Source organism: Gallionella capsiferriformans ES-2, assembly GCF_000145255.1.
Classification (GTDB): Bacteria; Pseudomonadota; Gammaproteobacteria; order Burkholderiales; family Gallionellaceae; genus Gallionella; species Gallionella capsiferriformans.
The window spans coordinates 805,813-863,483 of record NC_014394.1 but is presented as its reverse complement, the minus strand read 5'-3'; the positions used below and the strand labels follow the sequence as shown (position 1 = coordinate 863,483).

The 57,671-nt window shown below is 52.0% G+C and carries 52 protein-coding genes and 1 riboswitch (2 of these 53 only partly in view); of the genes, 17 read left to right on the top strand and 35 right to left on the bottom strand.

Annotated features, from left to right (window positions below; translation table 11 throughout):
- From tmk to GALF_RS04045, 7 genes are all read right to left on the bottom strand, one after another.
- Window positions 1–175, bottom strand: partial view of a dTMP kinase gene (tmk, locus tag GALF_RS04075; protein ID WP_013292789.1) — the start only. 428 nt of this gene lie to the left of the window's left edge; 175 of the gene's 603 nt are visible here — the first part of the coding sequence; the start codon lies at window positions 173–175; its stop codon lies off the left edge, out of view.
- A gap of 61 nt (window positions 176–236) precedes the next feature.
- Window positions 237–1,202 (bottom strand): endolytic transglycosylase MltG, encoded by a 966-nt coding sequence (gene mltG, locus GALF_RS04070; RefSeq protein ID WP_013292788.1) that lies wholly within the window; start codon window positions 1,200–1,202, stop codon window positions 237–239.
- Window positions 1,190–1,999 (bottom strand): aminodeoxychorismate lyase, encoded by an 810-nt coding sequence (gene pabC, locus GALF_RS04065; RefSeq protein WP_013292787.1) that lies wholly within the window; start codon window positions 1,997–1,999, stop codon window positions 1,190–1,192. Before pabC ends, mltG begins: the two co-directional genes overlap by 13 nt.
- 15 nt (window positions 2,000–2,014) lie before the next feature.
- The gene (fabF, locus tag GALF_RS04060; protein WP_013292786.1) at window positions 2,015–3,247 is read right to left on the bottom strand and encodes a beta-ketoacyl-ACP synthase II; all 1,233 of its coding nucleotides are present in this window, start codon (window positions 3,245–3,247) and stop codon (window positions 2,015–2,017) included.
- 24 nt (window positions 3,248–3,271) lie between these two features.
- Window positions 3,272–3,505, bottom strand: coding sequence for an acyl carrier protein (gene acpP / locus GALF_RS04055; protein WP_013292785.1), 234 nt, complete (start codon window positions 3,503–3,505; stop codon window positions 3,272–3,274).
- A 113-nt stretch (window positions 3,506–3,618) separates the two neighbouring features.
- The gene (locus GALF_RS04050) at window positions 3,619–6,132 is read right to left on the bottom strand and encodes an ABC transporter permease (protein ID WP_013292784.1); all 2,514 of its coding nucleotides are present in this window, start codon (window positions 6,130–6,132) and stop codon (window positions 3,619–3,621) included.
- Window positions 6,133–6,134: 2 nt separating this feature from the next.
- Window positions 6,135–6,803: an ABC transporter ATP-binding protein gene (locus GALF_RS04045; RefSeq protein WP_041937959.1), complete on the bottom strand. Its 669-nt coding sequence runs from the start codon at window positions 6,801–6,803 to the stop codon at window positions 6,135–6,137.
- Here GALF_RS04045 and GALF_RS04040 point away from each other — a divergent pair.
- Window positions 6,802–7,437 carry an arylesterase gene (locus tag GALF_RS04040; RefSeq protein ID WP_013292782.1) on the top strand — a complete coding sequence of 212 codons (636 nt, stop codon included), beginning with the start codon at window positions 6,802–6,804 and terminating at the stop codon, window positions 7,435–7,437. The genes GALF_RS04045 and GALF_RS04040 overlap by 2 nt on opposite strands.
- Window positions 7,438–7,452: 15 nt before the next feature.
- Here the strand turns inward: GALF_RS04040 and GALF_RS04035 are convergent, their stop codons facing one another.
- Window positions 7,453–8,394, bottom strand: coding sequence for a S49 family peptidase (locus GALF_RS04035; protein ID WP_013292781.1), 942 nt, complete (start codon window positions 8,392–8,394; stop codon window positions 7,453–7,455).
- Between the two features lie 18 nt (window positions 8,395–8,412).
- Window positions 8,413–9,069, bottom strand: coding sequence for an HAD family hydrolase (locus tag GALF_RS04030; protein ID WP_013292780.1), 657 nt, complete (start codon window positions 9,067–9,069; stop codon window positions 8,413–8,415).
- 81 nt (window positions 9,070–9,150) lie between these two features.
- Between GALF_RS04030 and rlmM the strand changes: the two genes are divergently transcribed.
- Window positions 9,151–10,617, top strand: coding sequence for a 23S rRNA (cytidine(2498)-2'-O)-methyltransferase RlmM (gene rlmM, locus GALF_RS04025; protein ID WP_013292779.1), 1,467 nt, complete (start codon window positions 9,151–9,153; stop codon window positions 10,615–10,617).
- A gap of 136 nt (window positions 10,618–10,753) precedes the next feature.
- Here the strand turns inward: rlmM and GALF_RS04020 are convergent, their stop codons facing one another.
- Window positions 10,754–12,517: a hypothetical protein gene (locus GALF_RS04020; protein ID WP_150102566.1), complete on the bottom strand. Its 1,764-nt coding sequence runs from the start codon at window positions 12,515–12,517 to the stop codon at window positions 10,754–10,756.
- Between the two features lie 554 nt (window positions 12,518–13,071).
- Here GALF_RS04020 and nhaD point away from each other — a divergent pair.
- The 4 genes from nhaD to GALF_RS03995 all read left to right on the top strand — a co-directional run bounded on the left by nhaD (window position 13,072) and on the right by GALF_RS03995 (window position 19,954).
- Complete coding sequence (gene nhaD, locus GALF_RS04015; RefSeq protein WP_013292777.1) at window positions 13,072–14,355, top strand: sodium:proton antiporter NhaD; 1,284 nt, start codon at window positions 13,072–13,074, stop codon at window positions 14,353–14,355.
- 54 nt (window positions 14,356–14,409) lie between these two features.
- Window positions 14,410–15,792, top strand: coding sequence for a TIGR00341 family protein (locus GALF_RS04010; protein WP_013292776.1), 1,383 nt, complete (start codon window positions 14,410–14,412; stop codon window positions 15,790–15,792).
- 323 nt (window positions 15,793–16,115) lie between these two features.
- The gene (locus GALF_RS04005; protein WP_150102565.1) at window positions 16,116–16,889 is read left to right on the top strand and encodes a 4-hydroxy-tetrahydrodipicolinate reductase; all 774 of its coding nucleotides are present in this window, start codon (window positions 16,116–16,118) and stop codon (window positions 16,887–16,889) included.
- Window positions 16,890–17,272: 383 nt separating this feature from the next.
- Complete coding sequence (locus GALF_RS03995) at window positions 17,273–19,954, top strand: cation-transporting P-type ATPase (RefSeq protein WP_013292774.1); 2,682 nt, start codon at window positions 17,273–17,275, stop codon at window positions 19,952–19,954.
- Between the two features lie 101 nt (window positions 19,955–20,055).
- On the opposite strand, the gene queG is transcribed toward GALF_RS03995, so the two are convergent.
- Entirely contained in the window at window positions 20,056–21,129 is a 1,074-nt protein-coding gene (queG, locus tag GALF_RS03990) for a tRNA epoxyqueuosine(34) reductase QueG (RefSeq protein ID WP_013292773.1), read from the bottom strand.
- Between queG and tsaE the strand changes: the two genes are divergently transcribed.
- The 3 genes from tsaE to GALF_RS14815 are packed head-to-tail and all read left to right on the top strand — an operon-like array spanning window position 21,124 to window position 23,779.
- Window positions 21,124–21,582 carry a tRNA (adenosine(37)-N6)-threonylcarbamoyltransferase complex ATPase subunit type 1 TsaE gene (tsaE, locus tag GALF_RS03985; RefSeq protein WP_041937956.1) on the top strand — a complete coding sequence of 153 codons (459 nt, stop codon included), beginning with the start codon at window positions 21,124–21,126 and terminating at the stop codon, window positions 21,580–21,582. The genes queG and tsaE overlap by 6 nt on opposite strands.
- Window positions 21,564–22,853 carry an N-acetylmuramoyl-L-alanine amidase gene (locus tag GALF_RS03980; RefSeq protein ID WP_013292771.1) on the top strand — a complete coding sequence of 430 codons (1,290 nt, stop codon included), beginning with the start codon at window positions 21,564–21,566 and terminating at the stop codon, window positions 22,851–22,853. The genes tsaE and GALF_RS03980 overlap by 19 nt, the downstream gene beginning before the upstream one ends.
- Window positions 22,850–23,779 (top strand): ankyrin repeat domain-containing protein, encoded by a 930-nt coding sequence (locus GALF_RS14815; protein ID WP_013292770.1) that lies wholly within the window; start codon window positions 22,850–22,852, stop codon window positions 23,777–23,779. Before GALF_RS03980 ends, GALF_RS14815 begins: the two co-directional genes overlap by 4 nt.
- An 8-nt stretch (window positions 23,780–23,787) precedes the next feature.
- Here GALF_RS14815 and GALF_RS03970 read toward each other — a convergent pair whose 3' ends face one another.
- From GALF_RS03970 to GALF_RS15650, 17 genes are all read right to left on the bottom strand, one after another.
- Entirely contained in the window at window positions 23,788–25,263 is a 1,476-nt protein-coding gene (locus GALF_RS03970; RefSeq protein WP_013292769.1) for a type IV pilus assembly protein FimV, read from the bottom strand.
- Between the two features lie 66 nt (window positions 25,264–25,329).
- Complete coding sequence (gene cysM, locus GALF_RS03965) at window positions 25,330–26,217, bottom strand: cysteine synthase CysM (RefSeq protein WP_223293747.1); 888 nt, start codon at window positions 26,215–26,217, stop codon at window positions 25,330–25,332.
- Between the two features lie 99 nt (window positions 26,218–26,316).
- A complete protein-coding gene (locus tag GALF_RS03960) occupies window positions 26,317–26,511 on the bottom strand; it encodes a DUF1653 domain-containing protein (protein WP_041937955.1) in 195 nt (64 codons plus the stop codon).
- 80 nt (window positions 26,512–26,591) lie between these two features.
- Entirely contained in the window at window positions 26,592–26,795 is a 204-nt protein-coding gene (locus GALF_RS15230) for a (2Fe-2S)-binding protein (protein WP_013292766.1), read from the bottom strand.
- Between the two features lie 125 nt (window positions 26,796–26,920).
- Complete coding sequence (locus GALF_RS03955) at window positions 26,921–27,301, bottom strand: PilZ domain-containing protein (RefSeq protein WP_013292765.1); 381 nt, start codon at window positions 27,299–27,301, stop codon at window positions 26,921–26,923.
- A gap of 634 nt (window positions 27,302–27,935) precedes the next feature.
- Window positions 27,936–28,100 (bottom strand): hypothetical protein, encoded by a 165-nt coding sequence (locus GALF_RS15660; RefSeq protein WP_013292764.1) that lies wholly within the window; start codon window positions 28,098–28,100, stop codon window positions 27,936–27,938.
- A 129-nt stretch (window positions 28,101–28,229) separates the two neighbouring features.
- On the bottom strand, window positions 28,230–28,370 hold the full coding sequence (locus GALF_RS15655; RefSeq protein WP_013292763.1) for a hypothetical protein: 141 nt from the start codon (window positions 28,368–28,370) through the stop codon (window positions 28,230–28,232).
- On the bottom strand, window positions 28,367–29,269 hold the full coding sequence (locus tag GALF_RS03950; RefSeq protein WP_223293727.1) for a DMT family transporter: 903 nt from the start codon (window positions 29,267–29,269) through the stop codon (window positions 28,367–28,369). The genes GALF_RS15655 and GALF_RS03950 overlap by 4 nt, the downstream gene beginning before the upstream one ends.
- A gap of 91 nt (window positions 29,270–29,360) precedes the next feature.
- The gene (locus GALF_RS03945; RefSeq protein WP_013292761.1) at window positions 29,361–30,338 is read right to left on the bottom strand and encodes an ABC transporter substrate-binding protein; all 978 of its coding nucleotides are present in this window, start codon (window positions 30,336–30,338) and stop codon (window positions 29,361–29,363) included.
- Between the two features lie 90 nt (window positions 30,339–30,428).
- Window positions 30,429–31,280: a sugar phosphate isomerase/epimerase family protein gene (locus tag GALF_RS03940; protein WP_013292760.1), complete on the bottom strand. Its 852-nt coding sequence runs from the start codon at window positions 31,278–31,280 to the stop codon at window positions 30,429–30,431.
- Window positions 31,281–33,035 carry an allophanate hydrolase gene (gene atzF, locus GALF_RS03935; RefSeq protein ID WP_013292759.1) on the bottom strand — a complete coding sequence of 585 codons (1,755 nt, stop codon included), beginning with the start codon at window positions 33,033–33,035 and terminating at the stop codon, window positions 31,281–31,283.
- On the bottom strand, window positions 33,032–36,658 hold the full coding sequence (gene uca, locus GALF_RS03930) for an urea carboxylase (RefSeq protein ID WP_013292758.1): 3,627 nt from the start codon (window positions 36,656–36,658) through the stop codon (window positions 33,032–33,034). The genes atzF and uca overlap by 4 nt, the downstream gene beginning before the upstream one ends.
- 64 nt (window positions 36,659–36,722) lie before the next feature.
- Window positions 36,723–37,388 (bottom strand): urea amidolyase associated protein UAAP2, encoded by a 666-nt coding sequence (locus GALF_RS03925; protein WP_013292757.1) that lies wholly within the window; start codon window positions 37,386–37,388, stop codon window positions 36,723–36,725.
- 9 nt (window positions 37,389–37,397) lie between these two features.
- Complete coding sequence (locus GALF_RS03920; RefSeq protein ID WP_013292756.1) at window positions 37,398–38,126, bottom strand: urea amidolyase associated protein UAAP1; 729 nt, start codon at window positions 38,124–38,126, stop codon at window positions 37,398–37,400.
- A gap of 18 nt (window positions 38,127–38,144) precedes the next feature.
- Entirely contained in the window at window positions 38,145–38,978 is an 834-nt protein-coding gene (locus GALF_RS03915; RefSeq protein ID WP_013292755.1) for an ABC transporter ATP-binding protein, read from the bottom strand.
- 9 nt (window positions 38,979–38,987) lie between these two features.
- On the bottom strand, window positions 38,988–39,818 hold the full coding sequence (locus GALF_RS03910; RefSeq protein ID WP_013292754.1) for an ABC transporter permease: 831 nt from the start codon (window positions 39,816–39,818) through the stop codon (window positions 38,988–38,990).
- Window positions 39,819–39,946: 128 nt separating this feature from the next.
- Window positions 39,947–40,058: riboswitch (guanidine-I (ykkC/yxkD leader) on the bottom strand.
- 35 nt (window positions 40,059–40,093) lie between these two features.
- Complete coding sequence (locus GALF_RS15650; RefSeq protein WP_190274093.1) at window positions 40,094–40,258, bottom strand: hypothetical protein; 165 nt, start codon at window positions 40,256–40,258, stop codon at window positions 40,094–40,096.
- Between the two features lie 230 nt (window positions 40,259–40,488).
- On the opposite strand from GALF_RS15650, the gene GALF_RS03905 reads away from it, so the two are divergent.
- From GALF_RS03905 to GALF_RS03885, 5 genes are all read left to right on the top strand, one after another.
- Window positions 40,489–41,085, top strand: a complete 597-nt coding sequence (locus tag GALF_RS03905; RefSeq protein ID WP_013292753.1) for a response regulator — start codon at window positions 40,489–40,491, stop codon at window positions 41,083–41,085.
- A complete protein-coding gene (locus GALF_RS03900; protein WP_013292752.1) occupies window positions 41,078–41,365 on the top strand; it encodes a hypothetical protein in 288 nt (95 codons plus the stop codon). Before GALF_RS03905 ends, GALF_RS03900 begins: the two co-directional genes overlap by 8 nt.
- Window positions 41,362–43,416: a methyl-accepting chemotaxis protein gene (locus GALF_RS03895; protein WP_013292751.1), complete on the top strand. Its 2,055-nt coding sequence runs from the start codon at window positions 41,362–41,364 to the stop codon at window positions 43,414–43,416. Before GALF_RS03900 ends, GALF_RS03895 begins: the two co-directional genes overlap by 4 nt.
- Before the next feature lie 82 nt (window positions 43,417–43,498).
- Window positions 43,499–44,716 carry an HD-GYP domain-containing protein gene (locus GALF_RS14810; RefSeq protein ID WP_013292750.1) on the top strand — a complete coding sequence of 406 codons (1,218 nt, stop codon included), beginning with the start codon at window positions 43,499–43,501 and terminating at the stop codon, window positions 44,714–44,716.
- A gap of 479 nt (window positions 44,717–45,195) precedes the next feature.
- Window positions 45,196–46,236: an HD-GYP domain-containing protein gene (locus GALF_RS03885; RefSeq protein WP_223293726.1), complete on the top strand. Its 1,041-nt coding sequence runs from the start codon at window positions 45,196–45,198 to the stop codon at window positions 46,234–46,236.
- Between the two features lie 314 nt (window positions 46,237–46,550).
- Here the strand turns inward: GALF_RS03885 and GALF_RS03880 are convergent, their stop codons facing one another.
- The 5 genes from GALF_RS03880 to GALF_RS03860 all read right to left on the bottom strand — a co-directional run bounded on the left by GALF_RS03880 (window position 46,551) and on the right by GALF_RS03860 (window position 52,391).
- A complete protein-coding gene (locus GALF_RS03880; RefSeq protein ID WP_013292748.1) occupies window positions 46,551–48,533 on the bottom strand; it encodes a methyl-accepting chemotaxis protein in 1,983 nt (660 codons plus the stop codon).
- 189 nt (window positions 48,534–48,722) lie between these two features.
- A complete protein-coding gene (locus GALF_RS03875) occupies window positions 48,723–49,925 on the bottom strand; it encodes an NnrS family protein (RefSeq protein WP_013292747.1) in 1,203 nt (400 codons plus the stop codon).
- 68 nt (window positions 49,926–49,993) lie between these two features.
- Complete coding sequence (locus tag GALF_RS03870; protein WP_013292746.1) at window positions 49,994–51,439, bottom strand: cbb3-type cytochrome c oxidase subunit I; 1,446 nt, start codon at window positions 51,437–51,439, stop codon at window positions 49,994–49,996.
- 2 nt (window positions 51,440–51,441) lie between these two features.
- Window positions 51,442–52,035 (bottom strand): c-type cytochrome, encoded by a 594-nt coding sequence (locus GALF_RS03865; RefSeq protein ID WP_013292745.1) that lies wholly within the window; start codon window positions 52,033–52,035, stop codon window positions 51,442–51,444.
- Window positions 52,036–52,055: 20 nt separating this feature from the next.
- Complete coding sequence (locus GALF_RS03860) at window positions 52,056–52,391, bottom strand: hypothetical protein (RefSeq protein WP_013292744.1); 336 nt, start codon at window positions 52,389–52,391, stop codon at window positions 52,056–52,058.
- Window positions 52,392–52,545: 154 nt separating this feature from the next.
- On the opposite strand from GALF_RS03860, the gene GALF_RS03855 reads away from it, so the two are divergent.
- From GALF_RS03855 to GALF_RS03845, 3 genes are all read left to right on the top strand, one after another.
- Entirely contained in the window at window positions 52,546–52,977 is a 432-nt protein-coding gene (locus tag GALF_RS03855) for an RrF2 family transcriptional regulator (protein ID WP_013292743.1), read from the top strand.
- Window positions 52,978–53,295: 318 nt separating this feature from the next.
- Entirely contained in the window at window positions 53,296–54,750 is a 1,455-nt protein-coding gene (locus GALF_RS03850; protein WP_013292742.1) for a sensor domain-containing protein, read from the top strand.
- A gap of 33 nt (window positions 54,751–54,783) precedes the next feature.
- Window positions 54,784–55,917, top strand: a complete 1,134-nt coding sequence (locus tag GALF_RS03845) for an FIST signal transduction protein (protein WP_013292741.1) — start codon at window positions 54,784–54,786, stop codon at window positions 55,915–55,917.
- Between the two features lie 91 nt (window positions 55,918–56,008).
- Here GALF_RS03845 and GALF_RS03840 read toward each other — a convergent pair whose 3' ends face one another.
- Window positions 56,009–57,166: a response regulator gene (locus GALF_RS03840; RefSeq protein WP_013292740.1), complete on the bottom strand. Its 1,158-nt coding sequence runs from the start codon at window positions 57,164–57,166 to the stop codon at window positions 56,009–56,011.
- A gap of 24 nt (window positions 57,167–57,190) precedes the next feature.
- A protein-coding gene (locus GALF_RS03835) for a response regulator (RefSeq protein WP_013292739.1) crosses the window boundary here: on the bottom strand, window positions 57,191–57,671 show its 3' end. Its footprint extends 2,276 nt past the window's final position; the window shows 481 of its 2,757 coding nt (coding positions 2,277–2,757); its start codon lies beyond the right edge, outside the window — the gene reads right to left on this strand; its stop codon occupies window positions 57,191–57,193.

Sequence of the window (57,671 nt, the reverse complement as noted above, 5' to 3'; positions counted from 1 at the left end):
TACTCATAGGCTGATTGAGCAGCATCTCGCGCAACTGCTCGCCAAGCGGCGTCCCACCCGGCTCACGAGTCACGACAACATCCACACCGTGCTGCCGCAACGTCGCGGCAAACCAGGCCAGATGGGTACTCTTGCCCGCCCCGTCCACCCCTTCAAATGTAATAAATTTAGCCATAATTTCGATCTGATCGTGGTTGATAGCGTATCAAAAACAGAAAAATATCCAGTGACACTTGCTATTTCTGATACTGATACACCGCCCGGTTATGTTCGGACAGATTGCTGGAAAACTTAGAACTGCCATCGCCGCGCGCGACAAAATACAGCGCATCGGTCTTAGCCGGATGCAGTGCAGCCTTGAGCGCTTCGGCGCCCGGCAAGGCGATGGGTGTAGGCGGTAATCCGGCACGGGTATAGGTATTGTAAGGGGTGTCGCTGGTCAAGTCGCGCTTGCGCAAATTACCGTCAAACGCCTCGCCCAGCCCGTAGATCACCGAAGGATCTGTTTGCAACATCATATGGAGGCGCAATCGATTAGTGAACACGCCGGCGATCATCGGCCGGTCGGAGGCCGTTCCCGTTTCCTTCTCAACGATAGAGGCGAGAATCAGCGCCTGATAAGGCGTCTCCAACATCAAGCCCGGCTCTCTTGCCAGCCAGGCATCATTGAGCCGCTGCTGCATCAGTTTATAGGCCATTTTCAGCAGCTCGATGTCGCTGCTGCCGGCGGCGACAGAATAGGTTTCAGGAAAAAATAAACCCTCCGGATGTATCTCGGCCGCACCGATGCGCTGCAAAATCTCCCGGTCTGACAGCCCCTGCGTATCATGCCTGATATACTGATTCGCATTCAGCGCACTGCGCAATTGCCGGAAATTCCAGCCTTCGATGAGGGTGACTTGGCTGCGACTGACATTACCCTGCGTGATCATATCCAGCAATTCCATTTTGGATACGGCATGATCCAGCTGATAGACGCCCGCCTTGATTTTTCCCGCGCGCCCCTGCAACCTTGCAAACAGCACGAACAACTTAGGATTATCCAGCAATCCGGCCTGTTCGAATTGACGGGCGACCGTCGTGAGATTCCCTCCCTGATTCAGCGCAAATTCGTACGGAAGCACCGGCGGCGTCATCGGACTGTAGGCGTAATAAATTGCCCCGCCGAACACCGCCAGCAAGAACGTCATCAATTTAGCCATGATTCATCCTGTTCAAATAACACCTGAAATTGCACTGTACGACTCAAGTCAAGCCAGCGGCACTGCTCAAACTGCGCCACCGGCCACAATCCGAATACGCTGTTGGTCAAAAATACCGCATCCGCCGCACACAATTCGGCGAGTTCCACATCACGCACTTCGACCGACAGGCCAATTTCCCGGGCATACGCGATCACGCGATCGCGCTGCACACCCGCCACTCCGCAGCGCGACAAATCAGGCGTAATCAGGCGATCGCCTGCCATTAAAAACACATTGCTGCGCACCCCCTCGATGACGCGCCCCTCGGTATCGAGCAGCAACCCTTCATCCGCATCAGTGCATTCGGCGGCAGCCAGCACATTTTCCAGACGATTGAGATGTTTGATGCCCGCCAGACGCGGTTGCGCGGCTAGTCGCAACGCGCACAAACGCAGCGTCACGCCAGTGCGGCAGTTATCAGGATATGCGGGTATGGCAGAAATATCCCATACATGAGTTGGTTCGGCATCAGGGGCCGGCGCATAGCCGCGCACAGACAAACCGCGCGTGACGATCATTTTATAAACAGCGTTGGGATGTGCCGGCATCAATCCGGCCAGTTCAGCGGACAAACAGGCGAAATCCGGACAATTGATGCCTAGTTTTTCGCAATCGTTTTGAAGTTTTTGATAATGGAGCGGCCAGTGTTGCGGCCTTCCCTCGCGGACGCACAGGGTACGAAATACCCCGTCGCCGTAAAGAAAGCCGCGATCCCGAATGCTGAGGGTGTTACCTGGCACGCCATTGACCAGCATCTGATCAATCAGCGGTTAAACTTTGCTGAACACCAGCGTACCGTTGGTTCCGCCAAAGCCGAAGTTGTTGTTCATCGCCACATTGATCTTCATGTCGCGCGCTTCGTTCGCACAGTAGTCCAGATCGCACTCCGGATCCTGCTCGAAGATATTGATGGTCGGTGGCGATATTTGGTGATGGATGGCCAGTACCGAGAAGATAGACTCGATGCCGCCCGCGCCGCCTAACAAATGACCGGTCATGGACTTGGTGGAATTCACAACCAGCCGACTTGCGTGATCGCCAAAAGCAAGTTTAATCGCCTCAGTCTCATTCTTGTCGCCCAGCGGCGTAGAAGTACCGTGCGCATTGACGTACTGTACCGCATCGGCATTCAGACCGGCATTTTTCAACGCGTTCTGCATGCTGCGTTTTGGGCCGTCGCTGTTAGGTGACGTGATGTGATAAGCATCGCCGCTCATACCATATCCTGTGACTTCGGCATAAATCTTAGCGCCGCGCGCTTTCGCGTGCTCATACTCTTCGAGTACCAGTGCGCCTGCACCTTCGCCGATGACAAAGCCGTCGCGATCCTTATCCCACGGACGGCAAGCCGTTGCCGGATCATCGTTGCGCGTACTCAAAGCACGGGCCGAAGCAAAACCGCCGACCGCCAAAGGACCGATGGTGGCTTCCGAACCGCCTGCGATCATCACATCCGCATCGCCGTATTCGATCATCCGCGCCGACTCGCCAATGCAATGCGTGCCGGTCGTACAGGCCGACACCATCGCCAGATTCGGGCCTTTCAATCCGTACATCACGGACAGATTACCGGAAATCATATTGATGATCGTGCCGGGAATAAAGAAAGGTGAAATTTTACGCGGTCCGCCCGCCAGATAATCGTTGTGCGTCTCCTCGATCGTCGGCAAGCCGCCGATACCGGATCCGATATTCACCCCGATGCGTTCGGCATTCTGGTCCGTGACTTCCAAACCTGAATCCTTGAATGCTTCCATCCCGGCGACTAAACCGAAATGGATGAATTTTCCCATGCGACGGGCATCTTTGACCGGCAGATATTGTGCGACATCAAAATTTTGCACTTCACCCGCAATCTGACTCGCAAGCTGACTCGCATCGAAATGCGATATTTTGACTATCCCGGACTTACCCGCGACTATGTTAGCCCAGGCAGCAGAAATACCGATACCGACGGGGGAGACAATCCCCAGACCGGTCACAACGACTCTACGTTTAGACAAATTAGCTCCGCCGACAGTGAATAATTACTTTTGATGAGCCAGGACGTAATCGATGGCTTGTTGTACAGTGGTAATCGTTTCTGCGTCTTCATCAGGGATTTCGCATTCGAATTCTTCTTCCAGCGCCATCACCAGCTCAACGGTATCAAGGGAATCAGCACCCAGATCGTTGACGAAAGACGATTCGTTCTTTACTTCAGATTCGTTCACGCCCAGTTGTTCAGATACGATCTTTTTTACACGCAGCTCAATAGACATTTTAAGACTCCCACCCTGTTATAAGTTAAAAAAGCTTGTGCATTGTACCAAAGTTGCCGGAAATTCCCAACTACATCCGCAAAACGAGCAAACAAGCAGATGAAACAAAACCGTTATTCGCCCCGCAAAACGAGTAACGGCGGTATTTGTGTTAAGCGGCGCGTCGACAAATACCCCACCAGCATTACCAGAAAAATACCGCCTGTCACTCCTGCCAGCCATATAAAACGGTTCGAGCCGTAAGGAATATCCAGCACATAGTGCGCCAACCCCCAACCCAGTGCCACCGCACCAACCGATGCCAGCAAACCGCTTAACAGTCCGATTACTGCAAACTCACTCAGGTACAGACGTCGCAAATAGGCACTCTCCGCACCCAGTACGCGCAAAACAGCGGCTTCATGAATCCGCTCGTCCTGCGTTGCAAGCAGGGCCGCATACAGCACCAGCAGTCCGGACAACAGGGTATACACAAACACCACGCTGATCGTTTGCGCGACGTGTTCGATAATGCCGCGCACCTGTTCAATGACATCGCGAATATCGATCAGCAGCATATTGGGAAATTGCCGGGAGAGCGCATCACCCGCCTGCACTTTATCGGACGGCAGATAAAAGCTGGCGAGATAACTGGCAGGATAATCCTGCAACAAACCGGGCGTCGCAATTACGAAAAAATTCACCCGCATCGAATCCCACTGTACGCGGCGCAGACTGGTGACCGGCGCTGAAAAATGGCTGCCCGCCACGTCATAGGTCAATTGATCGCCCAGATGAATATTCAAGGTCTTGGCGATCCCCTCTTCAACTGACAACTCGGCATTATTATCTTCATTTCCCCGCAAGGGGGACGCCGGTGTGTGCCCGATGCCTGCGGCATCACTCTCCCGCTGCCACCATTTACCCTGCACCAGCGTATTCCAGGCAGGCATTTTTTGGGCATAGGACAAATTGAACTCCCGCTCAATCAGACCCTTCGCCCTAGCATCAGAAAAATTACCGGCGCTGACGGCCTGCCCGTTGACGGCAACAAGACGCCCTTTCACCATAGGCAACAATTCAGGCTCAGATACGGCCTGCTGCCTGAAAAATTCCTGCAAAGACAGACGCTGTTCGGGCTGAATACCAACCACAAAACGGTTTGGCGCATCAATCGGCAATTTCCCCTGCCAGTTTTGCAGCAAATCCCCGCGCACCAGCGTCAGCACCAGCAAGGCCATGCCGCCCAGACTCAGCGCGACCACCTGCACCGCCACACTGCTTGTTGCCAGTTTGCGCAAGGAATGCGGCCACGCATATCGCACGGCCGTATAGGCCAAAATCCGCAGCCACAACCAGGCCACACCCCACGCCAGCAAGAGCCCGACTAGCAATCCCGCCAATACAAATATCCCAAGCTTGAAGGAACCTGCCTGCCACAAAAACAGCGCTGCCAGCACCAGGGCCGCTGCGCCGTACACCAACCAGCCACTGACACCCGGCAAGCCCAGTTCGCGTCGTATCACGCGCAGCGGAGAAATTCGGCGCAATTGCAGCAAAGGCAAAAAGGCAAAACCGAACAGCAAGGCAAAACCGCTCAGTGCCGCCTTGATGGCGGGCAAAAATCCCGGTTGCGGCAACTCTGCTGCGCGCATCACCCATTCAACGAGCGCTGCCTGCACCAGATAACCCGACAGCAAACCAACTGACACAGCGAGGAGTCCGGCGATCAAGAATTGATACAAAAAAATCCGCAGCAGCGCCGATTGCGTTATTCCTAAGCAGCGCATCACCGCGCAAGCATCCAGATGCCGTAACACGTAACGCCGCGCCGCCAGCATCACCGCAACGCCGGCCAGCAGCGCCGTAGTGAGGGCTGCCAAGCCCAGGAACTGCTCCGCGCGCTCCAACGCAGTGCGAATTTCCGGACGCGCGTCCGTTACGTCTTCGAGTTTTTCGCCGCTTGCGAGCATCTCCTTTAACGCCATGCGCAGTGCAGAGATGGGCGCAGGCTCTCCCGCGATCATCAGCCGGTACGCGATGCGACTGCCCTCTTGCAGCAAGCCGGTACCCGCCACATCCGCCTCATTCATCAATACACGCGACGAAAAACTGGCAAAACCGACCGACTGATCGATGTCTTTGACGATGCGGGCAGATACGACAAAGCGTCGCTGCCCCACACCCAGCTCATCGCCGATATGCAGATCAAAACGGCGCATCAGCCGCTCGTCCACCCATACCGAACCCGCATGAGGGATCCCTGTTGCAACATGCGTTGTGCCGTCGTTGATGTCGAGCTTGCCGCGCAACGGATAACCCGCCGGCACAGACTGAATCTCGGCTAACGTCACCTGATCCTGATGCGACACCATACTGGGAAAGGTTCGACTTTCCGCCACACGAAGGCCGTGCATCTCTGCCAGTTTGCGGTATTCGGGCGAAAACGGGCGTGTTGAGCTGATGCGCAGATCCGCCCCCAGTAAACTGGCCGCCTGCTGGCTCAATGCCTGACGGACCCGGTCGGCAAACAAACCCACGGTCGCGAGACTACCCACCGCCAGCACTAACGCCAGCATCAACACGCGCCACTCTCCTGCGCGCCAGTCACGACGGAAAAAATTCAGCGCCTGCAAATAGCTCCGCATACTCACAGAACTATCCGTCCGCCTTCGAGGCGCAATTGCTTACCGCAGCGCTTTGACAACAGTTCATCGTGCGTGACCAGAATCAGCGTTGTGCCCTGAATACGATTTAAATCGAACATCAAATCCATAATCTGCGCGCCGTTGCCCGCATCGAGATTTCCGGTAGGCTCGTCGGCAAACAAAATCTTCGGCCCAGAGACGAAGGCACGCGCCAGTGCGACACGCTGCTGCTCGCCGCCCGAGAGATGCTTAGGCAAATGATGCGTGCGCGACGACAACCCCACCTCTTGAAGCGATGCCAACGCCCGCGCACGCGCGTCCCGCCTACCCTGCAACTCCAGCGGCAACATGACGTTTTCCAGCGCACTCAAGGTAGGCAGCAATTGAAATGACTGGAACACGAAACCTGCCAACTTAGCCCTCAATCTGGCACGCCCATCTTCATCGAGCAAAAACAAATCCGTCCCGCTCAGCTTTACCGTGCCGCTGCTGGGCACATCGAGCCCCGCCAGCAAGCCCAGCAGGGTTGACTTGCCTGAACCGGACGCGCCTGTGATGGCCATGCTCTCACCCGCTGACAGCGTGAAACTTATCTCGTGCAAGATGGTCAACGGTTGTCCGCCACTTAATACTTGCTTACCTAGGCTCACCGCCTGCACAATTGCCGTCATGAAAAATTTTACCCCGCAAATTTTATTTATCTTCAGAACTGCGCTGCTGCTAGTCGCACTCAGCCTGCCCTTCGCCACACAGGCCGCGCCGCAAAAAAGTATTTTGATATTTGGTGACAGCCTGTCGGCTGGCTACGGACTGGATATCGCAGAGAGCTGGCCCAGCCTGTTGCAACTTCAGTTGGATAGCAGCCGCTCGGGCTTCAAAATCATCAACGCCAGCATCAGCGGCGAAACCTCATTGGGTGGCCGCCAGCGTCTGGCCCGGCTGCTGGAACAATATAAGCCCGCGATCGTCATCGTGGAATTGGGTGCCAACGACGGGCTGCGCGGGTTCAGCACCGCCGACATCGAAAGCAACCTGAATGACATCATGGTACAACTCAAACAACCACAGATTAAGACCTTGCTGATCGGCATGAAGCTTCCGCCCAATTACGGCGAACCCTATATCAGTCAGTTTCAGAGCATGTTCCCGCGTATCGCCGCAAAAAATCGCGTCAGCCTACTGCCCTTTCTGCTTGACGGCGTCGGTGCAGAGCAGTTTCAGGCCGACAATCTGCACCCCGCAGCCGCCTCACAACCCCAGGTCATGCGCAACGTACTGCAAGCCTTAAAGCCCCTGTTGCGCTGATCCTGAATCCTGCTCTTACCGCAGCGTCACCCCGCTCTGGGTTGAAAAGCTGATTGCACTCGCAACGCCTGCGCCAAAGCGCTTGGCCAAGCGGTCGGCAAAACCTTCCTTCACGGTAAAGTCGACGACTTCTTCAGCCTTGATCACATCGCGCGCCACCGATTCGACACTACCATAACCATCGGCCAGCCCCATCTCGATACCGGCCTGACCGTTCCACACCAGACCACTGAACGTATCAGGCGTCTCCTTCAGACGCTTGCCGCGCCCCTGCTTGACCACGTCAATGAACTGCTGGTGGATTTGCGCGAGCATTTGCTTGGCGTATTCCTGCTGATCGGGGCGCACGGCGGAGAACGGATCCATGAAACCCTTGTTACTGCCTGCGGTCACCAGACGACGCTCAACACCGAGCTTTTCCATGGTCCCAGTAAAACCGAAACCATCCATCAACACGCCGATGGAGCCGATCAGACTCGCTTTATCCACGAAAATTTTATCTGCAGCCGCCGCCACATAATAACCGCCCGAGGCGCAAATATCCTCGACGACCACATACAACGGGATCGCCGGATACTTGACGCGCAGGCGACGAATCTCATCGTTGATTTGACCTGCCTGAACGGGACTACCGCCCGGACTGTTGATGCGCAGAATCACGCCCTGAGTTCCTTTGTCCTTGAAGGCTGCCTGCAGCCCCGGAATCAAATTGTCCGCACTCGCTGCCGAATCTGCGGCGATGACACCCTGCATATCGACTAAAGCGGTGTGTTTACCGGTGCTCAACGCGGTTTCGCTCTTGTCAAACCAGCCCATCAACACAAACAGAATCACAAACAGATAACCGAAGGTCAGCACCTTGAAAAAAATACTCCAGTGCCGCGCACGGCGCTGCTCAACAATCGCCGACATGGCCAGTTTCTCCAGTACGCCGCGTTCCCAATTCTGATCAGACATTTTGTTCCTTAATAATTTTTATGCATTAAGCCTAAACCAGGCCCGTAGCTGTGAAAAATCCTGCATCAGTGCCAAAGGTTTCAGTGCCAGCAACTGATCTTCAGGATGTGCGCCAAACGCGACCGCGACCACATCCACGCCGGCATTTTGCGCCAGCAGCACGTCGTGTGTCGTATCGCCCACCATCAACGTGCGCTCAGCACTGACAGCCAATTCCGCCATCAGTTCCAGCAACATCGCAGGATGCGGCTTGGAAGCGGTCAGATCTGCGGTGCGCGTCGCATGAAAATAGTGTTTCATGCCGGACGATTCGAGCACCCGATCAAGCCCAGCCCGATTTTTTCCGGTCGCAACCCCTAAGCGGTAACCTGCCTCATGCAATTCCACGATGGTCTCCCGCGCGCCCTCGAACAACGGGATCGCCTGATCCTGCGACAAAAAATGATGTCGATAGCGCGCCACCAGCGGCTCGTACATCGCCTCGGGCGCATCGGGCACGGCGTGACGCAAGGCCTGCATTAATCCTAAGCCGATTACATGGCGCGCCGTTTCATCATCGGGCACCGTCAATTCGAGGTCGCGACAGGCTGACTGGATGGAGCCTGCGATAATCGCCGTGGAGTCCATCACCGTACCGTCCCAGTCGAACACGATCAAGTCGTAGCGTTTACTCATTTACGTTATTCTGCACAAAAAAGAACTTGAGATATTACCACCTTAGCGCCTGCCTCCCCAACCTGTGCCACAATACGCCCTATGCAAACGACACCAAAACCAAAACGAGCCTCAACCGATACGGCAAAGCCGCGTCGCACTGATGCGAAACAAACACCTGACAGAGCGAACGCCAAACCGCGTCGCGAGGGCGGCACAAAGGCTATTGACGCAAAATCTGCGCCATCAGCACGCCGCGCGCCGACAACACCGCGTCAGACGGACAAAACACGAGGCACGGCAGCGCCGCGCCAGACCGATAACAAAGCACCCGGGCGCGGCAATTCCGCACCGCGTAACGGCGGAAAACCCGCATCAAAAATTACGCCGGCACCTGTAGCCGCCCCGCGCCGCGTCGGCACCAAGATGTCCAGACTGCTGGATTTGAATGTAGCGCCGCCTGTCACCAAAAAACCGCATGTTGCCACTTCAAATAATGGCGCATTGACACACTGGCTGCTGTATTGCCGCCCGGGCTTTGAGCAAGACTGCACGCAAGAAGCCGTGGGGCAAGCACGCCGACAACGCCCGGTATTGAGTGAGCAACCCGGGATTCTGCCGAACAGCGGTTATGCGCTGGTTGCCATCAACGGACAATCGCTCGCTTACAGCGACCTGATTTTTGCGCGTCAACTGATCTGTTTACACCACATCATCGAAGAGTTGCCCGAACGCGATCGCCTCACCCCCATCCTCAGTGCGATTGCCGCGCTGCCCGGCACCTTTGGCACCCTGTGGCTGGAAGTGCCCGACACCAACGATGGCAAGACGCTCACCGCCTTCACCCGCCGTTTTCAGCCCCTGCTGGAAGCAGCACTGCGCGAACAGGGACGCTTGGTTGACACGGATCCTGCGGAGAGTCGCAAATTACCGCGCCTGCATATTTTCTTCCCCGACAAATCCGCCGCCCTGATCGGCACGAGCGATCCGTATAACAGCGCGGATGCACTGATGGGCATCAGTCGCCAATCAATGCCGGCTGAAGCGCCCAGCCGTTCCACGTTAAAACTTGCCGAAGCCATCGATGTATTTATGGATAAGGGCGAGCAGTCCCGACTGCTGCGTTCTGGCATGACGGCGGTAGATTTGGGTGCTGCCCCCGGCGGCTGGACGTGGCAGATGGTCAAACGCGGCATGCGCGTGACCGCCGTCGACAACGGACCGATGAAAGGCGTGCTGGCCAAAAATCCGGCGGTCGAACACCTGATGCAGGACGGCTTCAAGTTCACACCACGCAAAGCGGTCGACTGGCTGATTTGCGACATGGTGGAAAAGCCCGCCAAAGTCGCCGAGCTTATCGGCAACTGGTTTGTCTCAGGCTGGTGCAAACACGCGATCTTCAACCTTAAACTTCCGATGAAGCAGCGCGTCACCGCAACCGATGCTGCGCTGGGCGGTATCCGAAAGCTGCTGGATATGGAAGGCATCAGCTACAAGCTAATCGCAAAGCAGCTCTATCACGACAGAGAAGAAATCACGGTCTTCATGAGCAAGACCAAAAACCGCTAAAGCTGGCAACATTCAAGTCGACAAAGCACGCCTGCAAGTCGCGGGAGTTCCAGCTTCCGCATAGCGTAGCTTTGTACCCGGATCTGATGCACGATGCGTGAATGAATCTGGCTGCGAATACGTGAAGAGAGGTTTCCTATTGCTTTGGTTGAGCAATATTCTCGCTTAGCAGGCTATTCAAATTGGCGGCGGCTTTCCTCTTAAGCCGGGCTAAAATGAGCGCGCAATCGCCACCCGGATAGCGATACGATTCAAAATGTCTCTGCCAGTCGCTGCCCAGCTCTGCGATATCGAGACTTGAAATTCGGCTGATCGTACCAGCGGTCACTTTAATATTTCCCAGCCAAAAGTTTTCATTTGCCCCCTCTAATATAAAATAAGCACCCGGGTTGCTTATGCTTAAATTTTCGGGATCTTTGTATATAAAACAACCCATGGTTTTAATCTCGTTGCTGACTAATTTTTTCAGCCCCGGATATTGATCATTTTTGGATAGATCCGTTTCTGGCGTCGCTGACCATGCTTGAATTTCCGGAGAAAAGGACACTTTAATGTCCCGCTTATCATTCCAATCTGCCAGAATTTTAATTCGATTTTCTTTTGCAATCAGTGCATTTCGAAAATTGGCTAGCACAGGCCCGATTATATCGCTCCAGTCACGATAGGACTTCCCGATACCATCTTGTACATCACCAATGATAAATTTAGGGGTTGATACGCCATATATTTTTTCCAGAAATACTTGAACATTAGGTGCTTGATCAAAACAATTTTTTACCATGGCAGGATTGTTATACCAGTCTGCCCCGCCTTTTGATTCGTCGATGAATGACTTCATGACGATGGATATATCCATATTGCTAAGACCTAGTTTTGCAAGTTTTCCCAAAGCAATGCTACAGGCATTGGACAAGTCGTGTCCTTGAGCCCCAGATAGGATAGCCAGTAAGCTAGGAGAAGTATCGTTGAGCGTTTGCAGCAAATTGTGGTGGCTATTGACCGGCAGATAATTTAGTACGTTTGCTGCGGAAATGCTGTCCGGATTTAGCTGATTGAGCACGCCTGATGCCGCAGGATCAAATAAAGAGCGGGCGTAATTGAACGATAGCCTAACTGTGAATAGCACCGTTTTTTCAGTTTTGTTATCCGCCTGCAGCTGTAAAATCTTCTTGTCAGGGGTACTACCCAGGTTGCTTTCGGCTCGGTAGACCGGGATTTCAATGGTACGAAGTCCATTGCGTAGTTTCGGCCAAGTCAAACTAATCTGAGTTTTTCCGTTCACCATCCCCTGCATAAGCGTATTCGTTCTAGATTGAGTTTCAGACAACACGGGATTGCCAACGGTTGCTGCAATGCCACTAATCGCGGTCGCAGTACCGCCCGTTACGACCATGGCTGCCGCGCCTAGCACTAGCTTTGCCGAGCCGATAAAATCTTGATTGGAGTCACTTGAGCTTTTTACGTTAAGCACGATGGAGAGTTCACCGGGATTAAACGTTGAGTAAGATTCGAGCAGCGCTAGTGGAACGATATTAATGGGGAGCGTGCTAAGGGAGGCACACTCTGAGCCATTATCACGCCCATCGAAAGCGGCAATCGGTATTTCTCCGCCATCCAGATTCTTTTTAAAGCCGTTTGTCACCATTGAAAGAACTAATTGCGTCTTTTCACCCCCCCAAAAAGTGTGATTTGATAAAGGCACGCAACTGCTGGTTGGAATGACTTCGGAAGTGACCGTTACATAACCGTCATGACCATGGCCATCATGCAGCCATTTTGGCGTCTCGCCAGAAGTGGATACAGGTCGTGTTCCCGGAAAGAAAAAAGTAGATGCAAAGCCATGCATTGAAAGCGTCATTGTAAGTACCAAGACAACCGATGCGATTTTTGTTTTCATCATTAAACCTCAATATTCGTTAGCCGTTATAACGACCGTATCCGCTTTCATGGATTGCCTGCATCCGTAGAACTCGTAAGTGCATCCCGTACATGCTGGCATATTTTTGCTCGTATACGCTGCAGGAGCGGTGTTTAAGCCAGGTTATTTATCCAGCAATCCGTCGGGTCGCCTCTTATTTTCAGGGAATAAGATTGCATATATGCGGTACGCCATTAGCTTACCAAAATAATTTGACCTGCGAGGCTGCAATGCACGTATAAAAATAGCTGATATTTTTTATATTTAGCGTTGTTTTCAGCATAACAATACTCTCAGTCAATAGCGCATTTGCCGAATGCCGCAAGGAGCGCGAAGCTTGCAGCATTGACTGGCGTGGCGTTAAACTCAATGGGGAAACTTTCAAAATACCGACCTTGGACAGGCAAATTTTGCCGGAGACAGCCTGAAAGGTGCTATCTTAAGTAGTGCGAATCCGAACTGCGAGGCGTTAAACTTGACAGTGTCTACTGCCATACGGCCCATCATACATTTACATTTTTCACAGGCTTATTGAAATGCTTACCTCATTGATCATCATATTTATCATTGCCTACGCAGCTATCGCGCTGGAACATCCGCTCAAAATCAACAAATCTGCCTCTGCCCTGATTGGGGCTGGGCTGCTATGGACGATCTACGCACTGTCTGTCAGCGATGCACAATTAGTAAGCGATCAATTAGCTGAATCGCTGATGGGAACGGCTCAGATCGTATTTTTTCTGATGGGGGCAATGGCGATTGTCGAGGTAGTGGATGCCCACAACGGCTTCGATATCATCACGACACACATTAAAACCGCCAAACTCTCCAGATTGATGTGGCTGGTAGGGTTCGTTACCTTTTTTCTCAGCGCCATTCTGGATAACCTGACGACGACCATTGTGATGATCTCACTGATGCGAAAATTACTGGGACGACACGATGACCGGCTATTTTTTGCAGGTATTATCGTCATCGCCGCAAATTCAGGTGGTGCCTGGTCGCCGCTGGGCGATGTGACCACCACGATGCTGTGGATAGGCGGGCAAATTACCAGTCTGGCGATCATCAAGGGCGTGCTGCTGCCTGCATTAGTCAGTATGCTGGTACCACTCGCCATCACGGCCTATACTTTACGCGGTCGAGATGTGGTTGCGCCTCAGCGTGTTGCTGGCGCCCCCGATATGCACATAACCTTATTTGCGCGCAATCTGATATTTTTCACTGGTTTGGCCATTTTGCTGGCGGTGCCAGCTTTCAAGACACTCACGCACCTTCCTCCTTTTATGGGTATTTTGTTCGGATTGGGCATTCTGTGGCTGGTGAGCGATTTGCTGCATCGTCATCAGGAAGATCACAATAAGCAACAACTAACGCTAGGACATGCCCTGAGCAAGATCGATATGGGTTCACTGGTGTTTTTCATCGGCATTCTGCTGTCGGTCGCCACGCTGGAACATACGCACATTCTGACCGCGCTGGCCCAGTGGCTGGATCAGACCGTCGGACGTCAAGATGTCATTGTGATGATCATCGGCATTGCCAGTGCGATTGTTGATAATGTGCCGCTGGTCGCCGCGTCCATGGGGATGTACAGCCTGACGCAGTATCCGGCAGATCACTTTTTGTGGGAGTTTCTTGCCTATTGCGCAGGCACCGGCGGTTCCATACTGATTATCGGCTCAGCAGCAGGTGTGGCTGCGATGGGATTGGAAAAAATTCACTTCTTCTGGTACATCAAGAAAATCAGCGGATTGGCGCTGGTGGGGTATTTTTCAGGTGCGCTAGTTTATCTCGTTCAATACAGTCTGCTTCACTAAGTCGCTGCATTGAAGCTGCGCATCGTCACAATGCATGACAAATAAACAACTACGATGAAAATATCTGCACAAGCCTTTATCACCAGAGTTCGAACCGCGCTGGCTTTTCGATTCAACCTGAATGCCGATCAGCATGGTTTCGACGATATCGACCAGAGTATCCGCGATGGCATTGAGATCAGGGGAACCAATCTGTGGGTGTTGATGCTGGCGATTTTCATCGCCTCCATCGGTTTGGATGTCAACTCCACGGCGGTGATCATTGGCGCCATGTTGATTTCCCCGCTCATGGGGCCGATTATGGCCATAGGCTATGGGGCGGGCATCAACGATTACGAGCTGATTAAAAAGGCACTGGGCAATCTACTCGTCTGCATCCTGATTGGACTGTTTACCTCCACGTTGTATTTTCTGATCAGCCCGTTATCCACTGCTCAATCCGAACTGCTGGCGCGAACAACGCCTACCATTTGGGATGTACTGATTGCCTTGTTCGGCGGTCTGGCGGGCATCATTGCTTCCACCCGCAAAGAAAAAACCAACATCATACCGGGCGTTGCCATCGCAACGGCTTTGATGCCTCCGCTGTGTACCGCCGGTTACGGCATAGCGAACGGTTCAATGGACATTTTCTTTGGTGCGTTTTTCCTGTTTTTAATCAACTGTATTTTTATCGCGTTTGCGACCTTGTTGCTAGTCAGCTACATCGACCCGCCCCATAAACGCTTTGTCAGCGAGGCGGTCGGGCGTAAGGTCAAACGCTACATTTACGCCGTGGTGTTTGCAACCGTCTTGCCCAGCATCTATCTGGCCTACGGAATGGTGACACGAGAAGTCTTTCTGTCCAGAGCCAACGAATACATTAAAAAAGAGCTGGTATTCGAAAATGGCTTTATAGCAAAACAGAGCATTTCTGCTGATGAACGGCTGATCGACATTACACTGGTGGGACAGAAGGTCAGCGATGAGCGCTTGATTGAGCTTTCCAAGAAACTTGAAATATACCGGATGCCGAATGCCAAGCTGATTGTGCATCAGACCGTTATCAAGGAACTGGACGAGACGAGACTGTCGAAGACATTGCTCACTGAAGTATTGAACAGTACTCAGCAAACATTCGATGTAAAAAACAGTCAACTGGCTGATTTGCAAAATGAACTTGCAAAGTTGCGTGCACAGCAAGGAAAACAGAACGATTATCTGCAAGAACAGAAAAAAATCTTCGACGAGCTGGTTGCGCAATATCCGCAAATTGAGAAACTGTCGATTGCAAAGACGAACGAATATCAGACAAAACCTGCCGCGGCTTCAACCGTTTTATTACTTAACCTGACATCAAAAAAATCTCTTTCGAGAGAAGACAGACGCAAAATAAACGCATGGCTAAAGGTACGAACCGGGGTTGATCAGGTAAAGCTTTCGATAAATATGCATTAAAAAAAACTAAACGAAGGCAAACGATCACCCCACCTTAAAATCACAATTGTCTAAAAAACTAACCAATTCAAACTTTAATAATTTTTTGTTTTCAACCGGTTTGGCGAATCATAAAACCGGCCTAATATTTTGATCTATTTGCGAGCAGCCTCAGTTCGGCTTGCCTGCTTGAAGCGTTTTGTGAATTTCGTGTTTTTTGTGGATGAAAAGCTTTTTCAAGGTTCAATAGCTCAGCCATGCCCGAACAAGCGGCAAGCTCGCTTAGACTGCTGTCGGGCACAGTGGAGCCCTATTGCAATGATTACGAGGTAAAAAGGAACATTATGCCAAAAAAAATACGCGTGGGTTTGGTCGGTTACGGTAAGGCAGGCGGCGCCGTAGCCAATGTCTTAAGCGGTGATCCGCGTTTTGAATTGTGCTGGATTGCGAAGCGTTCGACAAATGCAGGACAGCAATTTCATCCCGGAACCGATATCCCAATCATCGGGCTGGAACAACGTTCATTCGCAGATTTATTCGAGCATATTCCGGTGGATGCGCTGGTCGATTTCTCCTCGCCAAAAAGCATTCATCTCTACGGAGAAGAAGTGCGCAAGCGCGGCATCATGCTGATCAGTGCAATCTCGGCCTATTCAGATGAGGATTTGGAATACGCGCGCAGCTTGAGTCAGAACGCCCGCGTATTGTGTTCACCCAACATCACCTTAGGCATCAATTTTCTAATCGTGGCGGCGAAATTGTTGCGCAAGATCGCACCATTCGCCGATGTGAAAATACTGGAACAGCACTTCAAGGAAAAGCCGGAAATATCGGGCACCGCGCGTAGAATCGCTGATACGCTAGAAATTGCGGGGGAAAATATTACTTCTTTGCGGTTAGGCGGCATCGTCGGACACCACGAGGTTATCTTTGGCTTTCCCTATCAGACAGTGCGCCTGATTCACGACTCTATCAGGCGGGAAGCATTTGGTACTGGCGCGGCTTTTGCCTTGACTCAGCTCGCTGAATGTAAAAATGGCTTCTACACCTTCGATGATTTGCTGCTGCACCTGATCGCTGATGAACTACAAAATAGTGAACACAATATAAAAGATTAGGATTATGACTTGTCGTAATGCTTAATTTTCTGTAACCGTGCTGATTTCGCCCGGGTAAAACGCCCCGATTTGAAAATTCACCGCTGATCGAAAATCAGTGTAGATATAAGCTTTTCGCACCGAAACTGAACCTAGCTTAGCATTTTCTTGAATCCATCGCGTTTCGGATTTTATTAGCGGAAGTGGCAGCACGCGACAGCACCACGCCATTTTTTCGGTGCATAAAAAACAAGTCGCCACACAGGCCTCTACGCGATACAGGTACATTATTTTTGTTCGTGGGCCCAGTCTAAACATAATCGACTATGTACCCGGCAAGCAAAGAGGAAATGAATTGAACGCCCTGCAAAATTCTTAGGCGAAACGTACTCAAAGGCTCAACAATGACAACAAGTGAGTGGCATCATATCCACACGCATGAAGCATTAACCGCCGTTGCGTCAGACCCGCAAGGGCTGAGCAATGACGAGGTATCGCGACGGTTCGTGCAGTATGGTGCAAATCGCTTGACTCCACACAGGCAGCGCCCTCCCTTATTGCGCTTCCTGATGCAATTTCACAATGTACTGATCTATGTACTACTGGCTTCGGCGGCAGTCACTGCATTACTCGCACACTGGTTAGATACCAGCGTGATCGTCGGTGTCGTGATGATCAATGCCATCATAGGTTTCATTCAGGAAGGCAAAGCAGAAAAAGCAATGGATGCCATCCGGCGCATGCTATCGCCTGAGGCGACCGTGTTGCGTGAAGGTCGTCGAGAAGTGATTGCTGCTGAAGCACTTGTTCCCGGCGATATCGTGTTGCTGCAATCCGGAGATAAGGTTCCTGCTGATTTGCGCCTGCTGAGCGTGAAGAATCTGCGCATCGAAGAAGCGACATTGACTGGCGAATCTACTGCCGTAGAAAAAAATATCACCGCGGTGCCGTTCCAGAGCGTGTTAGGTGACCGCTATTGCATGGCTTATTCGAGTACCCTGGTCGTATATGGTCAGGGCACTGGCGTGGTAGTCGCCACGGCTGATAATACAGAAATCGGACGCATCAGCACGTTACTGGAAGAAGTGCAGACGCTAACGACCCCGCTGCTGAGGCAAATCGAGGTGTTCGGGCGCTGGCTGACTATCGCCATCATGGCTCTGGCAGCAATCACTTTTTTATTTGGCTGGCTGGTCCATCAATACAATATCGGAGATATGTTTCTTGCCGCCGTAAGCATGGCCGTGGCAGCCATTCCGGAAGGGTTGCCCGCTGTTTTGACGATTACGCTCGCGCTTGGTGTTCAGCGCATGGCAGTGCGCCGCGCCATCATTCGTCGATTGCCTGCAGTCGAAGCACTGGGTTCGGTCACGGTGATTTGTAGCGACAAAACTGGCACGCTGACGCGTGGCGAAATGACCGTACAGCGCATACTGACAGCTGGACGAGTGCTTGAGGTGAGCGGCAGTGGGTATGCACCGCATGGCGGATTTTCTCTGAACGGGAAAGAGATACTCATCGCCGAACATAGCGCGACCATGGATTTGTTGCGTGCAGGGCTACTTTGCAATGATGCCGCACTTCGCGAAACCGATGGCATATGGCACATTGTGGGCGATCCCACCGAAGGTGCGCTCATTACGCTGGCCCTGAAGGCGGGGATGGATCCTGTGTTCGAGCAGGCGTTGCTGCCGCGCACTGATCTTATTCCTTTTGAATCAGAACATCGTTTTATGGCAACCTTGCATCACGATCATCAAGGACATGCCTTCATCTTTGTCAAAGGGGCGGTGGAGCAAGTGTTGCTGATGTGTAAACAGCAGCGTGGCTTGAAAGAAGACTTACCGCTTGATTTGCCGCAATGGCACAGCAAGATGGCCGTGACAGGCGCGCTTGGTCAAAGAGTGCTGGCAGTGGCGATCAAGAACATAGAAGGCGAGAAACACAATCTTGATTTTGACGACATGCATGACGGGTTCACCCTGCTCGGCATGGTCGGCATCATCGACCCACCGCGCGATGAAGCCATCACCGCCGTGCGCGACTGTCGAGCAGCAGGTATTCGCGTTGTGATGATTACCGGAGACCATGTAGAAACGGCAAACGCCATCGCTGCACGGCTGGAGATAGGCAATGGTCGCGCATTGACAGGAGGTGACTTAGATCTTCTCGATGATTTGGCATTGCGTCAGGCTGTGCGTGATGTGGATGTGTTTGCGCGCGCCAGCCCGAAACATAAGTTACGCCTCGTCGAGGCGTTACAGGCAAATGGCGAGATCGTTGCCATGACTGGCGACGGGGTAAATGATGCGCCGGCTCTGAAGCGTGCAGACATCGGCGTAGCGATGGGCGTAAAAGGGACGGAAGTCGCCAAGGAAGCTGCTGAAATGGTGCTGGCCGATGACAATTTCGCCACCATCGCACATGCGGTTGAAGAAGGACGCACTGTCTATGACAATATCAAAAAAGCCATCGTATTCATCATGCCCACCAATGGTGGTGAGGCGGGCATGGTGCTGTTCGCCATCCTGTTCGGCATGACACTACCAATCACCCCTGTGCAAATATTGTGGGTGAATATGGTGACCGCCGTCACGCTGGCTTTGGCACTGTCGTTTGAAAAATCCGAACCCGGAATGATGCTGCGGCCGCCGCGCGCAGCCGATGAAGCGATCCTGACCGGCTTCATGATCTGGCGTATTTTTTTCGTATCTTTGCTGCTCGCTGGCGGATCAATCACGCTGTTTTTATGGGAAAGTGCGCGCGGCACCAACATCAATGAAAGCCGATCCGTTGCCGTCAATGCGTTGGTAGTAGGTGAAATAGCTTACCTGTTTAATTGCCGCTACTTGCTCGTGCCGGTACGTACCTGGCATGATTTCACCGGCAATTCCTACATCTTGCTCTCCATCGCAATCTTAGCAGTCATTCAAGCAATTTTTACCTACCTGCCCTTCATGCAGCAAATGTTTGCAGTGGCCGCCATCGACGCCTCTGCATGGGGACGCATCATCGGCTTTGGGGTAGTGCTGTTTATTGTGGTCGAATTAGAAAAAATACTGATTCGAAAAATCTGGAAAAAATAATGAAAATACCCGTCGTCCTCATTTCACTCGTTGGCTTTATTACTTAACGAACTGACGCTACAGAAAACCGCCACAGCGCTTTTTTGTAGCAAACAATACCCTCAAGACTCAGGCTGTTGCGCTAAGGCCCACTGCACATGCTCCCTGACCAATTCTGACGGATGATTCATCCTCGATTGCAGCGCCGCCCTCACCTGCTCGCTGGCTGGCGCATTGCCGAGCGCCACGGCGATGTTGCGCAGCCATTGCTCGTGACCGATGCGGTAAATGGCGCTGCCTGCAAAACGCTCCGTGAACTGCGCCTCATCCCATGCGAACAACTCCGCAAGCCCCACATCATCCAGATGGTGCCGGATGGCGAAATCAGCCTCCACGGTCATCTTGGCAAACCGATTCCACGGGCAGGCCAACTGGCAATCGTCACAGCCGTAAATCCGGTTGCCCAGCAGCGGGCGAAACTCGGTCGGGATGGGGCCCTTGAGTTCAATCGTGAGATAAGAAATGCAGCGCCGCGCATCCAGCCGATACGGCGCGATAATCGCCTGTGTCGGGCAAATCCGCATGCACGCATCGCAACTTCCGCAATGCGCGGCGACCGGCGCATCCACAGGCAAAGGCAGATTCAGATAAATTTCCCCGAGGAAAAACCAGGACCCCTGATCGCGCGTCAGCAGCAGCGTATGCTTACCACGCCAGCCTAAACCTGACTTATCGGCTAGCGCCACTTCCATCACCGGCGCACTGTCGGTAAACACCCGTCCGTCGAATTCTGCGACTTCACCGCGGATTTTGTCGGCCAGCAACGCTAAACGCTTGCGCAACACCTTATGATAATCGCGCCCCAAGGCATAACGCGAAATGTAGGCACGCTCCCCCTGCCCCAGCACCTCGAAACCCTCGCGCGCCTCATCTGGCCAATAGTTCATCCGCAAACTGATCACGCGCACCGTACCCGGCACCAGATCAGCGGGCCGGCTGCGCTTGACGCCGTGTTTTGCCATATAATCCATTTCGCCGTGAAATCCCCGGGTGAGCCATGCCTCCAAGCCGGCTTCCGCACTGGACAAATCGACATCTGTAATGCCTGCGGCCTGAAACCCGAGCTCGTGCGCCCAGATGCGTATATTGCCGGCGAGTTGGTCATACTGCCCTGATTGAGGAATTCTATTTTGCATAAGCCCGATGATAGCCGAATTAACCTTGCCGATGAACCTGCAACACTGGCATTTGCAGCGCGTCTGGCCGCGCAATTACAGCCGGGCATGGTCATTCACCTGCAAGGTGATCTGGGCGCTGGCAAGACCTGTCTGGTACGCGGCATCTTAAACGCATTGGGCTATACCGGCCGTGTAAAAAGCCCGACCTACACGTTGCTGGAACCCTACCATGCCGGCGGACTGGACTTGCGCCACTTTGATCTGTATCGTTTGCAAGATGAGTATGAATGGGAAGCCGCAGGCTTCCGTGACGAATTTGACGGACACAATATTCTGCTGATCGAATGGCCGGAAAAAGCACCGGTGCCGCCCGCCGATCTGCTCATCGAACTGGAAATTCTGCCGCAAGGCCGCCTCGCACGACTCACAGGCAACACCGCAATGGGACACGCATGTTTAAAGCAGTTATAAATTCACGATTGCAATATTATGTACAAGGTCTGCTGACGGCTGCGTTCCTGCTGTGGCAAATTCCCGCACTCGCAGCCATCGACATCACCGCCACCCGTGTCTGGCCTGCACAGGACTACACCCGCCTGACGATAGAATCAAAGCAGGCGATCCGCCACACTATTTTTTCCGTGGAAAATCCTGATCGTTTGGTCGTCGATTTGGAAGATGTGGAGTTAGGCGACACACTCAAGCAACTCACCGGCAAACTCAGCCGCGATGACCCTTATATCAAAAGCGTGCGCGTCGCCCGCTTCAAACCCGGCATCGTACGTCTGGTGCTCGACTTGAAGGGCCAGGTCAAACCCCAGTTATTCGACCTCAATCCGGTAGGCGAATACGGCTACCGTCTGGTGCTCGATGTGTATCCGGCGGTCGCCACCGACCCGATGATGGCGCTGTTAGATCAAGCCCAGCCGGCTAGCCCCGCGGCCAAAACACCCGGAAACGTCGAACCGGAAGCCGCGCCACTTGCAAAACCCGTGCCTGAACTGCGCGCGCGCACCCTGATCATCGCCATTGATGCCGGACACGGTGGAGAAGATCCCGGCGCGCGGGGCGCGCGCGGTTCGCATGAGAAAGATGTCACGTTAGCCATTGCACGCCGCCTGTGCGCACTGGTCAATGAAACGCCCAACATGCGCGGCATCCTGATCCGCGATGGCGACTACTTCATCCCGCTGGGCGTTCGTGTCGTCAAGGCGCGCAAAGCACGCGCCGACCTGTTTGTCTCGATACACGCCGACGCCTTTATCAAGCCCGATGCGCACGGTTCATCGGTGTTCGCGCTCTCAGAACACGGCGCGACCAGTACCGCCGCACGCTGGCTGGCCAAGAAAGAAAATGAGGCCGACCTGATCGGCGGCATCAACATTGCTGTCAAAGACCCCTATCTGGCCCGAACCCTGCTAGACTTATCACAGACCGCAACAATCAGCGACAGCCTGCGTCTGGCAAAACACGTACTGGGCGAATTGAACGACATCAATGACTTACACAGCGGCCATGTGGAGCAAGCCGGATTTGCGGTACTAAAATCACCGGATATTCCTTCGATCCTGGTGGAAACGGCCTTTATCAGCAACCCCGGCGAAGAAGCAAAACTGAACGATGAGAACTATCAGACCAAACTAGCCAATGCAGTACTGGGTGGCATTAAACGCTACTTCGCCCAAAATCCTGCATTATCCAGACACAACATTGCACAGTTGACGAGGATGACAGCGCCATGAATCAGCGATTACTCAGAATACTAGGTGGCAGAACCGAACACTATCCCTATGCGCTGGAGAGCAAATACCCGCGCATTCTGGAAGCGATTATGTCGCTTTGGGACGACGAGGGAATTGACGGCTATTTCATGGAACTGATGGTCAGCGATCGGGGCGACCGCGCAGGCTTTCCCCCTGAGATTGCCGCCGAAATCATGCACCTGAGTCTGGTTCATGCCGCACAGGAAGCGCCCGACAAACACAGGGACATCTGGGCGGCCGCCTCCGGATCCTTTGTCAACTTCAACGCCAATCCATCGACCGATTGGACAGCCCCAGAGCAAAGAATCAAGGCTGAACTCTCTAAACTCAATGTTATTTGTACGCCGGAAGGTTTTTTTTCCGCTGCAGAAACAGGAATCCGCGCAGCTGTTGCGCTGTTCATCGAAGCCAACAGCAACATAGAAATTCGCGACAATCGCGGCTGGACCCTGTTAATGACGGCCGCCTTCAACGGACATGCAGAGATCGTCGGGCTGTTAACCGGGCATGACGCTGATGTGAATGCACTCGATCTGGGCGGCAACAGCGCGTTGCACTGGGCCGCTTTTGGCGGACATACCGCCTGTGCCAGACTTTTGCTTGAGCACCACGCAAAAATTAATGTCCAGAATAATTTCGGCTGGACCGCACTAATGCAGGCGGCTGCGCGCAATCATCCTGAAGTCGTCGAGTTACTGATTGAATGTGGTGCAAATCTCGACAATCCGGCCAATGACGGCTACACCGCGCTGCATAAAGCCGCAGCATCGGGCTATTTTGAAATCGTCCGATTGCTGCTCAACCGAGGCGCAGACCGGTCTCTCAAAACGCGCGAGGGCGACACCGCTGAAAAACTTGCCATCAAAAACAAACAGGAAGAAGTTCTAACGCTGTTCAGGGCCTGATCGGAAGATCAGGCAGTTTGGTAGAGCAGATTTTCAGGATCCAGTGCGCGACCACGAACAGCAGCCTCAGCGAAAGCGGCCTCATCGCCCAGCGTTTTGACTTGTTGCACGATGCGCTCAAAACTTTGCAGATCGCCGCGTTTTTCGTAGATTCCCAGCAACGCCTGATAACCATATAGGTTTTTCGGATTCGCCTCGATTGCCTGATTCAATGAAGCTTCAGCCAACTGATCATTACCCGCGCGCAAATGCCGATTGGCTTCCATCAGGATCGCGTATTCTGGCGGTACGGCGCGTTCGGCATACGCGGGCGTCTCTATCGTTTTTTCCCCGACGATTATTTTTTCAAACGTGAGGGACACAGGATGTTCAAGTGTGGCGGAGGGCAACTCCTCAGCCACAATAGCATGTGAAGTAAAGGGTGCATGAGCGGTTGGGAACGGCATCGTTGCATCAGGCGGCTCGGGTTTAATGAGCAGCGGACGATATTCCTGAACCTCAGCTTCCGCAACAGGTGCTGTTTCTTCATGCACCTCGTCGAACGGACCGCGTTGCCAGTGCATGCGCCGGAATTTAAAATGCCAGACAGCACCCCCTATCCCGGCCAAAATCAGCACAGCGATGGTCAACACCATATTCAACCCGTTGTTTGCTGCAGGCTGCGTTTTGGCAACTTGCACTACCGGTGCTTCGACCGGAATTTCGACAGACGCGCCAACGAGCGGAGCAACGGCCTCGACCGACGATGGGTTTGCCAGTGCCCGCTTATCCTGCAGGGATTTGATCACCGTCTGCATTTCACCGATTTGCAGGTTCAGTTCCTGCAGCGCTTTTTCCTTGGCAATCAGCTCCTCTTGCAACGCATCGCGACTGTCAGCCTGAGCCGGATCATAGCTCGAAATGGAGAGTGACATGGCGAGTTTCAGCTGGTGCTTGCTACGCACGGCGACATCGGGCTTTTTACGCTTTTTGACCTGACGAACACGGGCTTTAACCGGCGTCACTTCTGCCTTGACGGGGGCGACTCGGGACGTGTCTGAAGACGGCGACGCAAGTGGCAGCTGATACTCTGAAAATTCAGCGGGAGGGTCGAGCAAAAAAGTGTAAGCCTTGAACAGTTTTCCGGCAGGGGATGACACTTCAACCAGTAAATTGATAAAAGGATCATCCAGCGGATACGAAGTCGAGACGCGGACGAAAGGCAGCATAGCGCCGGATTCGTTGACAAGCGCAAAGCGAAACTTATGACTTTCAGGATATTGCATCCCGAGCTTCCGGTAGTCATCCGCTCCGGCTAAACGAATTTTCAACTGCTGCACATCCACATCGCTCAGATCAGCGAAAGCAATTCTTGCGTTGAGCGGCTGCCCCAGACTGCTGGCCACCTGCAAGTCGCCCATCACCAGCGCCTGTGTATTAACAGTGGCGAAAAGCAGGCAGAGCAGAAAAACAGCTTTTATATAGCGCGCAGCCTCGATTTTCATTACCAATACGCACAGAAATATTTCGGACGCACGATTGTAACCATATTCGCGCTGCTTGTGGCTAAATCAGGCCGGAAACACGCCCGTTGAGAGGTATCTGTCGCCCCGGTCACAGACAATAAAGGCAATAACCGCATTTTCAACCTGCGCCGAAATACGCAAGGCAACCGACAAGGCCCCGCCGGATGAAATGCCGCAGAATATCCCCTCTTCTGCCGCCAGACGTCGTGTCATATTTTCCGCAGCCGCCTGACTCACAAGCTCAATACGATCGATATTTTTTCCATCGTATATTTGCGGCAAATAAGCTTGCGGCCACTTACGGATACCGGGAATCTGCGCGCCCTCTTCCGGCTGTACGCCGACAATCTGAATAGCAGAGTTCTGCTCCTTGAAAAATCGCGCACAGCCCATGATGGTGCCGGTCGTCCCCATGCTGCTGACAAAATGAGTCAGCGCCCCCCCCGTGTCGCGCCAGATCTCGGGCGCCGTTCCCTCGTAATGCGCGAGTGGATTATCCGGATTGGCGAACTGATCGAGAATAATGCCCCGCCCTGCGCGCCTCATCGCTTCAGCGGTATCGCGCGCGAGCTCCATACTGCCGGCCTTGTCAGTCAAAATCAGTTCTGCGCCGTAAGCGCGCATGCTCTGGCGACGCTCGACGCTCTGATTCTCGGGCATCACAAGGATCATCTTGTAGCCGCGCATGGCCGCCGCCATCGCCAGTGCAATCCCCGTATTGCCGCTGGTCGCCTCGATCAGCGTATCGCCGGGCTTGATTTCACCGCGCCGCTCGGCGTGCAAGATCATCGACAGGGCAGGACGGTCTTTCACCGATCCCGCAGGATTATTGCCTTCGAGTTTGGCCAGCAGTACATTGCCAGAATTACCCGGGATACGTTTGAGTCGCACAAGCGGCGTGTTACCGACAAAGTTTTCTATAGAGGGGTACATCATACGGCCCTGATATTGGGTAGGTTTGCAATAATAACTGCGAGTGAAACGGTGAACTTGACGGAGCGTATATCAAGCGCGAGTGTAAACCAGCTCATTTTAGTCAACAGGCGAAAATCTTGCCACATCGCGCCCCTGATGTTCTACAAGCTCAAAAAACACCGTCTTCGGGCGAGCCCAGACAGCGCCATCCGCCACGGACCGATAGATCACCAGAAGCACATCCGGATTCGCCTCAAGCCGCGCCTCGCAGACTATTTCGTAGATACCGCCCTTGTAGTGTTGATATTTCATTCTGTTCAGTATGACAGGGAACATGATAGTGATAGCCCAAATGGGATAAAGGGCTATTTATTTCCGGGACCGCACTCCGGCTATCCGTGCTGTTGCCCGGCAAGTTCCTTCAAAAAATCGGCAATATCCCATTCGCAACCTCCACAACCGGAAAGTGCGCCAGTCCATCTGGAAATAGCATGCATATCCATGCCTTGCTCGAACAGACTTTGAATATGCCCCCGGCGCGTGCCACTGCAATGACACATGACACTACCCGCCACCTCTGCACTCTGCCTATTCATCGATGTCCATTCCTAGCGGCGGCTCAGCCAGCCACATTATAAAATCTAAAATATGACGATAATCAGTTCAATCACATGCCTTTATTTCTCAATAAAACGGGCAATCCTGAAAAATACGGCAGCGCTTACTCAGTCAAGGCTTTATAAATATAGTTCTTCAGTAACAACTCAAGCTCGCGACTAATGTCTAAAAATTCGATTCCACACATCACCGAATCCGGAGTGTCATCCACCCTGACACTTTTAATGATCGACTTTAAATTGAAAACGCTATTTTCCTCATTGATGTTCATCCGGCAATAAACCTCAATCACATCCCCTACCGCACCAAAAGATTTTTTAGAATAGACAAGCGCACCGGCATGGCTCACGTCCAAAATTTTTGCAATGAACGGTTTTATTCCCGTCGATTCGATGAGGCAATCGTTACCCATCAAATGATAACGGTGCGTGAGTCGCAATTTTTTAACCTCCGCAGCAGGAAGTTCGCTAGGTTCAACATCCATAAAATTCGCTCTGTGTAATTTACGCGCTATAAACCCGCAATATTATATCAATCCGTCTTTTTCGTTCATCAAAATATGCATTTCAGCACCGATTGCGAAGCAAATAATAACGGACTTGTTCAAGCGAACCCCCGTCAGCTGCACTGCCACTTCTGCATCGCACAAAATAGGGATTGTCTGCGCAGCTAACTTATTGATTGAAAAGTGGAGTTATTTTTCGAATATTTTATTGCCAAAATCTTCAGAACACATATTGACTTTTCTACATTACCCACAAATCCAGACGCCATATAGGCTGGCGTCACACGCGCACTCGCATCCACTTCAGACTTACGATAACATATTGTTTATAAATAACTATTTATAATTACAAAAAACAGGCAGCCTGTTAAAAACCCTTGCAGAATGGCAGTTTAGCGGCTTAACCGGCCACATTATCCACAGAGTTATCCACAGAAATTGTGGATGAAACAAAAATATTCTTTAGGAACGAGGGGTTGGCACAGGATTGTGTTAAGTATTATGCAATAACCGACACGGATAGTATGGATTGGCACGGTAAAGTCGGACGTGCAATTGATTCATCGCACCCAACCTCCCGATGCAGGAGAGGCATCAAAACCGGACTGACAAATTAACGACGCGCACTATTAAGACTGCGCAATATGCATAGACGTTGCTGCTCTCTGCGCGCTGCAACCATCTGTTCTCTGGCATCCATCTCGGGCACGGCATTACGGGAAATTTCTGCGGAGCTATCATCGCTCGAATTTTTGAATTGCATGTCTGCGTTACTCATGATGAACCGCCTTTCAGTACGCTAAGTTTATGAAGCACTGAGTTGATTAACGGCAGCTAACGGATGATCATTAGGCCTTTTTTTGCAATTCCAGCAACGCGTGCAAGCGACAGAAGAAAGCAGGATCGCTCAGCGGTTGCGAAAAAACCAGAATTGCTCGAACAGACATTGCGTAACCGTGTCACCCGTTACCATCAATTCCTGTTTGATAAACTGTTTTCGGCGCAAGCCGCCGTGGCTAATCAGCGAACTTTCCCTATGCACAGTCATACGGCGTGTTCTTTAACAGGGGATTCGCTGCGCGCTTCGAGTACGGCAGCCGACAAGATAAGCCCCCCCCCGATAGCTTCCTGTAAAGACAGCTGTTCAGCGCCGATCAGCATGGCAGAGAACACGCCGACAACCAGTTCCGTCAGCAGCAGAATGGCGGCACGGCCTGCATCCAGACGAGCGACGCCGTAAAACGTGGCGAGCGTGCCGGGGAGTATCCAAAGCAGCCCAATAGCGACCAAGCCCCAGACGTGCAGGGCGGTGAGTGCGGGAAACGGTTGCGGGTTACAGAGCATAAAACCTAACGAAATCACTGCACACCCGGCAAATACGGCTAAGGCTCTGATCAATTCGGGCAAACCGTGTCCTGCGCGAATGGCGACGTTATTGAGCGCGAAGGCAAGGCCTGACGAAAGTGCCAGCAGGTCAATGGCAGATAGCGGGGCCGCGAATACCGCCGGGCCGCCCAGTGTCGCAAATAATCCTGCGAGTGCCAGCATTAATGCGAACAGGCGCAACCGGGTAAAGGCTTCGCCTAAAAAAATTCGCGCGGCGATGATGGTCCAGACCGGTGCCAGATAGAATAGCAACATCACCCGAACCACACTGCCTTCTGCCAGCGAGGTGGCAAAAGAGGCATTGGCCCAGCCCCCCAACAGGGCGATGAGCAGCAGCAAACCGGACTGAGTGCGCCAGACCGACAGACGACGCCAGACGAATGGCAACAGCACCAGTGCCGACAGGCTGTACGCGAAGACCTGCACAAATCCGCTATGAATACCCGCCGCATCGAATGCTTTGAGCGGCCACCAGAACAGCCCCCAGATCACCGAACCTGCGAGCAATACCGGGATAGCCCTACCCTTTTCAGGCCGGAGGAAAATTGTGCGAATTGCCATAAAATTATGAACCATCTCCGTGCGTTCAATATCAGAAAATACCGTTATTCCTGCAGGTGCAGGAATAACGGTTTAGCAGGATGAAAATGATTTATTTCGCCAAGGCTTTGACAAAACGATCATCAAGGGTGGCGGGGATAGCCACGGTTTTCTTGATCTGACCGCTCTTCAGCAGGAGGGTATTGATGACATCTCCGCTGACAAAATATGACTTGGTGTCACGGCCCTGCGCGAACGGTTTTTGCATTTCACTGAACGGAATGTTGTAAACCCCTTTGAGTTGCTCTAGCACTTCCTTGCCTGACACCCCGATGGCCTTGCCGATAATGGCTGCCGACTCTGCAGGCTTGGCCTGCATGTAGGCCAGACCATCCAGATAAGCCCTCATCAAGCTAGTAATTTCACGGCCATTCTTCTGGATATGCGCCCCATCGAACACCAGCACGTCAGCGATCAGACCGGGTGCTTCTTTGGACGAATAGATCACATGGAATTTTTTGCCGCCCTCCATCGCCAGTATTTGCGACACATTAGGCTCATAAGTCACCCCCACCTGAACCGCACCGGAGGCCATCGCAGAAGGAATCGCCTCAGGCGTCATGTTGACAGGACTGATGTCCTTGTCGGTCATACCGTTACTCTTAAGGGCGTACGAGATCAGAAAATCTGAAGGCGACAGCGGTGCATAAGCAACTTTTTTTCCTTTTAAATCGCTGATTTTGCTAATGCCTTTGCCCGCCAGCACCGCGTCTCCGCCATTGGAATAGTCAATCGGCATCACGACCTTGAAATCCTGCCCTTGAGCGACCGCGCCGATCACCTGATCATAGGTCATCAAGGCGCCATCAACGGCTTTGCTGGCCATTGCCGAAGGCAACATGGCAGGATCAGCAAAGGTTTGCAGCGTCACTTTCAGGTCGTACTTTTTATACAGGTCGCGGCCCTCGGCCACGTAGAACGGGGCGTATCCGATCCAGGTCGTCAGACCCAGCTTAACCGGTGTGACGGCGAAGGCTGAAACCGAAGCCGACAGTAACGCGGCTGATACGATAAATTTTTTGATTTGCATTTTGCGACTCCTTACTTGGTTGATGAAAATGATGGTGAATCGAACTACCCTACGTTAAAACCTAATGAAATCGGCTGATTTTGCTGGCGATCATTTATTCAAGCTCAGCCTCCAATCCTGAAAGTGAGTTGTTTCGGTCTGGCCCATCCATGAATTAATCTCCCATAAATCGGCGACCGCTTGCTGCGTGAACGGCAGGGTATGCAGGTAACCATCGGGTCCGAACTCGGGCGTCATCGTGGTGACTGAATATCCCGATTCCTGCTGTACCGTCCAGATCGCTTCCCAGCAGCGCTGGTGGGATGCCAGTGCGGTTGCATATTCGGGGGCGGCCGGATGCGGCACTTGCGGCCCCTGGTCGTAACCGACACGCGCGTGAATGTGATGCGCATGCCGGGCCACGTCGAGCACGACCTCCCAGTCCTGATCCAGTTGCCGCTCCATCACCACCACCCAGTGACTGAAATCGCAGGTGAGGCGCAGCTCAGGCAACCGCTGCAAGATTGCCTGCGTGATCCACGGATTGAACAGCGAACGACTGCGGTGCGTCTCGAAGCTGCAGGGAATGTTCATGCGCGCCGCGATTTCCTGCGCTTCAGCAAAGAAACGTACGCTTTGTTCCTGCGACCAGGCGTCATATCCGCCGATAATGGTGACTGAACGGGGTTCGAGCATTTGTCCCAACTGCAACTGGCGTGCGACATCGGCGACATGCTCCTCTACAGTGGCCTCACGACGCGGCACATAACCGCCCGCTGTGACAATTTCCTGTATGTATTCCAGCTGCCGGCTTTGCAAGGCATGCAACAATTCATCGCGATACGCCTGTGTTCCATCCGCGCCGCCTTCCAGTCCGGCAAAGCCCGCACCGACAGCTTGATCTGCTGCCGATATGATAGAACCCGTCCGTCCCCACAACGTTTTGAAGAGTTTGAGTTCCATTTATAAGCTGCCTTGATAAGCGCGCCAACCGCCGAAACGGCTAATATCCAGCGCGTCCTTGACTGCGTATGGCTCACAAACGAAGCCCAGAACCTGTTCTCCGTCAGCCAGCGTGAGCGTGCCGATACCCAGCGGCGCTGGGATGCCCGCAACGAAAGAACCCAATTCCCGTGCTGCCATCTCCCAGACTTCAACCTCTATCGCGCAGCCTGGCTCATCGGGCGCGACTCGTACCATGCCGGGCCGGTGCGGCGGGCCGCCGGGCAGCGCGTACAGCTTGTAATCCGCCGAACTTTGGGTACGTGCGACTCGATGTGCGCCGCGACTAGTCAATTGATGATTGAGCGGCAGTCCTGTCAAATGCGCGCCGCAAACGGCAATGCGAACGCGTCCGGCGGCAAGCTGCTGAGTTGGCGCTACGCCGCCCATCATTCGCCCGGCCAGATGCAGCAAAGGAATATCCTGATGCGCGGGCGCTGCCAGCGTGATGCCGAACGGCAGTCCGTCATCCTGAAAGCCTGCCGGTACGGCAACGGCGGCACAATCGAGGAGGTTCATGAAGTTAGTGTAATAGCCCAGATTCGCGTTCAGCCGGATCGGGTCAGCCAGCATTTCTTCGATGCGATAAATACTACCGGCGGTGGGCGTGAGCAGACAATCGATGCCCTCCCAGACCTTGTCGGCTTCACGGCGTAAGGCTTGCAGCTGGTAGATGCCGTTGTAGGCATCCGCCGCCGAGAATTGCTTTGCCCCGGCGATGATTTCGCGCACCACCGGATGAATCACATCGGCGCGGGCATCGAAAAAATCCGTGATCGCGGCATAGCGTTCCGCAACCCACGGCCCTTCGTACAACAAACGCGCCGATTGCAAAAAAGGTGAAAAATCAATTTCGACTGCCGTGCCGCCAAAGGCGGATAGCGTCTCGATACTGCGAGCAAACAAGGCCGCGGCATTCTGGTTGCCGAAGAACTGCAGCTGTTCGGCTAGCGGCACACCAAAACGAAAAGTGTCGGCGCGCCCGAAATCAAAGCCGTAGGTCTCTATCCGGCGCGAATAGACATCTTGATCGTCAAAGCTTGTCGCCACTGACAATACGCTTGCGGCATCCGCCGTATTTAAGGCAAACAGGGATACGCAATCGAGCGAGCGGCAGGCGGGCACCACCCCGCGTGTGGACAGCCAGCCGCGCGAAGGTTTTACCCCGACCAGATTGTTGAATGCGGCAGGCACCCGGCCCGACCCTGCGGTATCGGTACCCAGACTGAAACTAACCAAGCCCAGTGCCACCGCAACCGCCGAGCCTGAGCTTGAGCCGCCCGAGATGTAGTCCGGATGATAGGCATTACGGCATGCGCCATAGGGCGAGCGAGTGCCGTTCAGACCGGTAGCAAACTGATCGAGGTTAGTCTTACCGATCGGGATGGCCCCCGCATCGATCAGGCGCTGCACCACGCTGGCGTGCCGCTCAGGCTGGTAGGCATATTCCGCACAACCTGCCGTGGTGGGCGCGCCCGCCAGATCGATGTTGTCCTTGATGGCGAATGGAATGCCGTACAGCGGCAAGTCGGCAGGATCTTTGCCCTGCAGGGCAAGCACATAATCCCGTATCCGGGCTATCGGCAGTCGATGTATCCAGACATGATGAGGATCGTCACCGATACGGTGAAGAATATCCTCCATCACCGCCAGTGGATGCAGACTTCCCGCCAGATAACGCTGGCGCAGCGTATGGATGTCGAGACGGTCGTTCATGCGGCGACCTCGCTCTGGATCACCAGCAAATCCTGGCCTGCTGCGACCTGTCCGCCCGTGCGGCAATACAACTGCACAATCTCACCGTCGCAGGGGGAGACGACCGCGATTTCCATTTTCATCGATTCGATGACCACCAGCGTATCACCCGCCTTGACCTTGCTACCGACTTCAACCGGGATGGCCCATACGTTCCCTGCCACATGCGCGGTGACCGCACGGCTGCCCGGCGGCAGATCAAGTTCGCTGTCCGTCCCGGCCGCCGCTACAATGGTATCCGTTGCATATTCGGCCTGTCCGTTCGCTTTCCACATCTCGCGTTCTGCCGCGAACGCCGCGCGCTGTTTAAGGCGAAACGCGCTGATCGCGTCCTCGTTGGTTTGCAGATACTGGTTGTATTGCTTGAGACTGAACATCGTCTCCTCGATCTTGAGCTGGAAGCTGCCGGCTACAAAGTCTGCGCGCATCTTGATCAGATCCTGTTCAGGCACCGGATAAAAACGAATCTGATCAAAGAAGCGCAGCAACCACGGCTTACCCGCTTTAAAATCAGCCGTTTGTTTGTAACGATTCCACATCTGTATCGTGCGCCCGACGAACTGATAACCGCCGGGACCTTCCATGCCGTACACGCACATATAAGCGCCGCCGATGCCGACCGCATTTTCCGGTGTCCAAGTGCGTGCCGGGTTGTATTTGGTGGTGACCAACCGGTGGCGCGGATCAAGCGGAGTTGCGACCGGTGCGCCAAGATAGACATCCCCCAGCCCCATCACCAGATAGCTGGCCTCGAATACGATGTTTCTAACCGTTTCAATATCTTCTATCCCATTGATTCTTCTTATAAATTCAATATTACTTGGACACCATGGCGCATCTTTGCGTACCGATTGCATGTATTTTTCAATCGCAAGCTTTGTGGAAGGGTCGTCCCACGACAACGGAAGATGCACGATACGGGTCGGCACTTGCATGTCCTCAATCGGCGGCAATTGCGTCTCCGCTGTAATCAAGGCTTGCAGCAGCCGCTCACGCGACAAAATGCGGCCGTCGAAATGAACCTGCAATGAACGCATGCCGGGGGTCAGATCGAGGATGCCCGCTAACTTGCCATCGTCCATGACCTGCTGCACCCATTGCATCAGCGCATGCACGCGGAAACGCAAGTTGATATCGAGCACCAGCGGGCCATATTCAATCAGCAGATTACGGTCGCCGGACTGACGATAAACCACCTGCACCTGATCGCCGCTTGCCGGAATACTATGTACGACAGGGCTTGCCATTGCATCCGTTGCGGGCCGCTGCGCAGTTGCTTCAGGCAGGCGTAAATGCTCGATGGCCTCATCTTGCCTGCGTTCCAACTCATAGGCCTGCGAGATCGTCATACCACTGAAACGGATACTATCGCCCGGTCTGAGTTGTCCCATTTTCCACAATTCAGCTTGAACGATGGTCACAGGACACACAAAGCCGCCTAAGCTTGGGCCATCCGGGCCCAGAATCACCGGCATATCGCCGGTAAAATCCACCGCGCCGATGGCATAGGCGTTGTCGTGAATATTAGACGGATGCAGCCCCGCCTCGCCGCCATCCTGCCGCGCCCATTCGGGCTTAGGACCAATCAGACGCACACCGGTTCGACTGGAGTTGTAATGCACTTCCCAGTCGGTGGCAAAGAAGGTCTCGATATCGGCTGGCGTGAAGAAATCCGGTGCGCCGTGCGGGCCGTACAGCACGCCGATTTCCCATTGTCGGGAGTAAGCCGGAATCAAATCAGCGGGCAGCGTTTGTTCTGTGCAGGCGGCTGTGACGGCGCCCAGATGCAGGACATCGCCGGTACGCAAGGTGCGCCCGCCGTGTCCGCCAAATTGTCCCAGCGTAAAGGTCGCCTTGCTGCCCAGATAATCCGGCACATCAAAACCGCCGGCAACCGTCAGGTAGCTGCGGCAACCGCCCCCCTCCACCGATCCCAGACGCAGTATGCTGCCGGCCTTGATGACATGACTACGCCAGAACGGCAGCGGTTCGCCATCGAGTTCAGCTGACATCAAAGCCCCGGTGAGCGCAATCACCGTATCGCTATTAAAGCGCAAGGTCGGGCCTGCGACCGTCAGCTCAAGACCTGCCGCGTCCGCTGCATTGCCCAGCAATCGATTCGCCATCCGAAAAGCCAGTGCATCCATCGGGCCTGACGGCGGCACACCGATGTTCCAGTAACCGGTACGGCCCGGGTAATCTTGCACGGTGCTTTGTACGCCGGGTTCGAGCACATCGATCGTGTGCGGGTGATAATGAAAACCATTCAGATAACGCGTGGTCTGCAAGCCATTGCTGAACACCGCGTCGCAGACGATCTGGCGCAGATAATCCAGATTGCTCTCGATGCCGTCGACGCGGGTATCGGCCAGCGCGTGACGCATTTTTTCCAGCGCCGCGACACGATTGTCGGCGGTGACGATAATTTTGGCGATCATCGGGTCGTAATAGGGTGGAATCTCACTGCCGCGCTCCACCCAGGTCTCAATCCGTGCCGCTCCGGAGAATTCGACGCCACTCAGCACGCCGCTGGAGGGCTGAAAGTTCTTGTTAGGATCTTCCGCATACAGGCGCACCTGCATCGCGGCGCCCGCCGGTTTAACCTTTAATGATGCAAGCGGGGGTAATTCTCCTGCGGCCTGCAGCACCATCCACTCGACCAGATCGACGCCGGTGACCTGTTCGGTGACGCCGTGTTCGACTTGCAACCGGGTATTCACTTCGAGGAAATAAAATTCACCGTTGTTCGCATCGAATACGAATTCCACCGTACCCGCCGACTGGTACTGAACGGCAACCCCCAGCCGCACCGCCGTTGCCAGCAGATGTTGCCTGACCTCGGGCGTCAAATTAGGGGCAGGCGTCTCTTCGATCACTTTCTGGTTGCGACGCTGTACCGAACAATCGCGCTCGCCCAAATCGATCACACAGCCACGGCCGTCACCGAACAGCTGCACTTCAATATGGCGCGCGTGCTCGACATATTTTTCCAGATAGATGCCGGCATCCTTGAAATTGGCGCGCGCCAGTCTCTCCACCGACTGGAAGGCCTCATTCAATTCATCCGAACTCCAGCACAGACGCATGCCGATGCCACCGCCGCCCGCGGTGCTTTTGATCATCACCGGATAGCCGATGCGTGCCGCCTCGGCGTGTGCATGGCCCGCATCGATGAGCAGACCGCTGCCCGGCAGCAAGGGCACACCATTTTGTTGAGCCAGCTCGCGTGCGGTGTGTTTTAAACCAAAGCGGCGCATCTGATCAGGGGTCGGGCCGATGAACACCACACCCGCTTCAGCACATTGCTCGGCAAAGGATGCATTTTCCGAGAGAAACCCGTAACCCGGATGGATCGCCTGTGCGCCGGTTTCAAGCGCGACTTCAAGGATGCGATCGCCGCGCAAATAACTCTCAGTGGCGGGGGCCGCACCGATGCAGACGGCTTCATCCGCCATCTGCACATGCAGCGATTGCGCATCGGCTTCGGAGTAAACCGCCACGGACTGAATCCCCATCCGCTTCAGTGTGCGGATGATGCGGCAGGCGATCACACCGCGATTTGCTATCAAAACTTTATTAAACATGGCTCACCCCATTTGCAGGTCGTCCTGCATGGTTGTCATGCATCCGGTCGTCCGGACGCGTTCGTTAATGGCTGACAGCATCCCAAACCAGCAAACGCACCGGTGTCGGGTTATAGGCATTGCACGGATTGTTCAATTGCGGGCAGTTCGAGATCAGTATCGTCACGTCCATCTCCGCGCGCATCTCGACATATTTTCCGGGTGCCGAAATACCGTCGGCAAAGGTCAATTCGCCCTGCGGAGTGACCGGCACATTCATGAAAAAATTGACATTGGCGGTCAGATCGCGCTTGCCCAGTTGTATGTTTCCCGGGCCGCAATCGCAATTCCCCAGCGCGTGCAGAAAACTGTCGCGGCAGCTATGCATATACTTCTTGTCGATGGCATAGCGCACGCTGTTGCTTTCCGCCGCACAGGCGCCCCCCAGCGTGTCGTGACGTCCACAGGTGTCAGCAACAATGGTCATCAGCACGCGGCCCTCAGTCGACATCAATCGCGTGCCGGCACTCAAATACAAATTAGACTGCTCACGAATGGTGTCCACCGCGCTGTAACGCTCTTCCGGGTTGCGCGCGTTGTAGAACAAGGTATCCACGGCCTGATTGCCTTCCAGATCCAAAATGCGGAACAGCTGCCCGCGTTTAACTTCATGCAGCCATGACTCGCCTGCCGGCAGTATCAGGTCATAGCATGCCTGTTCGAGTGTCAGTTTGCTTTCAACGATAGTCATGTGATTTCCTTAGCGATACAGCAACTCGGTGTTGTAAAAACCGCGCACGTTTTCCGGGCAGCGGTTGCGGCAGTAGTCATCTTCATCCGGCAGGCCTGCGTGCCAGGCCTGCAACAACAGGGGTTTTGGCGCGTACTGCGGATTGGGATCGAGCGGATGCGGACAGGCTGACACGACGACCAGCACGTTCATTTCAAAGCGCAGCTCGACGTAGTCGCCCGCCTTGGAATGAAGGCTTTGATAGTGCAGACCGCCCTCCTCGTCCACACTCACCTTGCTAAAAAAATTCACATTTGGCACGATGTCGCGTCGACCCATCCCCCACTTACCAAGCTCAATGACCATGCTGTCCATCGCATTGCGGTGCATGGCGTTGCGCTGCTGCTGGTAAGTTGACGTACCGTATTTTTTCGTCACCAGTGCCGCGTTGCTCATGCCGCAAATTGTGTCGTGCCAGCCGCAACTGTCCTCGATAACGGAAGCCAGCACGCGCCCCATGTCGGAATAACACACGAAGCCACGAGTCAAATGCGCGGTGTGCTGTGCCTTGAGCGTATCGGCCATGTTGTAGCGCTCCAGCTTCTCTTGCTGGTTGTAAAACAGCGTGGACAAATTTGCGCCGCCTTCCATATCGGTGATGCGCAGTGCCGTGCCGCGCCGCATCGAAAATGAGGCGTGTGCGCCGCCGGGGATAGTGTCTTCCCACAGCCTGTTGAATTCTGAGAGTTTTTCAGTCATAGCATTCCTTGCATATCGTTAGTTGTTGTCAGCAGGCTTGGTCATCCGCGCCAGCAATTCCAGATCGGTGTGCACGCCGGCGGTTTCGCGGATACGGGTCAGGATGGCTTTTTTCTGCTGCATGAATTCCGCTGAGAGTTTCATGTCCTGATTGCGTTGTGCCGGCAGATTCACAGGGCAAATACTGTCGATACGTCCGGGACGCGGAGCCATCACCACAACGCGCTGGCCAAGATAGATCGCTTCTTCCACATCGTGCGTGACGAACACGATGGTGGTCTTCTCCAGTTTGGATACATGCAAAATCATGTCGTGCATCACTTCACGCGTCTGAGCATCCAGCGCGCCAAACGGCTCGTCCATCAGCAGTATCTGCGGGCGGGGCAGTAATGCGCGTGCAATGGCAACCCGTTGCTGCATACCGCCGGATAGCTGGTTCGGGTAGGCATTTTTTACATGGTTCAGACCCATCAAATCAATTAACGCATCCGCCCGGCCTGAGGCGGCTTCAACATCCGCAGAGGTGATGTCTTCGAGATTGATTTGCAGCTGGCGCGTGAATTTGATGTTATCCATCACCGTCAGCCAGGGGTACAGACTGTAGTGCTGAAATACCATGGCGCGGTCAACTCCGGGGCCGCTGATCGGCGTCCCGTCTACCTTGATGCTGCCTGAGGAAAGCGTCTCCAATCCGGCGATGCAGCGCAACAGGGTGGATTTCCCGCAGCCGGATGCACCGACGAAAGTCACAAACTCATTGCTGCCAATATCCAGGCATACTTCCTGCAAGGCCGTGATGCTGCCATCGCCGAATGTCTTGCAGGCCTTTTCAATACGTATTTTGATGTCCATTATCGCCACCTATTTTTTGTACAACCAAGGAAAGCTCTTACGATGCAGCCAACGGAACAGCTGGTCGATCGCTAATCCGATCAGTCCGATCAGGATGATCCCGGCGAAGATTTTGTCGGTCTGCATGAAACGCTGCGCCCTTAGAATGGCGTAGCCTAATCCGGAATTTGCAGCGACCAGTTCAGCGACCACCAGATAGGTCCACGCCCACCCCATGGTGACGCGCAGGGTGTCAAGTAAAGCCGGCTTAGCGGATTGAACAATGACCCGTGAGACGATTTCGCTACGCGTCGCACCCATGGTTTGCGCGGCCTCGATTTGCGTGACGGGAACCCGGCGCACATCTTCCGCGATCATCAATACCATCTGAAAGAAGGTGCCGATGAAGATAATGGCGATCTTGGAGCTTTCATCGATACCGACCCACAACATGACCAGCGGAATGAAAGCCACTGCCGGCATATAGCGAATAAAGTCGGTCAAGGGTTCGAGCAGTGCCTGCACCGGACGGTAGGTGCCGATCATGATGCCCAGCGGAATCGCAAGTACCGCCGACAGGCTAAACCCGGCTGCGACCCGGTAGGTGCTGATCCACATGTCACCCAGCAGATCGTCATCGTTGAACCAGCTGTATAGCCGTAACAGCACGTCCACCGGACTGGGCATGAATACCTTGTCCATTAGCCCGCTCGCAGATAACCACCCCCATGCAGCAAGTGGCAGCAACATGCCCGTCAGCGCGAACAACAGATAGGCACGCTGACTAAGCTGTCCGCGTATCACCCAAAGGGCGCGCCATCCGCAGACGACAGGATGCTGGCGTGATTGATCACTAGACATTGGGCACCTCGTTGTTGTCTGCAAAGTGCCTATATGATACTAATTGCGATTCAACCAATTGTTTTGACGACATAATTTGACTCCTGAAATGAAATAGCCCGAGAGGGTGCCAATAAAAATTGGTCACAACCTCCCGGGCTTTTATCCCTCCGTGAAGTCTTATCATCGACAAGACCGAGAACTCTCGGACCAGACACTGCCAAAATTTAATTGGCAGTCGGAACCCTAGTTCTTCTGCAAGTGGCCGACCTATCGGATCGACACCCTCGCAATAATTAAAGCATAAAGCATGCCACAGTTTGCATCGCCGTAAACACGGTTGTTTTTCTGCGCAGATCGCTGCCAAGCACCCAAAAATGGTGCGGCACCTGATGCCGATGCACCAGAGTCGGGCGAAAATAGGCTGCACGCTGGCTGATGGCGGCTCCTCTACCACTCATTTGTGCAAACCGTCCCCAGTTCACATGCTCGACTCAACACATGGGTGGTGTTGTCCATCATCGTACAGGGTTAACCAGTCGCCCCCCATTGAACAGCCACTATTTTTTACGCCAGCCTGTGCGCCACTCCACTGCCCTTTTCTGCGGCCATATTGACAATATGATAAAAATGATAATAATGATACAAATTATCATATTTCTGAAAATCCAGTCGAATTACGGGGTACGCTATGCAACAAGATGTTTACACCACACAAGATGCAGCCAAATTACTGGGCGTATCCTTGCGTACCGTGCAACTATGGGTTGAAAGCGGCAGTTTGCTGGCTTGGAAAACACCCGGGGGGCATCGCCGTGTACTGAAGGAATCCGTCGATTGCCTGCTGCATAAACGTGACGTCCAGCCAGCAGCTAATGTCGCAGACACGCATGCACTGATCAGCATCTTAGTCGTCGAGGATAATCTTTCGCTCTGCAAGCTATATGAAGCGACCATCAAAAGCTGGAAATTGCCGATTGATTTAAAAATCGTACACGACGGTTTTGCCGCGCTAGTTGCGATCGGCGCCAGCCAACCGAACATCATCATCACCGACATCGATATACCGGGAATGGACGGCATTATGATGTTGCACAAACTACGCGAGGAACATGCATGCGACGATAGCGAGATTATCGTAGTAACAGGTCTTGATGCCGTCCGTCTTCAGGAGATGGGGGGCGTTCCAGACGGCATATCTGTATTCCTCAAGCCCGCCCCGTTCGGGATGATTCAAGCTCGGATTCAAGAAATTGCCAATCAAAGACTGGGAGTCAGTCGTGCTTGATGCAACACAGACCACCTCAATCAGCTACCCGAATGATTACGCTGCCGTTGGAATCCTCACTGCCCCACTTGAAGATCAGCCACCGGGTCGGAACGCCATTTGGCAGCTAGACGACTGGTCGGCGACCGACATCACACTGATCACCGTCACCACCTGCGCTAATTTTCAAAAAACCGTCGCGCCCCCAAAGTCGATTCGCGATGCAGCAGTATTTAAGACCAGTAAGCAAGCCCCCTTTCCGCTGGCCGCTATAACTACAAATAAGGCACTTGCAGCATGAAAAAGAACCTTCCCGTCACTCAACGCGAGATTAATTACAGCGAAACAATGGTGTTCATCACTAAAACTGATACCAAAGGCCTCATTACCTATGCGAATGATTCTTTCATCGATATCAGCGGATTCTCAGGTGAAGAATTGCTGGGACACAACCATAACGTAGTTCGCCATCCAGACATGCCGGAATGGGCATTCGAAAATCTCTGGGGAACGGTGAAGGCAGGATATCCTTGGTCCGGTATCGTAAAAAATCGCGCTAAGGGTGGCGACCATTACTGGGTAAAGGCTTCCGTCTCGCCTATCAAAGAAAATGGCAATATTATCGGCTATATTTCACTACGCAAGAAACCAACTCGCCAAGAAGTTGAAGCGGCAGAGCATCTGTATCGCGGCAAGCCACCGCGCGCGCATAAACAGGATGGGCGCAACTATTTCGGCAACCTTCCCTTGCATGCGAAACTGCAGCTACTGATACAGCCTGTGCTATTCGTGTTTCTCATCCTCTCTGCACTTACCACCGCTGTGAACATGGACGATCAGCTGCACCACAACGCCCACCATGCAGCAGAGAGTATCGCGAATGAAATGCTGGACAGCGCAAACTTGATGATGGTCACCGGACAAATCGGTGATCCGGAAACGCGCAAACTGATGCTCCATAAAATATCTGAATCGAATGATCTGCTGGCCTTACAGTTAATACGCTCCAACCATGTAAACAAACAGTATGGCGCGGGGCTTCCTGAAGAGCAGATACAGAACGATATCCAGCGTCAGACGCTGCTGCACGGTCAATCTTACTTCGCGATTGATCGTACCGGTGGAGGTGCCGTACTACATGCCATCATTCCTTACGCCGGCAGTCGCGCACATGGCGGAACCGACTGTTTAAGCTGCCATGAGGCGCCAGAAGGAACGATACTTGGGGCAGCCGACTTACGCATCAATCTGGATGAAGAGTATCAGGCGTTCTACCTATTCATCGCAAAGTTATTTGCCGGACAAGTATTCGCGCAGGTATTCCTGTTCTTTTTCATCCGATGGGCTGTGAGCCGATATGTCTCAACGCCGGTACGATCCATTAACGGACACTTAGAAAATCTGGTTAATGGAAATAGCGATATGTCTAACCACACCGCCATCAACGGGCGGGACGAAATGGGCAATATCCTATGCTCGGTGCAATCGACCAAAGTCTTGGTAGGTTCGGTGATTGACCAGATCACCGCAGCGGCCAGTCAAGTGAAAGAACGCTCCGCCCGCCTGAATAATGCGGTCGAAAAACTGAGCGATGCCTCACTAACACAGTCTGATGCATCTAGCAGCATGGCAGCCGCTGTTGAGCAGATGAGTGTCAGAATGGACCAAATAGCCAGCAATGCCCAAGAAGTCATGGATATCTCCGTTAGTTCAAAGCGACTGGCCGACAATGGCAAACAGGTCGTTGAGCAAGCCGTACACAGCATCGAGGAGACAAACACTTCAATACACGGTGTCGCCGAGACCATACGGGAACTTGGCGAAAAATCGGCGCAAGTTCAGGATATTGTCAACATAATCAAAGCAATTGCAGCCCAGACAAATCTGCTTGCACTCAACGCAGCTATCGAAGCTGCACGAGCTGGCGACCACGGCAGGGGATTTTCCGTGGTTGCCGATGAGGTTCACAAACTCGCCGACCAGACCTCATCCGCCACGCAGGAAATACAGTTAATGATCGACAATTTTAGAGAAACAGCCGAACACGCCGTGGACGAAATGAGTGTCGTTATAGGAAAAATGGAATCCGGTGCAGCGCTGACGACAAAAGCGGGCGAATCCATAGTCGAAATCAATGCAGGTGCCAGTCATGTACTTGCAGGAATCAAGGACATTTTGTACTCACTTAAAGAACAAGCGGCAGCGGGTCAGAACATAGCATCAAATGTCGAAAAAGTTGCGCAAATAGCAGAAGATAATCGTGCTGCAGTCGGAAGCGTAGATCGTACCGCAGAAAAATTGTCGAGTTTTTCAAGAGATCTTCAGCTATCAGTTGCACACTTTAAAATTTAAGTTATGGCATCGTGGTAGGACCATCTAATTCTACAATTTTTAATTCAATTAAAAAATTAAATTAAACGGCAAGGAAGCTATTGTGATTAACAACCCTATCGCAGTATTATCATCTAACAATACAACTATTTATATATTAATTTTAATCGTTATATTAGAACTAAAGTTTAAACTTAATTTAACTGATAAATACAATAAATTTATTCTAAATACCATACTTATCATTCTGGGAAGTTCTTTTATTATCTTCCATGAACACATCATTATAGGTGATATTTTTGTTGATTTACGCGGGGTCGGAATTGGTCTAGCCTTATTATTTGGCGGGCCTTTTATTGGTGCAATAACCACACTGTCTGAATTACTATTGCACATCGGGATAGGGGGAATAACCTCCATAGCAGGATCAATTGGGTTAATTTTCGATTATTTCCTAGCACTGCTCGTAATAAAAATTTTCGTTAATAATTCCAATAGAATAAATTTTTTACATGTTGCACTAATCGGTGCTGCAGTTGGAATTGGAGAATCAACATCAATACTATTCAGCCAATCACCCAATGCAGGATTGATTTTGTTTAAGGACAATGGATTAAATTTATTCTTAATCCAGTTCAATGCCATGTGCCTGTTTGGCTGGTTATTAAAAATACAAGACGATAGAACACGTGGGCAAAAAAACGGGAGTGATCGAACTGAGCAGTTGTTTTCAGCCATGAGGACTGGGCTGTCCGCATTATCAACCGCAATACACGATCTATCCACAACCGGTCATGAGCAACGTGTTGCAGACCTGGCAGTGAAAGTTGGCAAGGCTATGGGGCTGGATTCAAACCGCCTAGAGGAGTTAAAAATAGCAGCCATCCTTCATGATGTAGGACAAATTCAGATACCGAGAGAAATAATCTCCGCACCTCAAAAACTAACCCCTGAAGAGTTCGATCTCGTTAAGTTGCATGTAGATGCTGGTCACAAAATACTCAAAGACTTCCAATTACCTTCGTCAATCGCTGAGATTATTCTCCAACACCATGAGCATATCGATGGCAGTGGTTATCCGAACGGACTCAAAGGGGACGAATTATTACTGGAATCGAAGATTCTTCATGTGTGCGACGCCTTAGAAGCAATGACTTCACATCGTCAATTTCGACGCGCATATAGTATTGATCAGGCGTTTAATGAATTAAATCGTTTTAAGGAAACTCGTTACCACTCTCAATCTGTTGAAATATGTGAAAGGCTGTTCCGAAACGAAGGGTATGCTTTTCCATCATACAATCAGCAGAGCACTCTGTGATTTTTTAACATATAGGACACGTTAAATTGGTTTAGCAGATCGCAATTTACATCAATTCAATTATCCGCGGTGCACCACATTAGATTCAGCATAAATTTCCCTTAGTAAAAGAGAATAAAAATTTAATTTGATATGCTTGTTAGCATCACTAGATAACAAAAATACAATTTTATAGCCTCAAACTTAACCATATTGTACTGACTTATAAATCAGCCTACTTGTATGTACTACAAAATATAATCTACCGTTAAATTAATAACATGTTGTTATTAGATTACACCTGAAATTATTTTAGGCGAGTAGTTAATAAAATAGTTATACAATTTTTCATAACTATTTAAATTATCGATTTGTACCATCAAAATTTATTACAGATACTTAAAATTATGCCCTTACCTCAATTAAATAACCCACAAAATATTTTCCTTGAATCGTCAAATTCAACGAGTGATAAATTAAGAATAATACATGATAGCCTCATGAAAAACTTTAACGATTTGGATCGTATCGCTGTCGCAATGTATGATGAAAAATCGGATATGCTTAAGACTTTTATCAACAGCACGCGCCAAGGATATCCAATTGAAAAGTACGAGTTTAAGCTATCAGACTGCTACACTTTAAACCGACTTGCCAAAGAGGGAGTATATCGGGTCATTGATGATATTCCGGATAGCATAATTGCCTCATCACCGCATTCTGACTGGCTACTAAAACAAGGGTATTATTCATCGTTTACTGTGCCAATTTATGATAACGGACACTTTCTCGGAATGATTTTCTTTGATTCAGTTAAGTCTGCGGCTTTCAGCTCAAAAATACAACGCGATCTTCTTATGTACTCAAGCTTGATCAACATGATAATTTCAGAGGAAATCTCGGCGGTAAGATCAATTGTCACATCAGCTAAAGTAGCTAGAGAAATATCAAATCTTCGTGATTTTGAAACGGGGGCACATCTTGAGCGCATGGCCAGATTCGCCAGAATAATTGCACTTGAACTGGCGGAATCACATAATTTGAGTGATGAATTTATAGAGCATTTATATCTGTTCGCACCATTGCATGATATTGGCAAAATTGGCATCCCTGACAAGATACTTTTAAAACCAGGAAAGTTTGATGAAGCAGAAATAACTATTATGAAGGGGCATGTCACCAAAGGCGTCGAGCTGGTTGAAAAAATCCTGGGAGGTTTTGCGCTGACTCACCTACCCGATTCCATAATTTTGAAAAATATTATTGGCTGCCACCATGAGTTTCTTGATGGGTCTGGTTATCCCCATGGCTTGCGCGGTGATGAAATCCCCATCGAGGCACGCATTGTCACGGCATCTGACATTTACGATGCACTAACCAGCGTTCGACCTTACAAAAAGGCCTGGAGTCCGGATTCTGCGATCGACGAGTTAACTTCAATGGTTAGACAAGGAAAGCTCGATCCAGACTGTATCCAAGCTATTCGAAAGCGACTACCTGATTTAGTCGATATAACCAGTAAATTCGCCGAAATAAAATAATGAATTTGCCCAATATTTCTACGTATAGACATGAGACCCAGCAAAAGCGACTTAGCTTTCGCCGTCCATATCAATATGGTGCATCTTAACGCTTACAATATTTTATCGTGAAGTAAACTCATACAGACTTTGCCGATTACGTTTTTTGATAACGAACAAGGTTCGCATGCCCCGCTACCTGCGACTTTACCCAACTCAAACTAACGCAAAGTAACGACTCAGACGAGATACCGCCGCATAAGCCAGCTCAACACCGAGCGCTTAACACCGCATTGCGCGCGGCATATGCATCATCCGACCCCTCATCCGGCGCTTCACACCCTATACACAGCAACGGAATTTCTCAGTTGCAATGCAAGCATATCCAATTCCGCCGCCGTTGTACTGTTAGCTACCGACACATTATTGTTACTTTCAGTCATTTGGGCGATCTGTTCGATATTGACGGCAATCTGGCGAATCGCGGCATCCTGTTCAGCTAGCGCATTGGAGATACTCATTACATCGTTGGAGACCTCGACATCATCCTGATCAATCTGTTGAAGTGCATTCGCAGATTGGTTGACAAGCGCCAAGCTAGACGCCGCATTCATATTGGCCTGTTGCATTGAAACCACAGCGCCGCCGATATCATCCTGAATCGCTTTGATCAAAGCTGCAATCTCCCCCGTCGCCGAGCCAGTGCGCTCGGCCAGCTTCCTGACCTCGTCTGCAACCACAGCAAAGCCGCGACCTTGCTCACCCGCACGAGCAGCTTCAATCGCCGCATTCAAGGCAAGCAGATTGGTCTGATCGGCGATCTCCTTAATCACTTTAACGATATTACCTATCTTTTTTGAGCTCTCATCAAGATGCTGCACACTATCTCCAGAGTCTCGAATCAATTTTGCGACATCATCCATCTTGATGACCGTCTCCTGCATGATCTTCCCTGCATTCTCGCTATCCTGACGAGCTTGGATCACCAACTCGGCTGCCGCTTGTGCATTGCTAGCTGTTTCGCTGAGGCTGACTGAAGACTCCTCAACTGCTGCGGCCACCGATTCTGCTGCACTAGATTGAACGATAGAATTTTCTCTTACCTCATTACTTGAAACAGCCAACCCATGTGCAGCTGCCGTAATTTGTTCACTCGATTGTTTGGTCTCCAAGATGATTTTGCGGAATTTATCGATGAGCTGGTTCAGCGCTTTACCGGCACGAATGACTTCAGAGGCACCCCGTTCAGGCACCTTGCCCGAAAAATCGTTATTTGCAATGGCCTTCTCAGTAAAGATCACCATGTCATTGAGCGGCGTTCCGATACTCTTGGCGACCCAATAGGACACTACGATGGTCGTTAAAATCGCAAGCAGCCCGCCAAGCAAGACGGCAGTGAGTTGAGTCCGGCTGGCGTTCTGAAATGCAGCCGCATCCGTGTTGATTTGGTTCGTAATCAGCTCTTCGGTTGCATGCAGCCCATCGATCTTCATCGAGATCGTTTTGAACCATTGCGTAGGTTCAACGCCAAAATCTCCTTCAGATGATTTGCTGATAAGTATCTCCCGGTAGGCCGCCACCTCTTTTTCAGCTGCGCCAGCCAATACACTCGCAAGTGCAGCCTTCAACGCCGGACTAGCGATGCTGCGAAAATCATTCAGATAAGCATCCTGATGATTGATCTTGCTCAAGATGGTTCGGTATTGCGCCGGCGTTATCTTGTTGGCCGCGAAAACTGCCGTGACTAATGCCCGCTCCTGCCCGGCATTTTCCTTCGCGCGAAGAAAGCTGAGATAAGCGATCATCTGCTGAGAAACAGAAGCATCGCTATTCGATCCGACGCCGACACCCATTGCATCGATCAACTGAGAAATCGTTCCCGTGTAATACGCCACTTCCTCCGGGACGGTTAGCGAAAAATCACTGGCACGCCGACGTATCTCGGCAAGCCTGTTGAGACTATTTTGCGCTTGAGATACCGCATCAACCAGCTTCGGCATCTGAGCTGAATCAATCATAGCAACTTCTTTACTCAGCTCTGCCAAACGTTCACTCGTCTTCTGGCGCATATCCGGCAATACATCCGAGAACTTTTGTCCTTTTGATTGCAGAAAACCCGCTGTGGCCCCCCGTTCAATCTGAAGCGTGTGGATCAAATTTCCTGCGCTCACTGAAAGGCTCATGAGCTGGTGTGTTTGAACGCTGTTTTGATAGGAGGTATAGGCTTGGATTATCAGAAAACTCGCTAAAAAAATGAGTGCGGCGAGCGGGACCATCACGAGTAACACCAGTCTTTGGCTTATTGAAGCGAGTTTCATTGTTCCCCTCCTTATTTATATTTTTACTGTCTACACGTTTTAATTGAGCCTATTTTAAACACCCAGCTGCAATATATTCAGGTTTAATACATGTATTTTCGACACATCAAGGCTGATCTTGAGCAGAAAAGTAAAATATAAAAGCGGTGTCCTTAAAACGAGTTTTCTGATTGATGCACTGCTCTCATCTCAGCCAGGCTGGCCATCGGCACGCGGTCGCCAAAACGCAGGCAAGTAACGCCATACCCACGGTGAGAAGCAGGCCAACCACCCCAGCGCGGAAAATATGTACCACAGGTAGGGATTGTGTAGCGGCAGTACATCCGCCATCACTCGCACTAATACGACTAACTGTATGCCTAAAAACATCAGCTTGAGCGAAATCCCAATATTGAACGGCAAACCGGAATGACCGAGAGTGACGCGTGTGCCCATCCCTATCATCAAGGTGGCGTAGCCGCCGATCGTGAGCGCATGTAACGGGGCTAATGCCCACCTCGATTCTCCATTCATAAAGACTAGCCAACTTTGCGCGGTGAAAAATAGCATGGCAATACCCATCCATGCGAAACCCACATGCAACACCGCCAACAGCGGGTTGCTCAAACTGCGGCGGAATCCCCATAAGTAACTCAGATACAAAGTCGAGGCCGCAACCGGTGCATCGCATAACCATAACCAATTCGTCTGATCTGCGAACGACAGCACGCCATGCACGACACTCCCCGCCAACACCGTCCACCACGGCCAGAAGGGCCGCGGCACATCGGGTTGCGACAACGCATTACTGGTAAAAAAGGGAATCATACGGTGCGCGACACTGGCGAACAGCGGCAAAAGGAAAAACCATAAACCGCTCTGAATCGAGAAGTTCAAAAAACCATATTCAGCGCTCATCAACCAAATCAGATAACTCGCCAGACCGCACCATCCCAGCGCGAGCGCGATGAGCAATACAACGGGATGACGTTTATCGCCCGGACGGGTCTCCAACACCACGCGCATTAAGGCATAGAGCGCGACCCCCCATCCGGCCAGGACAGACGCGACTGCCACAACCAGGATCGCCACGCCAAAGATCATGCCGGCATAAAACGCCACAACGCCCAGGCTCATCAATCCAAATGCGGTGACATAGCGCTCGGCAGGGATTTCGTTGCCTGCCATCCAGCGCGGGAAAGTCGTCATCAAAAAGCCGAACATAAAGAACGGTAACAGACTGTAAATCATCAGAAATACATGTGCGGCACGCGGTGCAACAGCCCAACTGACGGGCTGAGCACCGTAACGCGTTGTCAATTCCAGCGTCCACCACAGCATGACGGCGATGGATTGCACTGCCCCACCGAAAAACATGACGCGATGAGGGGCTGCGGTGAAGTTTTTAAGCATATTAATTCCGTGCTGAAGATAAAAATCCGCCAACGGTAGGCAAGCAGACTGCTAGCAGAGGTGAAGCTCTAGCTAGCGTTGGATGCTTCGATCATTTTTCGACTCTCCCCCCGGCCGATAGTCAGCAAGTCCCATACCAATAAGATAAAACCTGCGAGGAACATCACGCCGAACACTTCACGCCACCACATACCTTGAACAAACCAAGGATGTATCTGCGCCGCGAAATAGCCGATCCAGGTCGAGCCTTCGATAGCACGCTCAATCTGCGACTGCACGTAACCTGAGACCAACATCGAGACCGTCATGCCAACCATGCCTAAGTTGAGCAGAAACAACGCCCACTTCCACCTCCAGCCATTGCCCGCCAGATCGCCTGACATCCAAACGCCGCCCAGCCAACGCTGGATGCCAAGATAGAACATGGCGATAATGATGGTCGCGTAAGCGCCAAAAAAGGCTAAGTGACCATGCGATGCGGACCATTGTGTGCCGTGGGTATATAAATTGATCTGCGGCAACGTGTGCATGAAGCCCCACACCCCCGCCCCGAAAAAATTACCGAAGGCGTGTGCAATTAACCACGCCATAGCAGGATGATTTGAATTCTTGGCGTGACGCGCTCCTGCATCAAACACCGCATGCACCACCATCGCGACCAGCGGAATCGGTTCGAGTGCAGAGAAGAAGCCGCCGATGCTGAACCAGTATTCAGGCGTACCAATCCAGAAGTAGTGGTGGCCTAACCCCAGTATGCCTGAACCGAACATCAAGGCGACTTCGATATACAGCCATGTCTCGACAATTTTGCGACTCACGCCCAACACCTTCATCAGCCCGTAAGCCATGATGCAGGCAACCATGACCTCCCAAGTCGCCTCTACCCACAGATGAATCACCCACCACCACCAGTATTGGTCGATGGAGATATTGGTGGTATAGAACATACCCGCCAGATAAATACCGAACAGTGCCAACATATCCAGCACCAGCACACCGGCAATCCCCGTGTAGCGTCCTTTGGAAAAGGTGGCAGCCACGTTATAGAACACCACCAGCACGCTGACCACGATGCCAATGTCGGCCCAACGCGGCGCCTCGATGTATTCGCGGCCTTCGTTAATCAGCCAGATAGTGGATTCTTTACCGGGTCCGATCTGCACAAACAGATACACCAACACCACGACGGTCACCGCCGCGGTGAGTACCCAGTAGATAAGATTCCCCAGCTTGAGTCCGACCACCTCATGTTGCGATTCTTCTTCCAGCAGCCAATATACCGAGCCTAAGAATCCGTACAGCAGCCACACTACCAGCGCGTTGATATGCACCATGCGATTGACGCTGAAATCCAGCACACCATACAGGAAATCCGGATACAAATATTGCAAGCCCGAAAGCAGGCCGAACAACACTTGCGCACCGAACAACACGATCGCTACGATGAAATATTTCACCGCCAGCTTCTGCCCGCCATTCAAGTTGGCACTATCCAACATTCCTAGCATCGCCATGATCAATTCTCCTGTTCGATGGATTTGAAGTTATAGGGAAAGCCGTTGGTGTCAATGCTAGACATCCACTTCAGGAAGGCCACCACGCCGCGCGCCTCCTCATCTGTGATATCGAGCTTGGGCATACGCCGGCCCAGGCTGTTGTGCAATTTATCGGACGGATCCTTGATGAACTCGACCATTTGCACTTCGCGCACTTCTTTGCTACCCCAGTATTGATCCAGCCATGCTTTGGTGAGGTCAGGTGCATAGTAAGCACCATTACCCAGCAAGGTGTGGCAGTTCATGCAGTTCTTCGCCTGTGTCGTCAACTTTCCCAGTTTGACCAGCGCTTCAGCCTCCTCTTCGTTCAGCTCTTTACCGAATAAAGGCTCTTTCGCACCGATCACCGGCACTTGCACGTGACGCGTCTCGTCGAATTTATATTCGATGCGATAGTTGATGACCGAATACGCCGGAACACGTTTTGAACCCGTCGATATTTGCGGAATCGTATCCATCGTTAACAATATCAACGCGACGAACGATCCCCCGGTGACCCAAATGGCCGTCTTGCGCCAGAATGATTCCGATGCCCACCACTGACTTGTCGCCATGGCACTCTCCTTACTCAACGTTAAAAATCTTTAAGCGGTACGGACTCCACCTGTTCTGCGCCATGTGTGCCTACGCACAAATGCCAGATCGCATGCGGTGCGAGCAAATATCCCCCCAACATGAAGGCCACAATCGCGGTCCAAAATGGATGTTTCAGCAAATTAGCTGCATCGGCCAAAAATAGTGTGGCGATGAGCAGTCCTGCATAGGAAAGATAGGCCAAAGGCATCAGGCGCTTATCCCCCTTGAGACGTGAGAAAGCGAAGAGCAGTGCATATAATGCCCCCAACATAATCACCATCGCGGAAGTGAAGAAGATGGTGAAAAAATTCCCGAGACTGGCAGGTTCGATCATGTTGATTGGCGTTATTCATTGAATGATTCATTTTAAAGCAATGTATTCTATTTTTTATAAAGATGCAATTGATTTGAATGTATTATGACTCAAGCCTAAAATACGGCAGAATGTCGAACACAACATTGATACCTTTATAAACAGGTGACCCCTTATGCAACTGAATCTTTCCACCGATATCGCACTGCGCACCCTTATCTATCTGGGACAAAAAAAGGAAACCGCCACCATCGCCGAGGTCTCTGATGCCTTCGATATCGTCAAGACTCACTTGATGAAAGTCGTCATGCAATTAGTCGCTGCGGGAGTGGTCGTCAGTGAGCGCGGCAGAAACGGCGGTATCCGCCTGGCGAGAAATCCCGCAGAAATAGTGGTCGGCGATGTCGTGCGTTTGATGGAAAATAACCTTGCACTGCTGTACTGCATGAAAACAGATGCACCGGATGATTGTTGCCCTTTAATGCCAAATTGCCACTTAAGGACGATACTCTTCAACGCGCAGAAAGCCTTCCTTGATACGCTGGATGGCAACACGCTGGCTGATCTGCTGCCTGACACGAAGTTAAATTTGAAGTTAAAAAAATGAGTATCAGCTCATTCATCAAATAGACCTGTGCCTCGCCCTGCCTGACCTTCTCAATGCGCTGATGAATTAGTTGCCTTAGTTTGAACCGGACAAACTGATTGACGGATGTCGTGTCGCGAATAATAATTATGGAAAATCTACTCCGCTGGTTTGATGAATAGCCATCACCAATCAAGGTTTTAGATATATTCATAGCTATAGCTCGAAAATTTACTCGTGTAAATTAAACAAACTTTATATTCCCGAAAATTCCACCGATGAACAACACGGAGGAAATATATTCCGCGCTACACACGAGCGCGTTAACTTCCATATTTAATGAATAAATTAATCAGCACCTTATCTCAAGTCGATGATGACCGCTTGCGAACTATCCTTCAAGCGATCCCTGATTTAATTTGGCTAAAGGATATGAACGGGGTTTATCTTACCTGTAACCACCGCTTTGAACAGTTCTTCGGTGCCCTCGAAAAGGACATCATTGGACATACTGACTATGATTTTGTCAGCAAGGAGCTTGCCGATTCATTCCGGGAAAATGATCGCATCGCGATGATGAAAGGCGGCCCCAGCAAAAATGAGGAATGGGTCACCTTTGCAGATGACGGTCATCAAGAGTTGCTGGAAGCGACTAAAACGCCGCTGTTAGATAAGGAAGGTCAACTGATAGGCGTGCTGGGAATCAGTCGTGACATTACACAGCGTAAAAAAAGCGAGATGTTTGAAAAATTTCGCAGCTCGACCTTAGAGCTTCTGACGGGAGATACCCCCCTTACGGTCATTCTTGAATTTATTGTACAGGGCGTAGAGCAACTCAATTCAGCGATGAATTGCAGCATTTTATTGCTCGATGAGGAAGGTAAGCATCTCGGTCATGGTATCGCACCGAGCTTACCTGCCTTTTATAATGCGGCCATAGACGGGGTCGCCATTGGCATGGGGGTGGGTTCATGTGGAACGGCCGCCTATACGGGTGAGCGGGTGATCGTCGAGGACATCGCAACCCACCCCTATTGGGCCCCTTACAAAACGCTCGCTGCAAAAGCGGGCTTAGGCGCCTGCTGGTCTGAACCGATACGTTCTTCTTTTAATCAAGTATTGGGGACGTTTGCGATTTATCACAAAGACAAAAACTATCCCTCAGAAGCAGACATTTACGTTATCGAACAATCTGCACATCTGGCCAGCATCGCGATTGAGCGCAAACTGCTCGAAGAAAAGGTACGCCAACTCGCGTTCTATGACACGTTAACCAACCTGCCGAATCGCCGACTGCTTAAAGAGCGCCTGAATCAGGCGATGTCGGTCAGCAAGCGGACTCATTGTTATTGCGCGCTGATGTTCATCGATCTTGATAATTTCAAACCGATCAATGACATGCATGGCCATGGCATAGGGGACTTATTGTTGATTGACGCGGCTAAGCGATTGAAGAGTTGTGTGCGCGAAATGGACACGGTGGCACGCTTTGGCGGAGATGAGTTTGTGGTGTTACTCAGCGAATTAGATGTAGATCAAGCAATCTCAACGTCACAAGCACAACGGGTCGCTCAAAAAATCCGCGCCGCTTTGTCCGTTCCCTATGTGCTGCCTACCGACATCTTACCGGCCGCCACAATCGAGCATCGCTGCACGGCAAGTATCGGCGTTACGGTGTTCCTCAATCAGGGGATCAATCAAGACGACATCCTAAAACAGGCAGATGCCGCAATGTATGAAGCCAAAGAAGCAGGGGGAAATTCAATCCGGTTTCATGATAACTTGAAAAATTGACTCATTGTAACAGGCACAGATTGGAGCGATATTATGAAGATTGACACCCTTGAATTAATTAATAATAAGTGGCGTTTCGCACGTCAATTTATTGAAAATAAATCGCTATGCCAAGTCGTTTTTGTGTTTGGTGAGTCCGATTTTATTCAGGCTGAACCTGTTTTCGAAGGTCTTCGGGCTTTATACCCCAACGCCAAAATTGTTGGCGCTTCAAGCGCTGGCAGCATTCTTGGCTCAACGATTGCCAATGCCGCCGTTGTGGCGACGGCGGTCTACCTTGAAAGCGGGAGCGTCGAGCTGAGCACCGTCGATTTTTCGGCTGAGAGTGACATTGAAGCGATCTCCTCCGATTTGCTCAGACAATTACCCGCCGAGGGACTCAGACATGTTTTTGTACTTGCTGATGGCCTGAATCTAAATGGTTCTGAATTGGTAAAGGGACTCAACAAAGTCACTTATGGTGTCACGGTTACTGGAGGCATGGCGGGAGATGGGGATAGATTCCTGCATACATGGGTCATTTCTGACGCGCCTGCACGGCAAAACCGCATTGTTGCAGTCGGATTTTACGGCACTGATCTGGTAATAAGTACAGGATCCCATGGAGGATGGAGTTCTTTCGGTGCTGATCGCCAAGTGACACGATCGATCGGAAATACCCTGTTTGAATTGGATTATGAACCCGCGCTTGATGTCTATAAAAAACATCTGGGCGAATTTGCCAAAGATTTACCGATGAGCGGGATGAGATTCCCGCTGCATATCCGCGCACCCAATGATTCGGAAGGCGTTATTCGTACGCTGTTGCAAATTGATGAGTCAGCCAAAAGTATTACTTTTGCCGGTGATATCCCCTGCGGCTATATTGCACAACTGATGAAACCCGAACTTCACCAGCTCATCTATGGTGCAGGAGATGCGGCCAAAGAAATTAATCAGCTCAATGATCATCAGGCGCTGGGACTCGTGGTGAGCTGTGTGGGACGCCGTGTGGTCATGAAACACATCGTCGAGGAGGAATTGGAGGCGGTTGAAGAAATCCTTGGCGCAAATGTTCAACTGGTTGGTTTTTATTCCTACGGTGAAATTGCGCCCTTTAACGATCGGCCCGAGCAGTGCCAACTCCATAATCAGACGATGACACTGACTGCCATCTATGAAAGATAACCTTTAAGTAGCAGGGGCACTCAAAAACCCCATGCCATATTTTAGAAGAGCGGGTTGCATGGGGAAAAGTTACACTCATATCCCGCACAATTCAAAACAGCCACACATCAGGTACACCCTCTTGCTTCTGACTCTGCAAGGAATCGATGATTTCGCCAAATTTCTGCTCCATCTCAACGGTATCCTCAAACAGTTTCAAAACCGGCGCAACGTTTCTTTGCATGATTTCAGTGACCATTTTTTCCTGCCGGTCGGTTAACGCCAGAAAGATAAACGACTCCTCTACCTCGTCAATCAGCTTCCCCAACAGCCGGCGACTCTCATTGAGCTGCGCACGATAAAGTTCACGCACTTCTTCAATCGACATCGTCGCGTTCAAGCTGGCTGACTGCAACTGCTCTGCCTTTTCAGCAGAATCCTTGCGCATACTGATCGTCTCGGTAATCGCTTCAGCCGTTTCAGCCAGAATACACAGATTATCCCGAATACGTCCTGCTATATCCACCTCTTCCGGGGTATCGACAACGATCACGGACACCATACTGTAATTGATCACCATCCGGCGACGGAACTGAAAAACCCGCCCCATTTCCTTGCTCTTTTCCAGCACGGATTCCTCAAGCGGCGTAGCGGCACCGTGCGGCGTCAAGGTAATGACACCACCCGGATGACGAATCTGCACATGGCAGTTAATGCCGTACTGAACGGTGGCCTCGAGCAGATTTTTCGCCAGCTGATACTGATCCGAACAGCTGATACTGCTGCGCATAAATTCCATCAACACGCCACTGTCATTCATGTTCGACAAGAAGCCCATCGCTGTTTTTTGTAACCTCTGCGTCTCGCCCGCAAGACGTTCACGCTCGATACAGGCGTCAATGGCAAGACTGACTTTACGCGCTAATATTTCCGCATCAAACGGCTTGACGATAAAATCATTCGCGCCGCAATCAAAGGCTTCAACCCGCTCCTCAAGCGTATCGTGGGACGAGACAAAGATGATAGGAAAACTGTCTGACTCGCGCAGCCGTCGACAGGTTTCATAGCCGCCTATACCCGGCATTTCGATATCCAGCAAAACCAGTTGCGGCGGAATATGCGCCACACTCAGCAAAGCTGACTCGCCGCTATCCGCCTCTTCGACCTCAAATTCATCTTCCAGCGCAAAACGCAACATCTCGCGACTGATCAGATCATCATCCACGATCAATACCCGAGGCCTGACTGCCTGACAATTGGAATTACTCATCCATGATCCTTTAAAATTCAGTTGTTAAAGCTGACCTGCCATCACAATTGCCAGTGCGGTTTCAAACTCGGAGAGTTGCACCTCACCCGCAGGCACTGATAGCCGATACGCCTGTTCGAGCACGGCAGCTGCCGCGCTCAGTTGGTCTGCGCCAATAGTACCCGCAGAGCCCTTGACCGTGTGCACCAATCGACGTGCCGCATCAAAATCCTCCGCTGCCATCGCCTCCCGTAAGGCGCGGGGCACACCCTGTGCCTGCTGGCAAAACAAACCATGTAAGCGCAGATAAGCCGGAACATTGCCACGCATGCGCTTTATCACAGGCCCCGCATTAATCCCCGGCAAATCCGGCAGCTCACTTTCATCAGCGACGATTGGCGACGCGACTAGCGGCGCATCCACAATCGACTTTACCGGCACTATCCAGCGCAACAGCGCAGAATACAATTGTTCAGGCACGACAGGCTTGGACAGATGATCACTCATCCCCGCCTGTATGCAACGA

What these genes read in the sequence shown, in the direction of transcription:
- rlmM (WP_013292779.1), top strand. Translation starts at nt 9,151, where the DNA reads ATGCAAACGACACCAAAACCAAAACGAGCCTCAACCGATACGGCAAAG.
- GALF_RS04040 (WP_013292782.1), top strand. Translation starts at nt 6,802, where the DNA reads ATGAAAAATTTTACCCCGCAAATTTTATTTATCTTCAGAACTGCGCTG.
- GALF_RS03845 (WP_013292741.1), top strand. Translation starts at nt 54,784, where the DNA reads ATGAAGATTGACACCCTTGAATTAATTAATAATAAGTGGCGTTTCGCA.
- GALF_RS03885 (WP_223293726.1), top strand. Translation starts at nt 45,196, where the DNA reads ATGAAAAACTTTAACGATTTGGATCGTATCGCTGTCGCAATGTATGAT.
- mltG (WP_013292788.1), bottom strand. Translation starts at nt 1,202, where the DNA reads ATGGCTAAATTGATGACGTTCTTGCTGGCGGTGTTCGGCGGGGCAATT.
- GALF_RS03910 (WP_013292754.1), bottom strand. Translation starts at nt 39,818, where the DNA reads ATGTCTAGTGATCAATCACGCCAGCATCCTGTCGTCTGCGGATGGCGC.
- GALF_RS04030 (WP_013292780.1), bottom strand. Translation starts at nt 9,069, where the DNA reads ATGAGTAAACGCTACGACTTGATCGTGTTCGACTGGGACGGTACGGTG.
- GALF_RS03960 (WP_041937955.1), bottom strand. Translation starts at nt 26,511, where the DNA reads ATGAAATATCAACACTACAAGGGCGGTATCTACGAAATAGTCTGCGAG.
- GALF_RS03915 (WP_013292755.1), bottom strand. Translation starts at nt 38,978, where the DNA reads ATGGACATCAAAATACGTATTGAAAAGGCCTGCAAGACATTCGGCGAT.
- GALF_RS03840 (WP_013292740.1), bottom strand. Translation starts at nt 57,166, where the DNA reads ATGAGTAATTCCAATTGTCAGGCAGTCAGGCCTCGGGTATTGATCGTG.
- GALF_RS03970 (WP_013292769.1), bottom strand. Translation starts at nt 25,263, where the DNA reads ATGAAAATCGAGGCTGCGCGCTATATAAAAGCTGTTTTTCTGCTCTGC.
- GALF_RS03995 (WP_013292774.1), top strand. Translation starts at nt 17,273, where the DNA reads ATGACAACAAGTGAGTGGCATCATATCCACACGCATGAAGCATTAACC.
- GALF_RS03865 (WP_013292745.1), bottom strand. Translation starts at nt 52,035, where the DNA reads ATGGCGACAAGTCAGTGGTGGGCATCGGAATCATTCTGGCGCAAGACG.
- GALF_RS15655 (WP_013292763.1), bottom strand. Translation starts at nt 28,370, where the DNA reads ATGACTGTGCATAGGGAAAGTTCGCTGATTAGCCACGGCGGCTTGCGC.
- GALF_RS03905 (WP_013292753.1), top strand. Translation starts at nt 40,489, where the DNA reads ATGCAACAAGATGTTTACACCACACAAGATGCAGCCAAATTACTGGGC.
- GALF_RS03875 (WP_013292747.1), bottom strand. Translation starts at nt 49,925, where the DNA reads ATGCTTAAAAACTTCACCGCAGCCCCTCATCGCGTCATGTTTTTCGGT.
- GALF_RS03870 (WP_013292746.1), bottom strand. Translation starts at nt 51,439, where the DNA reads ATGGCGATGCTAGGAATGTTGGATAGTGCCAACTTGAATGGCGGGCAG.
- GALF_RS03925 (WP_013292757.1), bottom strand. Translation starts at nt 37,388, where the DNA reads ATGACTATCGTTGAAAGCAAACTGACACTCGAACAGGCATGCTATGAC.
- GALF_RS04045 (WP_041937959.1), bottom strand. Translation starts at nt 6,803, where the DNA reads ATGACGGCAATTGTGCAGGCGGTGAGCCTAGGTAAGCAAGTATTAAGT.
- GALF_RS04035 (WP_013292781.1), bottom strand. Translation starts at nt 8,394, where the DNA reads ATGTCTGATCAGAATTGGGAACGCGGCGTACTGGAGAAACTGGCCATG.
- GALF_RS15650 (WP_190274093.1), bottom strand. Translation starts at nt 40,258, where the DNA reads ATGAGTGGTAGAGGAGCCGCCATCAGCCAGCGTGCAGCCTATTTTCGC.
- nhaD (WP_013292777.1), top strand. Translation starts at nt 13,072, where the DNA reads ATGCTTACCTCATTGATCATCATATTTATCATTGCCTACGCAGCTATC.
- acpP (WP_013292785.1), bottom strand. Translation starts at nt 3,505, where the DNA reads ATGTCTATTGAGCTGCGTGTAAAAAAGATCGTATCTGAACAACTGGGC.
- GALF_RS03895 (WP_013292751.1), top strand. Translation starts at nt 41,362, where the DNA reads ATGAAAAAGAACCTTCCCGTCACTCAACGCGAGATTAATTACAGCGAA.
- GALF_RS03920 (WP_013292756.1), bottom strand. Translation starts at nt 38,126, where the DNA reads ATGACTGAAAAACTCTCAGAATTCAACAGGCTGTGGGAAGACACTATC.
- GALF_RS03855 (WP_013292743.1), top strand. Translation starts at nt 52,546, where the DNA reads ATGCAACTGAATCTTTCCACCGATATCGCACTGCGCACCCTTATCTAT.
- GALF_RS04020 (WP_150102566.1), bottom strand. Translation starts at nt 12,517, where the DNA reads ATGATGAAAACAAAAATCGCATCGGTTGTCTTGGTACTTACAATGACG.
- GALF_RS03850 (WP_013292742.1), top strand. Translation starts at nt 53,296, where the DNA reads ATGAATAAATTAATCAGCACCTTATCTCAAGTCGATGATGACCGCTTG.
- GALF_RS04005 (WP_150102565.1), top strand. Translation starts at nt 16,116, where the DNA reads ATGCCAAAAAAAATACGCGTGGGTTTGGTCGGTTACGGTAAGGCAGGC.
- GALF_RS14815 (WP_013292770.1), top strand. Translation starts at nt 22,850, where the DNA reads ATGAATCAGCGATTACTCAGAATACTAGGTGGCAGAACCGAACACTAT.
- GALF_RS03860 (WP_013292744.1), bottom strand. Translation starts at nt 52,391, where the DNA reads ATGATCGAACCTGCCAGTCTCGGGAATTTTTTCACCATCTTCTTCACT.
- GALF_RS03950 (WP_223293727.1), bottom strand. Translation starts at nt 29,269, where the DNA reads ATGGCAATTCGCACAATTTTCCTCCGGCCTGAAAAGGGTAGGGCTATC.
- atzF (WP_013292759.1), bottom strand. Translation starts at nt 33,035, where the DNA reads ATGAACGACCGTCTCGACATCCATACGCTGCGCCAGCGTTATCTGGCG.
- GALF_RS03945 (WP_013292761.1), bottom strand. Translation starts at nt 30,338, where the DNA reads ATGCAAATCAAAAAATTTATCGTATCAGCCGCGTTACTGTCGGCTTCG.
- GALF_RS03955 (WP_013292765.1), bottom strand. Translation starts at nt 27,301, where the DNA reads ATGGATGTTGAACCTAGCGAACTTCCTGCTGCGGAGGTTAAAAAATTG.
- GALF_RS15230 (WP_013292766.1), bottom strand. Translation starts at nt 26,795, where the DNA reads ATGAATAGGCAGAGTGCAGAGGTGGCGGGTAGTGTCATGTGTCATTGC.
- GALF_RS03940 (WP_013292760.1), bottom strand. Translation starts at nt 31,280, where the DNA reads ATGGAACTCAAACTCTTCAAAACGTTGTGGGGACGGACGGGTTCTATC.
- GALF_RS15660 (WP_013292764.1), bottom strand. Translation starts at nt 28,100, where the DNA reads ATGAGTAACGCAGACATGCAATTCAAAAATTCGAGCGATGATAGCTCC.
- GALF_RS04010 (WP_013292776.1), top strand. Translation starts at nt 14,410, where the DNA reads ATGAAAATATCTGCACAAGCCTTTATCACCAGAGTTCGAACCGCGCTG.
- GALF_RS04050 (WP_013292784.1), bottom strand. Translation starts at nt 6,132, where the DNA reads ATGCGGAGCTATTTGCAGGCGCTGAATTTTTTCCGTCGTGACTGGCGC.
- uca (WP_013292758.1), bottom strand. Translation starts at nt 36,658, where the DNA reads ATGTTTAATAAAGTTTTGATAGCAAATCGCGGTGTGATCGCCTGCCGC.
- GALF_RS03880 (WP_013292748.1), bottom strand. Translation starts at nt 48,533, where the DNA reads ATGAAACTCGCTTCAATAAGCCAAAGACTGGTGTTACTCGTGATGGTC.
- cysM (WP_223293747.1), bottom strand. Translation starts at nt 26,217, where the DNA reads ATGTACCCCTCTATAGAAAACTTTGTCGGTAACACGCCGCTTGTGCGA.
- pabC (WP_013292787.1), bottom strand. Translation starts at nt 1,999, where the DNA reads ATGCTGGTCAATGGCGTGCCAGGTAACACCCTCAGCATTCGGGATCGC.
- queG (WP_013292773.1), bottom strand. Translation starts at nt 21,129, where the DNA reads ATGCAAAATAGAATTCCTCAATCAGGGCAGTATGACCAACTCGCCGGC.
- GALF_RS03980 (WP_013292771.1), top strand. Translation starts at nt 21,564, where the DNA reads ATGTTTAAAGCAGTTATAAATTCACGATTGCAATATTATGTACAAGGT.